Source organism: Nocardioides sp. NPDC127514 (assembly GCF_040302125.1).
Taxonomy (GTDB): Bacteria; Actinomycetota; Actinomycetes; order Propionibacteriales; family Nocardioidaceae; genus Nocardioides.
The window spans coordinates 1-55,419 of sequence record NZ_JBEORF010000007.1 but is presented as its reverse complement, the minus strand read 5'-3'; the positions used below and the strand labels follow the sequence as shown (position 1 = coordinate 55,419).

Here is a 55,419-nt window from a genome sequence, read left to right as displayed (position 1 = left end):
CGGATCGCGCTCGGCCGGATCATCTCCGGCGGCCACCGCCGGCCACGCTGGGCGGTGACGCTCGGCATGGCGATCATGGCGGCCGCGTTCACCGTCTACGTCGGCGGTGAGCTCCGCGTCGTCATCCTCGCCTTCATCTCCGGTGCCGCGATCGACCAGCTGCAGCACTTCCTCCACCGCCGCTGGCGGCTGCCGCTCTTCTACCTGCAGGTCGCCGGCGCGGGCCTGGCCACGCTGCTCGCGGTCATCGCCGCGGCGCTGCCGCTGGATCTCGACGTCTCGACCTCGATCGCCGCCAACATCACCGTGATGCTGGCCGGGATCAGCTTCATGGGCGCCCTCCAGGACGCCCTGACCGGATTCCACGTCACCGCCAGCGCCCGGATCATGGAGGCCCTTGTCTCCACGGCCGGCATCATCGCCGGGGTCACCGGCGGTCTGGTCTTCGCGGGCGCGGTCGGAGTGCCGATCGACGGCGCGGTCTCGGGCGGCACCACGTCGCTGCAGTCGATCACGCTCGCCACCGCGGGTGGTGCTGTCGGCGCAGCGGCCTTCGCCTACGCGGCGTACGCGCCCAAGCGGACGCTGCTCCCGATCGCCGTCATCGCCGGCGTCGCCGTGATCCTGTCGATCGTCGTACCGGGCGACGTCGGGCGTACGTGGCGGGTGGCGGTGGCGGCCCTCTTCATCGGTCTGGTCGCCTACTCGGTCGCCACCCGGCTGAAGGTGCCGCCGCTGGTCGTCGTGGTCTCATCGGTGGTGCCGTTCCTGCCCGGCTACTCGATCTACCGCGGTCTCACGATGCTCGCCCAGGAGACGCCGGCGACCACCTCGGTCGGCCTGGTCGCCCTCTTCACCGCAGCCTCGGTCGCGCTCGCTCTCGCCTCCGGCGTCTACCTGGGCGAATACATCGCCCAGCCGCTCAGTCGCCGGTCGTGGCGGATCGAGACGCGCCTGTCCGGGCCGCGCCTGGTCGGTCCGTTGCGGAAGGACCGGGCCCCGGTGCCTGTCGCGGACATCGACTCATAGGCCGCTCAGCACCTCGAACCAGCGCTCGGGCGTCGTGTCGTACGGCGCCTGGCTCTCCTTGACCGCGAGGAAGACGCGCTCGGCGGAGTCCTCGGTCATCGAGATGATCTCGGGCGGATAGCCGTACTCGAGCTGGTGGTGCTCGAACTCGTCCTCGTCGTCGATGTAGACCGAGCCGTCGAACTTCTTGACCACGTCGAGGTCCAGGTCGATGCAGGTGACCGTCGAGTCCTGCCACACCGGCGGGGTGCACATGTCGACATATATCTGCGAGCTCACCCGGTTGTTGGGCCGGTTGAAGGCGGGGAAGTGGGCCGCGTCGTGGTGGGGGACCAGGCTGACCGACTCCCAGTCGGCGACCCAGCCATGACCGGGGCGGGCGAACTCGGTGCCGACCGGGTGGCCGATCCACTCGCCGTGCTCGTCCTCGCCGAGGTAGAGGCCCGTGAAGGACCAATGAGGCCGGCCACCCCACTTCGTGAACTCGACACGAACAGGGTGACCGGCCTCGAAGCGCATGGCGCTCAGTCTAGGGATCAGCCGTTCTTCTTCGGCATCACATACTTGGCACCCATCGCGATGAGGTCCTGGTAGCGCGAGCCGGTGAACTTGCCGAAGTTGTGGATCACGTGGGCGTCGAGGCCGACCAGCACGCGGGCCTGCTTCTTCTCGATGCCCTTGACGATGATCTCCGCGGCGCGCGCCGGCTCCATCTTGGCGAGCTTCTCGTCGAAGAACTTCGCGGTCGCGGCCTGGTCGTCCTTCGCCGAGACGCGGGCGCTACGAGCGACCGCGGTCTTGATGCCACCGGGGTGGACCGAGGTGACGCCGACGTTGTGACCGTCGATCAGCATCTCCTCGCGCAGCGCCTCGGTGAAGCCGCGCACGGCGTACTTCGCCGCGTTGTAGAAGGCCTGGTCGGGCATCGAGACCAGCCCGAACAGCGAGGAGATGTTCACGATGTGCGCGTCGCCGGACTCGATCAGGGCCGGCAGGAAGAACTTCGTGCCGTGCACGACGCCCCACCAGTCGATGCCCATGATCCAGTCGATGTCCTCCCAGTCGAGGTCGTTGACCCGACCCGACAGCGCGACGCCGGCGTTGTTGATCACCACGTTGACCTGGCCGAAGTGGGCGATGACGCCCTCGGCGTACGTCTTGAAGGCCTCGCGGTCGGCGACGTCGAGCCTGTCCTCCTTGATCTCGCGGGCTCCGGCCTGCTTGGCGAGCTCGACGGTCTCGGCCAGGCCGGCCTCGTTGACGTCGGAGAGTGCCAGCCGGGCGCCGCGGCCGGCGAGGTTGACCGCGAGGGCGCGGCCGATCCCGGAGCCGGCTCCGGTGAGTACGACTACCTTGTCGTCGAAGGACTTCATGCGGGGACACTCTCCTTGGTCGTGGTGGCGGCGGTGACGGCGTACTTGTCGACGTCGAACTTGCTGGTCAGGTGACGGAACAGGAAGGTGAAGCTCGGCCACAGGGTGGTGTTGCGGCCGTGCTCGTCGAGATACCACGACGCGCATCCGCCCTCGGACCAGACGGTGTTGTCCATCTTGCGCTGCAGGTCGTCGTTCCAGGCGGAGGTGGCGTCCTCGGTGGGTTCGACGGTCGCGTAGGAGTTGGTGCGCATGGTGTGGATCGCGTCGCGGATGTACGCCACCTGCGACTCGATCATGTAGACCATCGAGGAGTGGCCCAGGCCGGTGTTGGGGCCCACCACGAAGAAGAGGTTGGGGAACTCCGGAACCGTGGTGCCCTTGTAGGCGCTCATCCCGGTCTCCACGAACCGCTCGGCCATGGTGCGGCCCTTGTTGCCGGTGATCGCGTGGGCGATCGGGAGGTCGGTGGTGTAGAAGCCGGTGGCCACGACGAGGACGTCGATCTCGCGGCTGGTGCCGTCCTTGGCGACGATCGCGTTCTCGCTCACCCGGGCGATGCCGTCGGTGATCAGGTCGACGTTGTAGGCGGCCAGCGCCGGGTAGTAGGCGTTGGAGATCAGCGTGCGCTTGCAGCCGAGCGTGTAGTCGGGGGTGACCTTGCGGCGGAGCTCGGGGTCCTTGATGCCGCGGCGGATGTTGTTCTTCGCCATCAGCTCGTGGGCCAGAGTCAGCTTGGGCTGCACGGCGAGGCCGAGGACGCGGACCTCGAGGCCCCAGTAGACCGCCGCGCGGGCGAGCCGCTGGACGCCCGGGACGTGGCGGAAGGCGGCCTTCTCGAGCTTGGAGTAGCGGTGCTCGTTGCGGGGGAGGACCCACGGCGCCGTGCGCTGGTAGACGTCGAGTCGGGCGGCCTTCTTCTGGATCTCCGGGACGATCTGGATCGCGCTGGCGCCGGTGCCGATCACCGCGACACGCTTGCCGGTGAGGTCGACGTCGTGGTTCCACTGCGCGGAGTGGAAGATCTCGCCCCGGAAGGTGTCGATGCCCGCGATGTCCGGGAGCTTGGGCTCGGAGAGCGCGCCGGGGCCGGCGATGACGGTGGTCGCTGCGTACGTCTTCTTCCCGGCCTTGCCCTCGGTCTCGACGAGCCAGCGCTGCCGGGTCTCGTCCCAGGTCGCGGTGGTCATCGTGGTGTCGAAGACGAAGCGGTCCAGCGTGCCGGACTGCTCGGCGACCTTCTTGATGTACGCCTCGATCTCCGGCTGGGGCGAGAAGCTCATCGACCAGTCGGGGTTGAGCGCGAAGGAGTAGCTGTAGAGCTGGCTGGGGACGTCGCAGGCGGCGCCGGGATAGGTGTTGTCGCGCCAGGTGCCGCCGACGCCGGAGCCCTTCTCGATGACGACGAAGTCGCGCTCGCCGTCCTCTTCGAGCTTGATCGCCGCGCACAGGCCTCCGAAGCCGGCACCGACGATGAGGTGGTCGACATGGGTGAGGTCAGCAGTGGTCATACTTCGAGTATGGCTTGCCTATTGAACAGGTGTCAATAGAATGGTGGGCATGAGCCAACGGACGAGACTGACGCCCGAGCAACGCCGCGAGCAGCTGCTCGATCTGGGCATTCGCCTCTTCGCGAACCACTCCCTCGACGAGATCTCCATCGACGTGGTCGCGCGTGAGGCCGGCATCTCGCGCGGGCTGCTCTACCACTACTTCGGCGACAAGATGGCCTTCCGTGAGGCGGTCGTGCGCCGCGCCGCCGACGCGCTCGTCGCCCAGACCGCCCCGCCTGAGACGGGGGAGCCGGTCGAGCGCCTGCTCGCATCGATGACGGCCTATGTGGACTTCGTCGACGCCAACTACGAGGGGTACGTCTCGATGGTCCGCGGCGCCGCCAGCGACCCCGTCCTGCGCCAGATCTACGACGACGCCTTCGGCGCCCTCGGGGCCCGGATCTTCAAGGCCGATGTCGACTTCGTCGTCGACACCCCCGCCGCCCGCTTGGTCGTCAGGGGCTGGCAGGCGATGTCGGAGGAGCTGGTGCTCTCCTGGAAGGCCGATCCTGCCGGGCTGTCACGCGAGGATCTGCTGGGGATGCTGGCAGGGTCGTTGCCGGTGCTGCTGGAGATGCTGCCCGGGGCGGGCCCGGGCGAGCTGTAACACGTCGTTCGTAGCACTATCCGGTCGTTCAGAACGACCGGATAGTGCGTGTAACAGCGTGTTACACCCCCGCTGCCCTCGCCGACCATCGCCAGGAGCGGTCACCCCGGGAACGGCACGTAGATGACGGGCCTGACAATGGGAGGCCCGGAGTTGGAACCCCTCCGGGCCTGCCGGACATAGAGGGTGCGTGAGAGGTAGTGAGTCGCAGAGCTTCGGGCTCGTGGTGACGGAGAACGACAGCGGTCTGGCGGAGCGTCTGCGCCGGGGTGACCACGAGGCGATGGCCGAGCTGTTCGGGCGCTATGCGGATCCGGTCTACAACTTCTGCTTCCGCCGCGTGGCTTCCTGGAACCTCGCCGAGGACGTGATGTCCCAGGCGTTCCTGGAGGTCTGGCGGGTGCGGGAACGGGCGGTGGCCTACGACGGCTCGCTGATGCCGTGGCTCTTCACCGTCGCCGAGAACGTCTGCCGCAATGCCACCCGTGGTGCCCGCCGGCAGAACGCGCTGGCGGGCAGGCTGCAGCTGGTGCGGGTCGACGACGCCGAGGACCACGCGGACGGAGTCGCACGCCGCCTCGACGAGGAGCGCCGGATGTCCGAGCTCCTCGCGGCTGTCGACAGGCTCAGCCGCAAGGACCGTCAGATCCTGATGCTCATCGCCTGGGACGGCCTCTCGTATCTGCAAGTTGCCCAGGCTCTCGACATCCCTGTCGGGACCGTACGCAGCCGGCTCTCCCGCGCACGCAAGCGGGTCGCCGTGCTGATGGGTGAAGGGGAGAAGTGATGACTGGAATTCCTGAGCGCAGCCTGCGCCCTCATGTGAAGGCGCGGCGAGAGGCGGAGCTGATGCAGGCGATCTCCCAGGAGAATCGTACGAAGAGGTGGGCGGTGCCTGTCGCGGCTGCTGCCGCGGTGGCGATCACGGCGGCCGGTGGTGTCGTGGTCACCCAGAGGACGTCGTTGCTGAAGGGCGACGAGCAGATCGCAGGTCCACTGGAGACGTCTGCGAAGCCGTCGCCGGTGCCCGACCGGGTGGTAGCGCCGGTGAAGGTCCCCGGGGACGACGTCACGGGGCTGTGGCCCGCGGCCTTCAACGGCCACGGAGTCTCGTGGTCTCGCGACATCCCGGTGCTTCAGAAGTACCGAGACGTCCTCGCCGAGCATCTGGATCCCGCCGGGGAGCACCTCGAGAAGACCGTCTCGAACATGCAGGCCGGTGAGGCGGGCAGTGGGCGCCGCATCGGTACGAAGCTGGGGTGGACCGTCGAAGGCGAGGACGGTCTCGGGATGATTCAGCTTGCCGTCGGGTCCGGTTGGGATGGAGTCGGCTTCCTGTGCGATGACCCCGGGTGGACCTGTGAGGACGTCGACCACCCGGGAGCGAAGGGGGCGAGAGTCGCGACGAATGGCGGCGCACGGACCTATGCCGTCGAGCGCTCCGACGGGACGGTCGTCGCGATCACCCTCGACTCGCTGTTCGGTAACAACTCGACGATCCCCGTCTCCGGTGTCGACCTCGGGGAGAAGGAGGTCATGGCGGCCGCTGCCGACCCCCGGCTGGTCGTCCCGGAACTCGATCTGCCGCCTCAGGTCGATGCCAATGAGCTGGGCAGGACCGCGCTGAAGACGCTGGTCCCGCCCGGAACCCCGGCAACGTGGCGCGACGGCATGCCCATGCGCTTCGACCACGAGGCGTACGTCGTTCTGACCGACGTCAAGCAGGACATGGCGGACAGCTTCTCCAGTGGCGAGCCGGGCTTTGTCGAGGTGCGGCTGGAGGAGACGCTCAACCCGATCCAGATGGACAAGGCGTGCCACCGCGCCGTCTACAAGCGCTGCATCATTCGCACCGTCGATGGCAACGAGGTCTTCATCGGTCTCGGCAAGAACCGCCGCTGGATGGGCAAGCCCGCTGATCCGGTGAACCTCGTCGTCTTCCAGGGCCCCGTCTACACCGTCAGCGTGTACGGCGACAGTGCGATCCCGGTAGACCGCGCCGTCGACTTCGTACTCGATCGGAGGTGGCAGCCGCAGAGCTGAGGGGCCGGCTCCGCGGCTTTGGGACCGGGGAAGCGGTAGAGAGCTCCTCGACGCTCTTCCCTGATTCGCTCAGGCGGTGAAGCCCGCGGTGGCCTTCGCGGCGGCGCGGAGAAGTCGGTCGGCCGTAGGTCGGCCGGCGGCCGGCGTCGCCATCCCGACGGCGAGCGCGGCGCCGAAGGCCGCGCCGACCATCGCGTGCGCCGTCTCCTCATCCAGGCTGTCGGCGTACGCGGTCGAGAGGGCGTCGGCCAGGGCATGCTGGGTGGTGAGCGCCCTCCCGACGAAGGTCGCCCGTAGGGAAGGAACTGCCGTCACCAGTGCGAGACGGGTCGCCTCCAGGGAGGTGCCCGGCTCGCGGGTCGTGCCCGCGGCTGCGTCGATCATCGCTCGCAGCGCCCGGGAGAGGCATTCCGCCGGCGCCTCGCCGGGTGGCCGATCGCGTACGGCCCGCACGCCGAACTCGGCGATCGCCGGCCCGTCGATGAAGACGAGCGAGTCCTTCGTCGGGAAGTAGTTGAAGAAGGTGGCCGGGGATACTTCGGCCGCCGCCGCGATCTGGCTGGTGGTGGTCTCGTCGTAGCCCTGTTCGGCGAAGAGCTCGTAGGCGATCTCGACCAGTCGGCGTCGAGTCCGTTCCTTCTTGGTGTCGCGGAGTCCCATGGCGGCTCATTCTAGACTGACAATAATTTTAGAGTTACTCTAAAAATATGATCGACGCCTTCCTCGACCGACTCGGAGAAACGCGGCCCGTCCGGCCGGACCTGGCCTGCCTGCGGAACCTGCATCGTGCGTGGCGTGAGCGAGTGCCGTACGAGAACCTCGACGTCCAGCTCGGTCGGCCGGTCCGTCTCGATCCGGAGGCGCTTGTCGACAAGATCGTCGTGCGTGGCCGGGGTGGCTACTGCTTCGAGCAGAATGGCGCCCTCGCCCTGTTGCTCGAAGCAGTCGGGTTCGAGGTGACGATGGTCGAGGCCGGTGTCATGCGTGAACAGCGCGGCGACGGGCAGTGGGGCAATCACAACGCGCTGTTGGTGACGATCGGTGGTGAGACGTGGCTGGCCGATGCCGGGATCGGGGACGGGTTCCTCGAGCCGTTGCCGCTGCGCGAGCTGGCCTGCGACCAGGACGGTCTCGTCTACCGCATCGAGCGACTGGACCGTACGACCTGGCGAGTTCATCACCATCCAGGCGGCACCATCAGCAGCTACGACCTGCGAACCGAGGCGCGTGAGCTGGGCGACTTCGCCTCGCGGTCCCGGGAGCTCACGACCTCTCCGTCCTCGCCGTACGTGACCACGCTGATGGCCGCACGGCCCGCCGGTGGCGCGACCGCGCTGCTGCTGTCACGGACCGTACGCCACCTCGGGGTCACCCGCGGCGAGCCGCGAACCCTGGCTGCTCGCGATGAGTTCGCGGACGTCCTGGCGCGAGACTTCCTCGTACCTCTCGACGATCTCGGCGAGAGCGGGGTGGACGAGTTGTGGGAGGCAGCCGGTCGCCAAGACGATCTGTGGCGCACGAGAATCCGGGGCTGACGGGCCCGGTGCTGCTGTTCGTGCTCGAGGCCATCACGTCGTCCAGGCCCCAACCGATCCAGCGCCGGCTACGTCAATAGGGCGTCGGGGGTTGGAACCGGAGGAGGAGAGACGTTGAGCAGGGACGAGGAGTTCACCGCCTACGTCAGGGACAGACGAGCGCATCTCTACCGCGCGGCGTACCTGTTGTGCGGTGACGAGCATCGCGCCGAGGACATCGTGCAGCTGACGCTGTCGAAGGTGTACGCGGCGTGGCGAAAGGTGCGGAAGGCCGACAGCGTCGATGCCTACGTACGCAGGGTGCTGGTCAACAGCCACCTGGACGAGGGCCGTCGTCCGTGGCGGCGTGAGCGGGCCGGCGAGATCGTCGACCGGCCGGCGCCGAGCGGCCCGGACACCGAGGACCTCGACGAGCTCTGGACCGCGCTGCGTGCGCTTCCCGTAGGTCAGCGGCGAGTCGTCGTGCTCCGTCACTACTGGGGTCTGTCGGTCGAGGAGACGGCTGCCGACCTCGGCATCAGCACCGGGACGGTCAAGAGCCAGACCTCGGCCGCCCTGGCCAGCCTGCGCCGCGCCCTCCGTCCCGGCTTCGCTGTCCCCGACGTTGCCCCCGACGCTGCCCGAGGAGGCCGGCTATGAACACCTTCGACGACGACACGCTGCTGCGCGAGCGCCTCTACCGCATCGGCGCCACGGTTCCGGTCCCGCTCCCGGACCCCTCCGAGGACGTACGCCGCGGCCGCCGCCGCGTGCGCTCGGCGCGACTGCTCACCGCCGCCGGGACCATCATGGCGGCCGGGATCATCGCCATCGCCGGGGTCGCGCTGCGGCCTCTCGTTGCGGATCGGGCCACCGACCCGGCCGTTTCCCCCACGTCGACACCTTCCTCGTCGGTGCGCCGGGCCGAGTCGGTCGCGCAGGCACTGCCCAGCACGTTCGGCCTGGCGATCAACCTGATCTTCGAGCGCGACGCTGCCCTCGCGGACGTCCCTGACGTGGTGATGAAGCCGATCCAGGAGCAGACCGACGAGGCCGTCGTGATCTGGACCGCGAAGGCGGAGAAGATCGACGGCGGGGACCAGGAGCTCGCTGACCTCGTCTCCGAGATCCAGCAGTCGTTGGCCGCCCTGCCGGAGACGCGATCCATGATGCGTACGGAGGAGACTCGGCTGCAGGGGGCGCTGGCCTTGTCGACGCTCTCCAACGGCCTCCTCGCGATCTCGACGCTCGTGCCGTATGTCGGTGACGCCGAGATCGACGACGAGATCGAGGCGCTCGGCCACCTGGGCCCGGCCTTCCAGTCCTTCGGTACGCAAAAGAGCCTCATGGCGAAGGCACTCGCCAAGCGCGAGGTCATGCGGGGTACGGGCGCTGCGGGCGCGGATGTTCTCAGCAAGCAGGAGTTCGCCGAGCTTGCTCGGGCCGAGGCTGAGTGGCGCCTGTCGCTCTCGGCGCTCTACACGTCGAGCTCGGAACCTCAGCGCGACTTCCTCGACGAGATCACCAAGAACACTGCCACCAACGGGGCCGTCGGGGTTCCCGCGCAACGGGCGGTCAACCAGGTCCTGACCACCGGCAACCTGGACCGGGTCACGATGACGCCGGACCAGCATGTGGCGTCCTGCACCGAGCTGTTCCGCGGGCTGCAGAACGTGGCCGTCGCTGTGGCGAACGAGCTCATCGACGACCTCGCCGAGGTCGACTGAGCCCGGCACGGCGAAACGGCCGAGATGGTAGTTGTGGGCGACGAAAGTAGAGTTTCGTCGCCCACAACTACAGATTCGGCCTGCCAGAACTGCAGGCTCGCTGGGGTCAGGCCGAGACTGCCGCCTCGAGCTGGTCGAGGGCCCAGTGCAGGTCCTCCTCGGCGATCACCAGGGGCGGCGCGAGGCGGATGGTGGAGCCGTGGGTGTCCTTGGCGAGTACGCCGCGGGCGAGCAGGCGCTCGCAGATCTCGCGACCGCTGGCGATCGCAGGGTCGATGTCGACGCCGGCCCACAGGCCGCGGGAGCGGAAGCCGACGATGCCCTTGCCGACCATCGCCAGGAGGCGGTCGCGCAGGACCTGGCCGAGCGCCTCGGCGCGGGCCTGGAACTCGCCGGTCTCCAGCAGGTCGATGACGGCGGTGCCGACGGCGCAGGCGAGCGGGTTGCCACCGAAGGTGGAGCCGTGCTGGCCGGGGCCGATGACGCCGAGCACGTCGCGGTCGGCGACGACGGCCGAGACGGGGACGATGCCGCCGCCGAGCGCCTTGCCGAGGATGTACATGTCCGGCTTCACGCCGGCGTGGTCGCAGGCGAAGGTGTAGCCGGTCCGGCCGAGGCCGGCCTGGATCTCGTCGGCGGCGAAGAGCACGTTCTCGCGGGTGCAGACCTCGCGCAGCCCGATCAGGAAGTCGTCGCCGGGGATGACGACGCCGGACTCACCCTGGATCGGCTCGACCAGCACGGCCACCGTGTTGGGGGTGATGGCGGCCTCGATCGCGGCGAGGTCGGCGTAGGGGACCATCACGAAGCCGGGGGCGAACGGGCCGAAGCCGTCGCGCGCGTCGGCGTCGTCGGAGAAGCCGACGATCGTGGTGGTGCGGCCGTGGAAGTTGCCGGCCATCACGATGATCTCGGCCTGGTCGGCCGGGACGCCCTTGACGTCGTAGCCCCACTTGCGGGCGACCTTGATCGCGGTCTCGACCGCCTCGGCACCGGTGTTCATCGGCAGCACCATGTCCTTGCCGCACATCGCGGCCAGGCGGGCGGTGAACTCGGCGAACTGGTCGTGCACGAACGCACGGGAGGTCAGCGTGACCTTGTCGAGCTGCTCACGGGCCGCGGACAGCAGAGCGGGGTGGCCGTGACCGAAGTTCAGCGCGCTGTAGCCGGCCAGCATGTCGAGGCAGCGGCGGCCGTCGACGTCGGTCACCCAGGCGCCCTCGGCGTGGCTGATCACGACCTCGAGGGGGTGGTAGTTGTGCGCGGAGTGCGCCTCGGCGGCCGCGAAAGCGGCGGGGGTCAAGCTGGTCGCAGCGGTGGCCTGAGCCTCGTTGAGCAGGGTCATCGCACTCCTCCATCTGTGGGGCGTTCTCGGTGATCTGAGACAGGATCATCTGATTGTCAGACAATCCTACGATCAGGCTACGCCAGATGTCTCATCGTTGTCGCCAGGTCGGTAACGCGGCAGCAAATACCGGTGCGAGGGGTGTGCGCCCCGGGGTATATGTTGCGTCAGCCATCTCGGCCCGCCTCGCGTTCTCTGGCAGCGAAGCGACCCCTAGACCATCTCGGGCAAGAGACTCGGAGGAACCACAGATGCGCATCCGCGCACTGGTGGCGGCTGCTGCCGTCGCCCTGATCGTGCCGGCGGTGCCGGCCTTCGCGACGGAGGCCCCGTCGACCACCACGGACCCGTCGGAGACGACGACCGTCGAGACGACCCCGGACGACTCGCAGCCTGCTCCCGAGACGGGTGCCGAGACGGGTGCCGAGACAGGCACCGAGACGGGCCCCGAGACGGGGACCCAGACGGAGCCGGAGACCCAGCCCGAGACCCAGGTCGAGACCGAGCCCGGCGCCGAGGCCGAGCCTCCCGCGGCAGGCGTGGCGGAGGAGCCCGCCGCCGCCGTCGTGACCACCGTCGCGATCACCGTTCCCGCCACCACCCCTGCCGGGGGTGCGACGTTCCCGGTGACGTACGACGTGGAGAACGTGGAGGCGCTCGGCGCCAACCCGGTGGCCAACTGGACGATCACCGGCTCGAACGGCACCTCGCCGAGCGGCCCGCAGTCGGCGCCGATCACGCTCGACGCCGACGGTGTCGGGTCGGTCCAGGCGACGATGCCGACCGCGACCGACACCTACCGGATCACCGGGTTCGTCGAGGGTGAGAGCGGTGCGACCGACTCTGTCACCGTCGAGCTCGGGTCCGTCGACGCCACCAAGCCGGTCGTCACCCTGAGCCGCAGCCTGACGACGTTCTACCCCTACCCGGACGGCTACCGCGACACGGTCACGGCGAAGATGACCGTGAACGAGACCGTCGGCTACACCGCGAAGGTGGTCACCGCCACCGGCACGCTGGTCCGCACCCTTGGCTCGTCCACGAGCTTCACCGGCACCACCTCCTACACCTGGAACGGCTACAACAACGCTGGCACCCGGGTCTCGGGCACCTTCTACATCCGCATCGAGGCCAAGGACAAGGCTGGCAACGCCACCACCGCCCAGATCTCGGTCGCCGCGTCCGCCAAGAAGCTGACCTGGAAGACCTACAGCAGGACCGTCACCGCAGCCGACGCCCTCGACTACAAGTACGTCGGCACCTGCTCGACCCTCAAGGCGCCCGCTCGCAGCGACTGGTCCGAGTCCCGCGGCCTGCGTTCGAACGTACGCTGCAAGGCCCCCGGCGACAGCGCCAAGGCGACCGTCTACACCGAGAACGTCAAGTGCCTGCCGAGGTCGGTCGACGGCAACTACCGCAACCTGTCCCTCAAGCACTACGGCGGCCGTCCGAAGGGCTACACCAAGGACGTCTACCTGGTCACCACCGTCCTGCGTCCGTCCGACTGGTCGACGCGTCAGCGCCACCAGTTCGGCAACTCGATCAAGTGGAAGACGATGGCCTCCGTCGCCTCGCCCAACAGCCTGATCCAGAGCCGTCTCTCGACGCAGTACTGCCCCGCCGTGTGGTGGACCGCCGGGCTCAACTCGAGCTCGCGCTACGACGTCTGGAAGTACTCCGTCGGCATCCAGTACCGCGTGCTGGCGTGACCGTGTCGAGCAAGCTGATCCTGGCCGCCGCGGCGGTCCTGGTGGCCGGCGGCGCTGTCGGCGGCGCCGTCGCGCTCACCGGGGACGACGAGCCGAAGCGACCGGTGGTCGAGAAGAAGCAGTCCACCCCGCCCGGGCCGGAGAAGCACCCGGACCCGGAGGAGGTCACCGACCTGTACGCCCCCGAGGGTGAGGTCGGCGTCGACCACTAGCCGACAAGAAGAAGACGTACGCTGCCGGGCACGGTCCCGGCGGCGTACGTCTGTGTTTTCAGGAGAGCAGAAGCCCTGTCACAGCCTCGTCACAGAAACCGGACGGACACTGGAGCCAGGGTCGGCCGAGCCGACCCGCCCCAAGATCGCGTACGCCGCCCGGCTCCCCGACCGGCGGCGTACGTCTTGATTTGGCTCCGCCGTGCGGGGGCTCGTAACCTTGTGAGTCGTGACTCCTGCCGCGTCCTGATCCTGGTTCGATAAGAACTGCGCACGGTCAGGGACGCAGATCCGGATGACTGCCGCTGGGACCACCCAGAGGACAGGGCAAGCCGGGCCGTGTTCGTCAGAAGCCACGCAGCACCATCCCGGTGCGCATCCGTGCGCCGGGTCCAACGAACTAAGAAGGCACACGTGCGTACTTACGCTCCCAAGCCGGGCGACATCGAGCGCGCCTGGCTCGTGATCGACGCGACCGACGTCCGTCTCGGCCGCCTCGCGGTCCAGGCCGCTGAGCTCCTCCGCGGCAAGCACAAGGCGATCTTCGCGCCCAACGCGGACACCGGCGACTTCGTCATCGTCATCAACGCCGAGAAGGTCTCCCTCTCCGGCAACAAGGCCAAGACCAAGCTGGCTTACCGCCACTCCGGCTACCCGGGTGGTCTGACCGCGACCCCGATCGGCGAGATCCTCGAGAAGGACGCTCGCAAGGCGATCGAGACCGCTGTGTGGGGCATGCTGCCGAAGAACAAGCTCGGCCGCCAGATGCTCAAGAAGCTCAAGGTCTACTCCGGTCCGACGCACCCGCACGCCGCGCAGCAGGCCGTTCCGTTCGAGATCAAGCAGATCGCCCAGTGAGCCAGGACCAGGACATGACTGAGAACACCGTAGAGGTCGAGGAGACCTTCGAGACCGACGAGCAGGGCCTCGCGTACACCTCCGAGAGCGCCCCGTCCGCCGACACCCCCGAGCGCCCGGCGACCATCGCCCCGGCTGCCGCCACCGGCCGCCGCAAGGAGTCCGTCGCCCGCGTCCGGATCGTCCCGGGCACCGGCGAGTGGACCATCAACGGTCGCACCATCGAGGACTACTTCCCCAACAAGCTGCACCAGCAGATCGCGAACGAGCCGTTCGCCGCGCTGCAGCTCGAGGGTCGCTTCGACGTGATCGCCCGTATCGACGGCGGCGGCATCGCCGGTCAGGCCGGCGCGCTGCGTCTCGGCGTGGCCCGTGCGCTGAACGACGTCGACGTCGAGGCCAACCGCCCGACCCTGAAGAAGGCCGGTCTGCTGACCCGCGACGCCCGCGTCGTGGAGCGGAAGAAGGCCGGTCTCAAGAAGGCCCGCAAGGCCTCGCAGTTCAGCAAGCGCTGATCGCCCTCGCGATCGCCTAGCATTGTTGGGGTGCCTCGGCTCGCCGAGGCACCCCAACTCATTTTTCGGGCGGGGGCCGACGTACGAAAGAAGGTCACACGGACGTGGCACGCCTTTTCGGCACTGACGGAGTTCGCGGTCTCGCGAACGGCGAGATCCTCACCGCCTCGCTCGCCCAGAACCTGGCGACCTCGGCGGCACTGGTTCTGACCGAGGAGCTGCGGGTCTCGACAGGCTCGACCACCGATGGACCGCGCAAGCCGCTGGCGGTGGTCGGCAACGACTCGCGCGTCTCCGGACAGTTCCTGCAGGCCACGGTGGCCGGCGGTCTGGCCTCGGCCGGCTGCGACGTGATCGACGTCGGCGTGCTGCCGACGCCCGGGGTCGCCTATCTCACCGCGGCCCTCCAGGCCGACCTCGGTGTGGTCATCTCGGCCTCGCACAACCCGATGCCCGACAACGGCATCAAGTTCCTCCAGCGTGGCGGGCACAAGCTCGACGACGTGCTCGAGGACCGGATCGAGGCGCACCTCGACGAGCCGTGGGACCGCCCGACGGGCGCGTCGGTGGGCCGGATCTCCTCCCATGAGAACCCGGTGGAGACGTACGCAGCCCACCTGATCTCCACGCTCGAGCGCCGACTCGACGGGCTGACCGTCGTCGTCGACTGCGCCAACGGAGCGGCCGCGGCCGCAGGTCCGCTTGCTTTGGACCAGGCCGGGGCGAAGGTGATCGCGATCAACGACGTCAACGACGGCCTCTCGATCAACGACGGCGTCGGTTCGACCCACCCGGAGATGCTCCAGAAGGCGGTCGTCGAGCACGGCGCCGACGTCGGGTTCGCCTGGGACGGCGACGCCGACCGCTGCCTGGCCGTCGACGGTGAGGGCAACCTCGTCGACGGCGACCAGCTCATCGCGATCCTCGCCCTCGGGCTCCACGACGCCGGCCGGCTCCCGGACGACACCGTGGTCGTCACCGTGATGAGCAACCTCGGGTTCGTCAAGGCGATGGACGCTGCCGGCGTCCATGTGAAGCAGACCGCCGTGGGCGACCGCTACGTGCTCGAGGAGATGCGCCGGGGCGGCTACGCCATCGGTGGCGAGCAGTCCGGCCACATCATCATGAGCGAGCACGCCACCACCGGCGACGGCATCCTCACCGCGCTGCACGTCCTGCAGCGGATGACCCTCACCGGGCGCACCCTCGCCGACCTCGCCTCCGTCGTCACCCGACTCCCGCAGGTCCTGCTCAACGTCAAGGGCGTCGACAAGGCCCGCTGCAAGACCGACGACGGCCTCCTCGACGCCGTCGCCGCCGAGGAGAAGGCCCTCGCCGGCTCCGGGCGGATCCTGCTGCGCCCGTCGGGCACCGAGAACCTCGTACGCGTCATGGTCGAGGCCCCCACCCATCACGAGGCCGAGGCCTGTGCCGAGCGCCTCGCGGACGTGGTCCGGTCCCGCCTGGCCCTCTGACCCCTCCTGTCACACCCGTCGCCGAGTCGGCTCGTTCTAACGAGCCGACTCGGCGTCAGATCTTGCGCAGACGTACGTAGCGGACGGAGTGGTCGCGGTCCTTGCGGAGGACGAGGGTGGCGCGGGAGCGGGTGGGGAGGACGTTCTCGCGGAGGTTGGGGCCGTTGATCTCGTTCCAGATCTCGGTGGCGCGGGTGATGGCCTCGTCGTGGCTCAGGGCCGCATATTTCGTGAAGTAGGACGACGGGTCGCGGAAGGCGGTCTCACGCAGCCGGAGGAACCGCTCGACGTACCACTGCTTGATGTCGCGGGAGTCGGCGTCGACGAAGACGGAGAAGTCGAAGAAGTCCGAGAGGGCGAGGGAGATGGTGCCGTCGGCGCGGACCCGGGAGGGCTGCAGGACGTTGAGGCCCTCGAGGATGACGATGTCGGGCTTCTTGACCAGCACGGTCTGGTCGGTGACGTCGTAGGTCAGGTGTGAGTAGATCGGCGCACGTACCTCGTCCTCGCCCGACTTGAGGTCGACGAGGAAGCGGAGCAGGGCCTTGCGGTCGTACGACTCCGGGAAGCCCTTGCGCTCCATCAGGCCGCGCCGCTCGAGCTCGGCGTTGGGGTAGAGGAAACCGTCGGTGGTGACCAGAGCGACGTTGGGGTGCTCGGGCCAGTGGGCGAGCATCTGCTGGAGGACACGAGCCGTGGTCGACTTGCCGACGGCGACGGACCCGGCGACGCCGATGACGAACGGCGTACGTTCCGGCATCGTCTTGCCGAGGAACAGCTCCTGCTGGTCATGGAGCTTGTCCGAGGCGCTCACGTAGAGGCTCAGCAGGCGGCTCAGCGGTAGGAAGACCTCCTCGACCTCGTTGAGGTCGATCTGGTCGCCCAGGCCCCGCAGCGACTCGATCTCGGCCTCGGTCAGCGGACTCTCGGTCTCGGTCGCGAGCTCGGCCCACGCGCTACGGTCGAGCTCGACGTAGGGCGAGGAGCCGCGGTCATCGCCGTGTGGCCCGGGGTGTGACATGGCAACGATTGTTACGCACATGCGCCGCCGCTTCCTGCTGGGGTCCACGAGAGCCGTAGGATCATCGGCCATGTGCGGCATCGTTGGGTACGTCGGAGACCGGTCGGCGCAGGACGTCGTGATCGATGGGCTGCGGCGGTTGGAGTACCGCGGCTATGACTCGGCGGGGATCGCTCTGATCACCGCCGACGGGCTGGCGGTGGACAAGAGGGCCGGCAAGCTCGCCAACCTGGAGAAGGCGATCGCGGACACGCCGCTGCCGGCGTCGACGACCGGGATCGGCCACACCCGCTGGGCGACCCACGGCGGCCCGACCGACGGCAACGCCCACCCGCACGTCGGCCGCACCGGCCGCGTCGCGGTCGTGCACAACGGCATCATCGAGAACTTCGCCGAGCTGCGGGCCTCGCTGGAGACCGACGGGCACGAGTTCACCTCGCAGACCGACACCGAGGTCGCCGCCCACCTGCTCGAGCGCGAGGTCGTCGGCGGAGCCGACCTGACCATCGCGATGCAGAAGGTCTGCTCGATCCTCGAAGGTGCGTTCACCTTCGTCGCGATCGACGCCCAGGACCCGTCCCGGGTCGTCGCCGCCCGGCGCAACAGCCCGCTCGTGGTCGGTCTCGGCGAGGGCGAGTCGTTCCTCGGCTCCGACGTCGCCGCCTTCATCGAGCACACCCGCGAGGCGATGGAGCTCGACCAGGACCAGGTCGTCACCATCACCCGCGAGGGCGCGACCGTCACCAACTTCGACGGCACCCCCGCCGAGGGCCGCCGCTTCCACGTCGACTGGGACCTCGCCGCCGCCGAGAAGGACGGCCACGACTGGTTCATGCGCAAGGAGATCCTCGAGCAGCCTCGTGCGGTCGCCGACTCGCTGCTGGGGCGGCGTACGCCTTTGGGGTCTCTGCACCTCGACGAGATGCGGCTCGACGACGACGAGCTGCGCGAGGTCACCAAGATCATCATCATCGCCGCGGGGACCTCGTTCTATGCCGGGATGGTCGCGAAGTACGCCATCGAGCACTGGTGCCGGATCTCGGTCGAGGTCGAGCTGGCCTCCGAGTTCCGCTACCGCGACCCGATCCTCGACAACTCCACCCTGGTCGTGGCGATCTCCCAGTCCGGCGAGACCGCCGACACGCTGCAGGCGATCCGGCACGCGCGCTCGCAGCGCTCCAAGGTGCTGGCGATCTGCAACACCAACGGCTCCACGATCCCGCGCGAGTCCGACGCGGTCATCTACACCCACGCCGGCCCGGAGATCGGCGTCGCCTCGACCAAGGGGTACGTCACCCAGCTGGTCGCCTGCTACCTGCTCGCGCTCTACCTGGCCCAGGTCAAGGGCACCATGTACGGCGACGAGATCGACGGCGTGATGACCCAGCTCGAGGCGATGCCTGCGGCCGTGTCGAAGGTGTTGGAGACCGCACCGCAGGTCTACGACCTGGCCCGCGAGTACGCCGACCGTCGCGCCTTCCTGTTCCTGGGGCGCCACGCCGGCTACCCGGTGGCGCTGGAGGGCGCGCTCAAGCTCAAGGAGCTCGCCTACCTGCACGCCGAGGGGTTCGCCGCCGGCGAGCTCAAGCACGGTCCGATCGCGCTGGTCGAGGAGGGCCTGCCGATCTGGTGCATCGTGCCCCCGCGCGGCCGCGACTTCCTGCACGACAAGATGCGCTCCGGGATCATGGAGGTGCGTGCCCGCGGCGCCCGCACCATCGCCCTGGTCGAGGAGGGCGACGACTCGGTCGACTCGGTCTCCGACACGATCATCCGGCTGCCCAAGGTGCCGGTGCTCCTGCAGCCGCTCGTCGCGGTCGTACCGCTGCAGCTCTTCGCCTGCCAGCTCGCCACCGAGCTCGGCTACGACGTCGACCAGCCGCGCAACCTCGCCAAGTCCGTCACGGTCGAGTGATGGCGGTCCTCTGATGGCAGTCCTCGGAGTCGGGATCGACGTCTGCGACCTGGAGCGCTTCGAGGAGTCGCTGGAGCGTACGCCGCGGCTGCGCGAGCGCCTGTTCACGCCCGCAGAGGCGGCGAAGCCGATGGCCTCGCTGGCCGCCCGGTTCGCCGCCAAGGAGGCGCTCGCCAAGGCGCTCGGTGCGCCGCAGGGGATGGAGTGGCACGACGCCGAGGTGATCTCGGAGTCCTCCGGCCAGCCCCGGTTCGAGCTCCGCGGCACCGTGCTGGCGCAGGCCACCAAGCTCGGTGTCGCCACCGTCCACCTCTCGCTCTCCCACGACGCCGGCATCGCCTCGGCGATGGTCGTCCTGGAGGACTGACGGGGCTTGTTCGAGCCCTTCGGCCCAGGCCCGCCAGGGCATGGGCGCGTAGGCTGGGGCCATGCGGCGTGCGCACTCGGTTGAGCAGGTCAGAGCGGCAGAGAGAGCCCTGATGGCGAGCCTGCCAGAAGGTGCCCTGATGCAGCGCGCGGCGGCCGGGCTGGCCTACGCGGTCATCGGTCACCTTCGCGGGCGGGGTCTCGGCGGTGCCTACGGGAAACGCATCGTCCTGCTCGTCGGGAGCGGGGACAACGGCGGAGACGCGTTGTACGCCGGGGCGCTGCTCGCGCGTCGAGGGGCGCGGGTCGAGGCGTGGTTGCTGTCGGACCGGGCGCATGCGGGTGGGGTCGCTGCTCTGAAGGCGGCCGGAGGGACAGTGTCCTCGGGCGTCTTCTCGACGAGCTCGACCACCTTCGATGTCGTCGTCGACGGGATCGTCGGGATCGGGGGAAAGCCCGGGCTGAGGCCGGACGCGGAGGCGGCACTGGCCCTGCTCCCCGGGATCCCGGTCGTCTCCGTCGACACGCCGAGCGGGGTCTGCGTCGACACCGGTGAGGTCGACGGCGCCCATGTGACCGCTGACCTGACGGTCACCTTCGGAACCCACAAGCCGTGTCACCTGCTCGACCCGGCCGCTTCGGCGTGCGGGACGGTGCAGCTGGTGGACATCGGCCTCCGGCTGCCGAGGCCGGCCATCGAGAGCCTCGAGGCCGCCGATGTGGCGGACCTGGTGCCGCGTCCCGCGCCGGACGGGCACAAGTACTCCCGCGGCGTGGTGGGGCTGAGGGTCGGCAGCGCCACCTACCCCGGGGCCGCGCTGCTGGCCGTCTCCGGCGCCAACACCGGACTGGCCGGGATGGTCCGCTACGTCGGCACCGCCTCGGAGTGGGTCAAGCGACACAACCCGGAGGTCGTCGGCGACGGCCAGGCACAGGCCTGGGTGGTCGGCTCCGGCAGCGCCGACGGCGCCAACAGCGCGCTTGCGTTCGCCCGGGCGAGCGGCGTACCTCTGGTCATCGACGCCGACAGCCTGCGTGCGCTGAACGGGCCGCTCGGGGTGCCCGCGATCCTGACTCCGCACGCCGGCGAGCTCGCGGCGCTGATCCGAGAGGACCGCGGCGAGATCGAGGCTCGTCCGCTGCACTACGCACGGCTCGCGGCCAAGCGGTTCGATGCGGTGGTGCTGCTGAAGGGGCGGCGTACCACGATCGCCTCACCGGACCCCGGCACACCGGTACGGGTCAACACCACGGGCACCTCCTGGCTGGCCACCGCCGGTTCGGGGGACGTGCTCGGCGGACTGATCGGCTCGCTGCTGGCCGCCGGTCTCGCCCCCATCGACGCCGCCTCGGCGGGCGCCTGGCTGCATGGCGCGGCGGCGAGCCTTGCGAGCGCGGGTGGGCCGGTCACCGCGAGCGGGGTGGCTGCGGCCATACCCGCCGTTATCCGGTCCCTTCCTGCTGTCTCCCCCCTACGCAATTGAGCACTGCGCAGGAACTATCCTTGACACCATGTCACCGAGCCCAGCGCCTCGGGCTCCGCTTCGGCGAGCCGAGATCGTCATCGACCTCGCCGCGATCCGACACAACGTCTCGCGGCTGCGGGAGCACCTGCGTACGCCGATCATGACGGTGGTCAAGGCCGACGGCTACGGGCACGGCCTGGTCGAGGCCGGGCGGGCCGCTCGGGAGGGCGGCGCGGACTGGCTCGGCGTGGCCTCGGCCGACGAGGCGCTCGCGCTGCGCGCGGCGGGCGACGAGGGCCGGCTGCTGGCCTGGCTGATCATGCCCAGCGAGCCCGCCGAGGAGCTCGTGGCAGCGGACATCGACGTCACCGCCTACACGATCGCCGACCTGGAGAAGTTCGCCGCGGCCGGCGACACCCTGGGCATGACGCCCCGGGTGCAGCTCAAGGTCGACACCGGACTCAGCCGGGGCGGCGCGCCCTTCGGCGACTGGCCGAAGCTGGTCGGGCTGGCGCGCATCCTGGAGGCCGAGGGAGCGATCCGGGTCACCGGGATCTGGTCGCACTTCAGCGCCAGCGAGAACACCGCCGACCCGGCCAGCGCCCTCCAGGAGAAGGTCTTCGCCGAGGCGCTCGCGGTCGCCGAGGAGGCCGGCCTCCGGCCCGAGGTGCGTCACCTGGCCAACTCCGCGGGAGCGCTGCTGCGCCCCAGCGCGCGGCTCGACCTGGTGCGGGTCGGGATCGCGACGTACGGCATCGACCCGGCGCCCGGCGTCGAGGGATCGCCGTGGGCCGAGCTCGGACTCGTCCCGGCGATGACCGTGCGGGCCGAGCTGGCGCTGGTGAAGCCGATCGAGGCAGGTGCGGGTGTCTCCTACAACCACACCTGGGTGGCAGAGGAGCCGACGACGGTGGGGCTGATCCCGGTCGGCTACGCCGAGGGCATCCAGCGTCGTGCCGGGAATCGCGCCGAGGTGTGGATCGACGGAGCTCGATACCCCGTGCGTGGCACCATCTGCATGGACCAGATCGTCGTCGATCTCGGGGACGCTTCGGTCGAACGCGGTGCCGAGGTGCTCCTGTGGGGCACCGGTGCCGATGGCGAGCCGACCGCCCAGGACTGGGCCGAGGCGAGCGAGACCATCGCCTACGAGGTCGTCACCAGAATCGGAGGACGGATGAAGCGCCGTTATGTTGACACGGACGTCGACACCGAGCAGGGAGACGACACATGAGCAGCATCGCAGCACGGATCGGCCAGATCGCGGCGGGCACTCTGGGAGCGGCGGCGGTCGCTGCCGCGGCCCGCGGCGCAGTGGTGGTCAGGAAACACCGTCGTGCGATCGAGGAACGCCCCGAGGACCGGACCCCGCTCGGTACGCTGAGGTCCTGCCCGGTCACGGTGGTGACCTCCGATGGCGTACCTCTGCATGTCGAGGTCGATGAGGTCGACCCGGCTCACTCGCACCCCGGCGGGGCCAGCGGGGTGACGCTCGTCTTCGTGCACGGCTACTGCCTCAACCTCGACTGCTGGCACTTCCAGCGCGCCGCCTACCGCGGCCTGGTGCGGTCGGTCTTCTACGACCAGCGCAGCCACGGCCGCAGCGGCCGCTCCTCGCTCGGCAACGCCACCATCGACCAGCTGGGCGACGACCTGCTCCGGGTGCTGGACGCGGTCGTGCCGGAGGGGCCGGTGATCCTGGTCGGTCACTCGATGGGCGGGATGACGATCGCCGCGCTCGCCGAGGATCACCCCGAGCTGTTCGCACCGTACGCCGAGGGTGGCCGCATCATCGGTACTGCCCTGATCTCGACGACCGCGGGTGGTCTCGACCCGAGCCGGCTGCTGATCCCGGTGCTCCCGGCCAAGCTGTCCGGCGGGATCGCCAACAGCACCATGCGCACGCTGGCCCGAGGGCACGGCATCGTCGACCGGTTCCGTGCCATGGGGTCCTCGGTGGCGACCGTCTTCACCGACGTGTTCGCCTTCGGGGACGAGGTGCCGGAGGCGTACGTCGACTTCGTCGACGGACTGCTCTCGCAGACGCCGTTCGAGGTAGTCGCCGAGTTCTTCCCGAGCTTCCGCGCGCTGGACAAGTTCTCGTCGATCACCATGCTCGGCCGGGTGCCGACCACGATCATCTGCGGCACCGCCGACCGTCTCACCTCGATCGGCCACAGCCGCAAGCTGCACTCCTACATCCCGGGCTCCCGGCTGGTCGAGTGCGAGAAGGCCGGCCACATGGTCATCCTCGAGCGGCACGGTCAGGTCAACGCCGAGCTCGACCAGCTGCTCGCCTCGGCCACCCGGGATGCGGCCTCGGCATGACGCTCGTCTTCGAGCGGGTCGGGCCGGAGGCCGCGACCGAGGTGCTCGGTATCGTCCGGGCGGCATTCTCCGCCCGCCCGCCGCTGGACCCGCCCGCGGATGCGCTCGGCGAGACCGAGGCGTCGATGAAGGACCGCTTGGCTGGCTTCGGCGGGGTGGTGGCGCGGTTGGACGGGGTTGGCGTCGGGGCCGTCGTCATGGATCCCGCGGACTCGACCCTGTGGCTGCGTCGTTTCGCTGTTCTACCTGATCAGCAGGGTCATGGGGTCGCGCACAAGATGGTGACGTACTCCGCCGGGGTCGCGGTCTCGGAGGGGTTCGAGGATCTCGCGGTGATCGCGCGAGAGGAGCTTCCGGAGACGTTGCGGTTCTGGGTGCGGCAGGGATTTCGGGAGATCTCCCGAGAGTCGCCCGCGGTACGGCTCCATCGCCCGTTGAACGAGTATGTCGTCGAGGCGCTCGATCCCGACGCCATGTTCGAGCTCGGTCGACGGGTGGCAGGCCTGGTCGCCGCCGGTGACGTACTCGTCCTCTCCGGTGGCCTCGGCGCCGGTAAGACCACCTTCACCAAGGGTTTGGGGGCCGGGCTCGAGGTCCGCGGCGAGATCACCTCGCCGACCTTCGTCATTGCCCGGGTGCATCCTTCGACCGTCGGCGGCCCGGAGCTCGTCCACGTCGACGCCTATCGGCTCGGCGGTATCGAGGAGCTCGACGACCTCGACCTGGACACGGATCTCGACGACGCGGTGACGGTCGTGGAGTGGGGCGAGGGCCTGGCCGAGGGGCTCTCCGAGTCGCGGCTGGAGATCCGGATCGTACGTGCCGAGGCCGACGAGGCTCCGTTGGATCTGGTCGAGGCGCCCGACGGTGCGGATCCTCGGCGCGTGGAGATCCTCCCGGTCGGGGCCCGCTGGCGCGGCGTGGACCTCAGTGCGCTCTAGGGTGTGAGTTGTGCTTCTCGCCTTTGACACCGCCACGCCCCAGGTGACTGTGGCGCTCCACGATGGCGACGACGTCGTCGCCGAGGTCGCCTCCGACCGCACCATGAAGCATGGGGAGCAGCTCGCGCCGCTGATCTCCGACATCCTCGCGACGGCCGGGATCGTACGCCAGGATCTGACCGCCATCGCCGTCGGCGCTGGCCCCGGGCCGTTCACCGGCCTGCGGGTCGGGCTGGTCACCGCCCGCACGCTCGGGTTCGCGCTGGAGATCCCGGTCTATGCGGCCTGCACGCTGGATGTGCTGGCGGTGGAGGCCGTTGCCTCCGGCATCGGCGGCCCGTTCTTCGTCGCCACGGACGCGCGGCGCAAGGAGGTCTACCTGGCCTCCTACGACCCCGACGGCGTACGCCTCGAGGGTCCTGTCGTCGCCCGCCCCGCCGAGGTCGCCACGTCGGCGCCGGTCGTCGGCGAGGGGGCGTTGCTCTATCCCGAGGCGTTCCCGACACCGCTCGGCCCCGTGCGGCCCTCCGCCGGCTGGTTGGCCCGGGCGGTGGCCGAGGAGCAGGTCGAGCTGATGGATCCTGAGCCGCTCTACCTGCGTCGGCCGGATGCGGTGGAGCAGGCTGCCCAGAAGAAGGCCCAGAAGAAGGTTTCCCAGTGACTGTGCGTCCGGCCGGCCCGGACGACGTCGACGCGATCGCCGCCCTCGAGCTCGAGGCGTTCCCGGACGATGCCTGGACACCCGAGTACCTGCAGGTGGCGATCGACGGGAAGATGCCGACGGTCCGGATCCTCGTCGCCGTCGATGATGCGGGAACGGTCATCGGCCACGCGCTGGTGAGCGTCGTCTACGAGATCGCCGAGCTCCAGCGGATCGCGACCGCCGAGGAGCAGCGCCGTCGCGGGATCGGTGGATCGCTCCTCGCCGCGTCGATCGACCTCGCACGGAGCGAGGGAGCCGAGCGACTTCTCCTTGAGGTACGCGAGGGCAACGTCGGGGCCATCGAGTTCTACCACCAAGCCGGATTCGTCGAGATCGACCGCCGGGAGCGCTACTACCGCGATGGGGCGACGGGGATCGTGCTGGCTTTCGATCTTGTTGCTCCGTCGTGAGCGGCCGAGGCTGACTAGCCCGAAACTTACGAGCCCGAAAATTGTCGGTGCTCTGTGTTGCGATGGGTGTCATGCACCTCAGACGCAACGCCTTCGATTCGCAGACCGCGGGCCTCGCTCTGGCCCGGACGATCGGGCGCAGCGGGCTCCGTCCGCCCACGCTTCAGACGATCGCCGAGGAGGCGAAGACGGGTGTGTCGACGCTGCACCGGTGGTTCGGCGGGACGCAGGGGATGCTGCCGCACGCAACCGCTGCGTTCGCGGACATGTTTTGGACTCGGATCGCGGATCGGGTGAATGGGACCGGCTGGGCCGGCTTTCTGCCCGCGAGCGAGGACGACCTGTTCTTCCTGAGAGCTTGGCTCGGCTTCGAGGAGCTCGCCCGTTCCGACGACGGCGTCGGACAAGCAGTGGGCGAGCTGTGGCACGACGCGAGGTTCTGGTTCCGATCAGTACTCGGCCGCGAGCTCACCGACTTCGAGGCGGCAGGAGTGGAGGTGATCCTTCGGGGACTCTGGGACGGTCTCTGCACAGCGGATCCGATCGACTCAGATCTCGCGCATCGCCTGTGGGAGGCGGTCCATGCGTCTCTGGCGGAGTTCCCGATCAGCGCTGCGGCGGCGTGATCGGCTGTCGCCGGAAGGAAAATTCCTTCCGGCGGATCAACTGAGGTGGGGCCTAGCGGTGCCAGCGGAAGGAAAATTCCTTCCGCGGAGAGAAGGTGAGTCCAGCGTGGCCCGGGATCACGCCGCAAACCTGACGGCTGCCGAGCGCAAGGAAAATTCCTTCCGCTGCCGGAGGACTCTCTCGCTGGCCGCGTCGGTTACAAGGCACGCGGGCCGCTTTCCGGTTGCTCAGCGCTCACAAGGCAGAATGCCCCTATGACTGCTGGCCCCCTCGCCGACGAGCCCTTGGTCCTTGGCATCGAGACGTCGTGCGATGAGACGGGGATCGGGGTGGTGCGCGGGCACACGCTGCTGGCCGACGCGGTGGCGAGCAGCGTCGAGGAGCATGCCCGGTTCGGCGGGGTCGTGCCAGAGGTTGCCAGCCGGGCGCACCTGGAGGCGATGGTGCCGACGATCGAGCGTGCCTGCGAGGAGTCGGGCATCAAGCTCCACGACGTAGACGCGATCGCCGTCACCTCGGGACCGGGCCTCGCGGGTGCCCTGCTGGTCGGGGTGGCGGCGGCCAAGGCGCTCGCCCTCGGGCTCGACAAGCCGATCTACGGGGTCAACCACCTCGCTTCACATGTCGCGGTCGACCAGCTGCAGCACGGGCCGCTTCCCGAGCCGTGCGTTGCCATGCTCGTCTCCGGCGGCCACTCCAGCCTGCTCAAGGTCACCGACATCACCGAGGGTGTCGACCCGATGGGCGCGACCATCGACGACGCCGCGGGCGAGGCCTTCGACAAGGTCGCCCGCCTGCTCGGCCTCGGCTTCCCCGGCGGCCCGGTGATCGACCGGACCGCCACGTCGGGCAGCTCGATCGCGATCGACTTCCCCCGCGGGCTCACCGGCCGCCGCGACCTGGAGCGTCACCGCTTCGACTTCTCCTTCTCCGGCCTCAAGACCGCGGTCGCCCGCTGGATCGAGGCCAAGGAGCGCAGCGGCGAACCCGTCCCGGTTGCCGATGTGGCCGCCAGCTTCCAGGAGGCCGTGGTCGACGTCCTAGTCCGAAAGGCCCTCGACGCAGCCTCCTCCGAAGGCATCGAGGACATCATCATCGGCGGCGGCGTCGCGGCAAACAGCCGTCTTCGAGTGCTCGCCGAGGAGCGTGCCACCAAGCTCGGCATCCGCGTCCGAGTTCCACGCCCGGGGCTGTGCACCGACAACGGGGCGATGGTGGCGGCTCTGGGGGCGGAGATGGTGGCCAGGGGACGTACGCCTTCGGCGCTTGACCTCCCGGCGGACTCCTCCCAGCCGATCACGACCGTCCTGGCGTAACGGTGGTCGAGCTTGTCGAGACCACCTCAGAACGGGCGCACCAACAGGCACGTTCCCTCGCCGGCGACCCGGGTGAGCACGATCGTGGCCTCCTCGGAGCCGGACAGTGCGAGCCGCTTGCGGAGCTGCTCGGGGACGACCTGTACGCCACGCTTCTTGATGGTCAGCTTCCCGATCCCGCGCTCGCGAAGCGCCGCCTTGAGCTGCTTGTCCCGGTAGGGGAGCTCCTCGAGCACCTGATACCCGCGGGCGAACGGTGTCTCGAAGGAGGCGGACGAGGCGACGTATGCGATGTGCTCGTCGATCAGGTGGCCCTGCACCCCGGCGGCGACGGCGGTGACCAGACCCGCGCGGATCACGGCCCCGTCGGGCTCGTAGAGGAACTCGGCGACCGCGCCGACCTCGGCACCGGGATCGTCCTCGGAGGTGAGCGTCGCCAGGCCGCGCTCGCCGATCACGGTGGCCCGGCGGTGGGTGCTGGCCAGCGAGCCTGACCACAGCGCGGCCTCCTTGACCTCGCCGCGGTCGCTGACCCATTCGGCCTCCACCTTGTCGGGTACGAGGTCGTGCGGGATGCCGGGAGCGACCTTCACGCACGCGTCGCGCGCGAAGAGCGTCTCGACCCACGACCACGGCGGCGTCCACCCCTCCGCGGAGAAGACCCGGCCCTTGGCGCCGCGGCGCGCCGGATCGGCGTACGCGACGTCGAAGGGGGAGTGGTCGACACCTGTCGCGTCGGCGACGGTGACAGCGCCTGGCAGCCCGAGGGCGTCGAGGTTCGCCTGAGCGACGGCGACCCTCTCGGGATTGTTGTCGACCCCGGCGGCGGTGAGCCCAGCGCGGGAGGACGCGATCAGGTCACCGCCGATCCCGCAGCCCAGATCGATGACGCTCGTCGCATCGAAGGCACGCAGCCGCGCCGCCCGGTGGTGGGCCACGGCGAGGCGGGTGGCCTGCTCGAGGCCGTCTGGGGTGAAGTACATCCGCGGTGCCAGGTCGCCGAACTTGGCGGCCGCCTTCCGGCGCAGGTCGACCTGGGTCATCGCCACGGCCACGCGCTCGGCCGCCTCGTCCTTGCGCAGGGCGGTCTGCACCGCCAGCGCCGAGTCCTTGCCGTCTCTCTTGCCGTCGGTCGGCGCCGACGCCGTCATCTCGGTGGCCCGCGCCAGCAGCCGCTGCCCGTCATCGGTCAGCAACCAGGAGAAGGCGTCGAGGTCCATGCAGCGATCCTCTCAGGCCGGTTTCCGGTCCGGGCAAACTCCATTACCCCACTGGGTGTTTGTGATCTAGGATCCGCCGAGTGCGTAGATCCCCCCGCATGACCTCTCTGACCTCTCTGATCTCCTCGGTGGCCGCGGCCGTCATCACGCTGCTGTCACTGTTGCTCGCCGCGCCGGCTTCGGCAGACACCGCGACTCCGATGGGCCACTGCTCATCCGGGGACCGCACCTACTCCTCGGTGGGCACCGCCTCGGTCACCGCGACGGCGCCCGAGGGCTACCGGATCGCGTCCTTCTGCGTGGTCGGTCGCGGCAACGCAGGTGCGGAGACGCACACCCTGTCCACGCCGCAGAGGAGCACGGTCGTCGCGCACAGCTCCGGCAAGCAGCTGGAGAGCTACTCGGTGACGTACGTGCAGATCCCGGCCGCGAGTGCGCCCGAAGCGGCCGAGGAGACGACGGCGGAGAAGGACGAGGCGAAGGCCGAACGTACGCCGACGGCGGAGGAGTCGGAGCCGGAACCGCGCCGCTCGGCCCCAGCCGAGAAGTCGGCCGCCCCGGGGGAGTCCACCCTGCTGCCGTCCCAGCTGAGCGACGGGGAGGAGCTCGAGATCACCACTTTCGAGGAAAAGGACGACAGCGAGGATCGCTGGTCGTTCCTGGTGGTCGGCGGGATCATCGTCGTCGGGCTTCTCGCCGGTGCGATCGCGCTGATGGTGCGGATCCCCGGGCAGCGATAGACCAGCCTTGCTGGCACTCATTGCAGCCGAGTGCTAACGTCTGCACTGGCACTCTCCCCCTGAGTGTGCCAGCGCTTGCGAGCCGGGTGCGACCCCCGCGACGGCGTACGTGGCAGATCGCAAGCACAGACGTAGCAACACCCACCGAAGTCTGACTCCGTAGAAAAGAAATGGGGAGGTCGACACAGTGTCGGTCAACATCAAGCCTCTTGAGGACCGGATCGTCGTGAAGGCCGTCGAGGCCGAGCAGACCACCGCCTCCGGTCTGGTCATCCCGGACACCGCCAAGGAGAAGCCCCAGGAGGGCGAGGTCCTGGCGCTCGGCCCGGGTCGCATCGACGACAAGGGCAACCGCGTCCCGCTCGACGTCGCCGTCGGCGACAAGGTCATCTACAGCAAGTACGGCGGCACCGAGGTGAAGTACGCCGGCGAGGAGTACCTCATCCTTTCGGCCCGCGACATCCTCGCAGTCATCGCCTGACGATCATCCGTCTCGCACATCTGACGCGGCCGGGCCAGCCGGCCCGGCCGCGTCCGTGCGTACAAGGGAGTATGTGAAATGCCGAAGATCCTGGAGTTCGACGAGAACGCCCGCCGCGCCCTCGAGCGTGGCGTCGACGCCCTCGCCAACGCCGTCAAGGTGACGCTGGGCCCCAAGGGCCGCTACGTCGTCCTCGACAAGAAGTGGGGCGCTCCGACGATCACCAACGACGGTGTCACCGTCGCGCGTGAGATCGAGCTGGACGACCCGTTCGAGAACCTTGGTGCTCAGCTCACCAAGGAGGTTGCGACCAAGACCAACGACATCGCTGGTGACGGTACGACCACCGCGACCGTCCTCGCCCAGGCGATGGTCCACGAGGGTCTGCGCGCGGTTGCCGCCGGCGCGAACCCGATGAGCCTCAAGCGCGGTATGGACGCCGCCGCGGCTGCCGTCGGCGACGCCCTGCGTGCCGCTGCCCGTGAGGTCGTCGACGAGTCCGACATGGCCTCGGTCGCCACCATCTCCTCCCGCGACGCGAAGATCGGCGAGATCCTCGCCGAGGCCTTCGCGAAGGTGGGCAAGGACGGTGTCATCACCGTCGAGGAGTCCAACACCACGGGCACCGAGCTCGAGTTCACCGAGGGTATGCAGTTCGACAAGGGCTACATCTCTCAGTACTTCGTGACCGACCAGGAGCGGATGGAGGCCGTCATCGACGACCCGCTGATCCTGCTCGTCCAGGGCAAGATCAGCTCCATCCAGGAGCTCCTGCCGCTGCTGGAGAAGGTCATCGCCGCCGGCAAGCCGCTGTTCATCATCGCCGAGGACGTCGAGGGCGAAGCCCTCTCGACCCTGGTCGTGAACAAGATCAAGGGCACCTTCAATGCGACCGCCGTCAAGGCGCCCGCGTTCGGTGACCGCCGCAAGGCCATGCTGCAGGACATCGCGATCCTCACCGGCGCGCAGGTCGTCGCCGAGGAGGTCGGCCTCAAGCTCGACCAGGTCGGCCTCGAGGTGCTCGGCACCGCTCGCCGGATCACGGTCACGAAGGACAACACCACGATCGTCGAAGGCGGCGGCGACGCTGCCGCGGTCGAGGGTCGCGTCAACGAGATCAAGTCCGAGATCGAGCGCACCGACTCCGACTGGGACCGCGAGAAGCTCCAGGAGCGCCTCGCGAAGCTCGCCGGTGGCGTCTGCGTGATCAAGGTCGGCGCCCACACCGAGGTGGAGCTCAAGGAGAAGAAGCACCGCATCGAGGACGCTGTCTCCGCGACCCGCGCCGCCATCGAGGAGGGCATCGTCGCCGGCGGTGGCTCCGCGCTGATCCACGCCGTCTCCGTCCTGGAGAAGGACCTCGGCCTCGAGGGCGACGAGGCGGTCGGCGTACGCGTCGTCCGCAAGGCCGCCGACGAGCCGCTGCGCTGGATCGCCGAGAACGGTGGCGACAACGGCTACGTCATCACCACCAAGGTCCGCGACCTCGGTGTCGGGCAGGGCTTCAACGCCGCCACGGGTGAGTACGGCGACCTGGTCGCCCAGGGCGTCATCGACCCCGTCAAGGTCACCCGCTCCGCGCTGATCAACGCCACCTCGATCGCGGGCATGCTGCTCACGACCGAGACCCTGGTCGTCGACAAGCCGGAAGAGGAAGAGGCCCCCGCAGCAGGTCACGGCCACGGTCACGGCCACTGAGGCATAGCCGAGTCGGCGCATCTTGCCCCGTGCTTCGCGAAGCGAAGCGAGCGAAAAGGGGCGGGATGCGCCGACTCGGCGATTTCAGCGAAGGGTGAGCTCGTCGAGGTCCACGTCGTCGGAGAGCACATTCATATCCACGTACGCCTCGGCCTCGCTGCCCACGCCGTCGAGCCGGTCCCGGTTGGAGTACTGCCAGACGGTCCAGTCACGTCCGTCGGGGACCCGGGGTGGCCAGGCGACGGAGCGGAACCAGATGGGGTTGTCGGGGTAGAGGTCGACCAGGTAGGCGCGGTAGGCCGACGGGGTCGTGTAGATGACCGGCGCGATGCCGTAGTGAGCCTCGAGCTTGGCGAGCAGCGGGTCCAGGATGGCGCGGACCTCGGTGGCGGGCGGCAGGTTTCCCTTGAAGGAGCCATAGGGCTCCAGGTCGACGACCGGGGCGAGAGTGCCGGGCACGCGGGGCACGGTGCCGATCATGTTGTGCGCCTGGTCGGCGCCCGGGCTCTCGAAGCTCATGAAGTGGTACGCGCCGGTCGCGATCCCGGCTCGCTGGGCCTCGGCCCAGTTGGCGGCGAAGCGCGTGTCCACGTGCGCTGAGCCCTCGGTCGCCTTGATCCAGGCGAAGTCGATGTCCTGCTCGGCGACCCGTGGCCAGTCGACGGTGCCGTTGTGGTGGGAGACGTCGATGCCGCGTACGTCGTACTTGGCCGCGAACAGACGGGTCGGCATCACGACGCCGGTGTAGACCAGCGCGGTCGTGATCAGGGCGAGGCAGACGACGACGGCGGAGCCGATCAGCACGCGTCGACGGCGAGCGGGGGTGAGGGGCACCGCGGAACCGTACCGGTTCTCACAGCTCTTCGAGCAGCTTCTCCATGATGTCGATCTCGACCGACTGGGTGGCCTCGATGTCCGTCGCCATCTCGATCGCCAGCGCGTCGCTGCCTTGGGAGGCCATCGGCTTCGCCATCTCCAGGGCGCCCTGGTGGTGCTGGATCATCCCGGTCAGGAAGAGCCGGTCGAACGCCTCGCCACGGGCCTTGCCGAGCTCGCTCATCTGGTCCGGCGTGAGCATGCCGGCCATCGTGTGCGCCGGGTCCGAGGCACGCGGCACCCGCAGCCCGCGGGTGTTGAGCCATCCGCTCATCGCCACGATCTCGGGGCCCTGGGCCGACTCGATGCGCTTGGCCAGGGAGACGACCTCGGGGTGGACGCCGTGCTCGCGCGCCAGCCGGGTCATCTCCAGCGCCTGGGCGTGGTGCGGGATCATCATCGTCACGAAGTCGGCATCGGTCTGGCTCCACGGGTCCGTGGCAGCGGCCGAGGGCGAGATCGTCGGCGCGGCCTCGCCCGGCGCTCCGCCCTGAACCACGGGAGCCGACTGGGCGGCCGCCTCCGGGCTGGGCGAGTGCCCCGCGTGCTCGCCGTGCGCGTCGTCCGAGGAACCTCCGCACCCGCCGAGCGAGATCGCCGCGAAGACGACCCCCGATGTGATGACACCCAACCGCCTCGCGCGCACGTGTCTCCTTCCGAGATCCCGCAGAGGTGAACAATTTATTCATATTCCATGCCTGCTGTGTACGACTTTTACTAAAGTTGAGAGGTCCTGCCCGTGCCACCCCACGGCGGCCGACTCGGAAGGCTTGCGAACATGAGGCTTAGACGACCCACCCAATACCTGGCCCCCATCGCGGTGGTCATGGTTGTCGCAGGAGGGCTGGCCGTCGCCGCCCCGTCCTCCGCAGACGAGTCCCACACCCACGGCAACGAGACCACCGAGGCTCCCGAGGCCCAGACGAGCTGCACAGCCGAAGAGAAGCAGGCGATCACCAAGCTCGGTGACAACTTCGCCTCCGCCTGCGTCGCCGGCAACGACCTCGCCCAGCTGGGCGCCAACAACCCGGTCGTGCCCGCCGGCGAGTCCGACGGCACACCCAACATGCACCTGATCGCCAACATCCCCAAGTCGGGTGCCTTCACACCCACCAACGCGCTCAACAGCGACCTCGCCTTCCAGGGCAACTACGCCTTCGCGGGCAACTACAACGGGTTCAACGTCATCGACATCAGGAACCCGGCCAGCCCACGACTCGTGAAGCAGTACGTCTGCCCCGGGTCCCAGAACGACATCTCCGTCTACGGCGACCTGCTGGTCCTCTCCGTCGACTCCAGCCGCAGCAACAACACCTGCGACAACGTGGCGCAGTCGGCCGCGATCAAGGAGTCGTGGGAAGGCATCCGCGTCTTCGACATCAGCAACCCGAGAGACCCGGAGTACGTCGCGGCGGTCGAGACCAAGTGCGGCTCGCACACCCACTCGCTGGCACCGAGCAAGGACGGGCGGTCGGTCTATGCGTACGTCTCCTCCTACGGTCCGCGCGCGGAATACCCCGACTGCCAGCCCCCGCACGACAAGATCAGCATCGTGAAGATCCCGAAGCGGGCTCCCGAGCGCGCTGCGGTGGTCAACGAGCCGGTGCTGTTCCCCGACGGCGGCTACACCAACACCGCCGGCTGCCACGACATCACCACCTACCCGTCCAAGGACATCGCCGCCGGCGCCTGCATGGGTGACGGCATCCTGATGGACATCTCCGACCGCGAGAACCCGGTGGTGACCGAGCAGGTCACCGACACCGCGAACTTCGCGTTCTGGCACTCGGCCACTTTCAACAACACCGGCACCAAGGTCGTCTTCACCGACGAGCTCGGCGGCGGCGGTGCGCCGACCTGCAACCCGGAGACCGGGATGAAGAAGGGCGCCAACGGCATCTACGACATCGAGGGCGGCCAGCTCGTCTTCAAGTCCTACTACAAGATCCCGCGCACCCAGTCCAACACCGAGAACTGCGTCGCCCACAACGGCTCGCTGATCCCGGTCAAGGGCAAGGACATCATGGTGCAGGCCTGGTACCAGGGCGGTGTGTCGGTCTACGACTTCACCGACTCGGCCAACCCGAAGGAGATCGCCTGGTTCGACCGCGGTCCGTTCGAGGACACCACGACCATCGCCGGACCCTGGTCGACCTACTACTACAACGGCTACATCTACTCCAACGAGATCCAGCGCGGCTTCGACGTCTTCGACCTGCGCGACCCCCGCGTCGCCTCGGCGAAGCGGGTCAGGTTCGATGAGCTGAACGTCCAGGCTCAGCCGTCCTACTGAGAGCAGAGTCGGCGCATCTGCCCCCGTGCCTCGCGAAGCGAAGCGAGCGAGAGGGGGCGGATGCGCCGACTCGGCGATTTCAGCGAATGACCAGCTGTCCGCAACCCGCTGGCCATCGTGGGACGAGATGGTTCTCCGTCGTGACCGAAACGGCTGCCAACGACGAAGTCGAGACCAACCCAGTCAATTGGATGATCGCAGCCCTCCTGGCCGTAGTTCTCGCAAGACTCAGCTGGAGCCTGATGAGGAACGAGAACCTCCTCCCGGGCGCAGTGGTCGGCTATCTGCTCCACCCGGACGTCCTCGCCGGAGTCTGGCTCACGATCCGGCTGACCGTGCTGGTCTTCGCGGCGGCCTGGGCGATCGGACTCGTCGCTGTCTGGATGCAGAGGTCAGGCAACCCGCTGCTGGGCGGGATCGCGGCGGCGTACGTCTGGGTCTTCGGCAGCATCCCGGTGCTCGTCCAGCTGCTGCTGTGGAGCAACGTCGCGCTGATCTTTCCCGACATCACCTTCGGGATACCAGGGGTGCACATCGACGCGGTCCGGCTGGTCACGCCGGTCTACGCGGCGATCGCGGGGCTGGCGCTGGCGATGGGAGCGTACGCCGCGAAGGCTCACCCGGGTGGCGACCGGCTGACCGCGCTGGGCGATCTCCTGGTGACGACGCTCCAGATGACGAGCCTGGTCTCGGTGCTCTCGATCACCGACCTGCTCGGGGTCGTCCAGGCGCTCGAGGAGCGCAACCACCTGATCATCCCGCTGCTGGTGGTGGCCGCGATCTGGTACCTCGTCCTGGTCACCACGGCCCGCGGTGCGATCCGTCTGGCCCGGCTCGCTCGCATGAAGGGTTAGACGCCTCGACGGTGAACCCGAGGGTAAAAGTCAGCGACCATTGCAAGACCTGGCAACGCAAGTCTTTGTAGAGTGCAGCGCGTGACTTTCGAGCGGGCTTGGCAACGGTGGCGCGATGAGCGGGAAGCCGAGCTGAGAAGCCCCGAAGGTTTCCTGGCGATCACCGGCCTGCACTGGCTGGGCCGCAGGCCGGTGCGGTTCCCCGGAATCCCGGGTGTCTGGTCGACCGGTCCGGAGGGCGCCGTCGTCGAGCTCGGTGAGGATGAGTGGCTCGAGCTCGGCGGTACCAAGCTCGCCGGTCGGCACGTCTTCGGTCACGTGGATCCCGTCGGCGTGATCGCGACCTTCGACGGCGGCACGGTCGAGGTCGCCGACCGCTTCGGCACCCCGGTGCTGCGGCCGCGGCAGCCCGACGGACCGTTCCTGCGCGACTACACCGGCACGCCGACATACGCCCCGGACCCGGCGTGGCGGGTCGACGCCACCTTCACGGCCTACGAGACGAACCGCCCGATCTCGGTCGGCTCCGTGGTCGAGGGCCGTTCGAGCGTCATCGACGCCGTGGGGGAGGTCGCGTTCGAGGTGGGTGGCCGCCCGCAGCGGCTGATCGCGTTCGACGGTGGCGACGGCGAGCTGTGGCTGCTCTTCACCGACGAGACCAGCGGTGTGACGACGTACGCCGCCTGCCGCCAGCTCGCCGTCGATCCGCCGGTCGACGGCACCGTCGTCCTCGACTTCAACCGCGCCGCCAACATGCCCTGCGCCTACACGATCCACGCCACCTGCCCGCTCCCGCCCGCGACCAACCACATCGACGTGCTCGTCGAAGCGGGCGAGCAGACCCCGCCGCGACCACCCGCGGACTGACTGGGTCGAAGGTTTAACCGTGAGTAACGGACCAGAAACAGCGAAACAGGCAGACTAGGGCTCATGGCGGGGACGATGTTGTGGAGAGTACGTACGACGCTGCCGGACCGACCCGGCACGCTGGCGGCGCTGGCGCAGCGCTGTGGTGAGGCCGGGGTCAACATCCTCGGGATGCAGATCTTCCCAGGGCTGGAAGAGGTGACCGACGAGTTCGTGCTGCGCACGCCACCGGGCTGGGACGACCTGCGCGTGGCTGAGCTGCTGGCCTCGGCCGGCGGTTGCGACATGGTGATCCAGACCGCCAACGAGGCTGCGCTCGCCGACCAGCCGACGCGCTACGTGCAGGCGGCTCGACACGTCCTGGAGCGGCCGATGGCGTTCCCGGAGGTGGTCGCCCAGCTCTTCGACGCCGAGGCCGAGGCCCCGCCCGGCGTCGTCCACGACACCATGGAGCTGCGGGTCGCCGACGTCGACGTCCAGCTGCACCGCACCGCTCCTTTCACCGCGACCGAGCACGCCCGCGGGTCCGCGATGGCCGACCTGGTCAACGACGTCCTCGACCGCAGCCGCGAGTCGGCGGCCATCGGCACCACCCCGCCCGTACGCCGCCTGGGCACCGGAAGCACCCCCGACCTCGTCGTCACCGGGGAGACCGTCACGGCCCTGATCGACGGTGTCGCCGTCGGCATCGGCGAGGTCCTGGCCCCGACCGAGGACGACGAGAACGTACGCATCGTCAACCTGCGCGTCGACCCGGCCTGGCAGCGCCGCGGCATCGGCACCCGGCTGCTTGTCGACACCGCCAGGCTCGCGCACATGCTCGGCGCCGACGAGATCCTGCTCACCACCCAGTCCGACAACCAGGCCGTGCTGCCCATGGTTCTCGCCGCCGGGATGCGCGGACGGATCCGGATGGCCGGCGACCTGCTGACCGTCAAGGTGCCGGTGCGGGACCTCAAACCGTTGGACAGATGACGGGATACCCGGTTAACCGGGTATCCCTGCACTTCTCAGGCGTTGCAACACCCGAGAAGTGCAGGAAAAGCCAGAGAAGTATCGCCGTTTCGGCGATCCCTGGGGCTCGGCCGTAACATTTCTTTATGGAGATCCCGGAGAAGTTCGCGACGCTCGGCCTCACCTACGACGACGTACTCCTGATGCCTGGATACTCGGATCTGGCGCCGTCTGACATCGATACGACCTCCCGGCTGACCCGCGAGATCAACCTGCGGGTCCCGCTGATCTCCGCGGCGATGGACACCGTGACCGAGTCCCGGATGGCGATCGCGATGGCGCGCCAGGGCGGCATCGGCGTGCTCCACCGCAACCTGAGCATCGAGGATCAGGCCTACCAGGTCGACCTGGTCAAGCGCACCCAGACCGGGATCATCTCCAACCCGGTCACCATCGGCCCCGACGCGACCCTGGAGCAGCTCGACAAGCTCGCCGGTGAATACCGGATCTCCGGCTTCCCCGTCGTCGACGTCGACCAGAAGCTGATCGGCATCATCACCAACCGCGACCTCCGGTTCACCCCGGTCGCGGAGTGGGCGACCACGAAGGTCAACGAGGTGATGACCTCCAAGGACCTGATCACCGGCCCCGCCGAGATCTCGCGCGAAGAGGCCACCAAGCTGCTGCGTCAGCACAAGCTCGAGCGGCTTCCGCTGGTCGACACCGACGGCCGCATCACCGGCCTGATCACCGTCAAGGACTTCGTCAAGTCCGAGCAGTTCCCCGACGCCTCCAAGGACGCCCAGGGTCGGCTGCTCGTCGGCGCGGCGATCGGCTACTTCGGTGACGCCTGGGAGCGTGCCACCACGCTCATCGAGGCCGGTGTCGACGTGCTGGTCGCGGACACGGCCCACGGCAACGTACGCATGCTGATCGACATGGTCCGCCGCCTCAAGACCGACCCGGCCACCAAGCACGTCCAGGTCATCGGCGGCAACGTCGCCACCAAGGAGGGCGCGCAGAGCTTCGTCGACGCGGGCGCCGACGCGGTCAAGGTCGGCGTCGGCCCGGGCTCGATCTGCACCACCCGCGTCGTCACCGGCGTCGGCGTGCCGCAGATCTCCGCGGTCTACGAGGCCTCCCTGGCCTGCAAGCCCGCCGGCGTCCCGGTGATCGCCGACGGCGGTCTGCGCTACTCCGGCGAGATCGGCAAGGCCATCGTCGCCGGCGCCGACACGGTGATGCTCGGCTCGATGCTCGCCGGCACCGAGGAGACCCCCGGTGACACGGTCCTGATCAACGGCAAGCAGTTCAAGGCCTATCGCGGCATGGGCTCCATGGGCGCGATGTCGAGCCGCGGCAAGAAGTCCTTCTCCAAGGACCGCTACTTCCAGGCCGAGGTCACCGACGACGACATGATCGTCCCCGAGGGTGTCGAGGGCCAGGTCGCCTACAAGGGCTCGCTGGCCACCGTCGCCCACCAGCTCACCGGTGGCCTGCACCAGACCATGTTCTATGTCGGCGCGCGCACCATCCCCGAGCTCCAGACGCAGGGCCGCTTCATGCGGATCACCTCCGCCTCGCTCAAGGAGTCGCACCCGCACGATGTCCAGGTCACCGCCGAGGCGCCGAACTACCACGTCTGACCGACTGACCCGCTCGCGCGTCGAGCCCCGAACCCCTGGGGTTCGGGGCTCGTCCCATTTCTCGGATGCCTCACCCGGGAACACTCGCTACGCATAGAATGTTGAGCAAGTTACTCGACATATAGGGGTGGTCGCGCGTGAACGAGCGTCAGCGAGTGAACCAACGGCTCCACACGCCGCCGCCTCCGTGCGATTGCGCTTGCGCTACGGAGGCGGCGGCGTGAGTGTTGATGAGGCCGTACGTCGCCACCCCCTGCTCGCTCGCGACGGAGACGACGAGCTCCTCAGCGCGAGGCTCGTCGGGCGCCGCAAACCGGGACAGTGGATCTCGGCCGTGCTCGCGCTGCTGGTCGTCGCCGGGATCGCGAAGAGCCTGGTGACGAACCCGCGCTACCACTGGGACGTGGTCGGCGCGTTCTTCCTGCGCCCCTCGATCCTCGACGGTCTGGTGCTGACGCTGTGGCTGACCGCCGCGGTGCTGGTGAGCTCCTACCTGCTCGGCATCGTGCTCGCGGTCATGCGGCTCTCCTCGAACCCGGTGCTGAGCTCGGTCAGCGCTGTCTACATCTGGTTCTTCCGGAGCGTGCCACCGCTGCTGCAGCTGCTCTTCTGGTTTCAGATGGCCTCGCTGTATCCGCAGATCAGCCTGGGTATCCCGTTCCTGAAACCGTTCGTCACGATCGAGACGGCTCACCTGTTCAGCGGCCTGCTCGCCGCGTTCGTCGGGCTCACCTTCGACATCGCCGCGTTCGCCGCCGAGATCATCCGGGGCGGGCTGGTCTCGGTCGAGGCGGGCCAGACCGAGGCGGCCAAGGCGCTCGGCCTGTCCAGGGCGCGGATCTTCTGGCGGATCGTGCTTCCGCAGGCGATGCCCGCGATCATCCCCGCCTCCGGCAACCTGCTGATCGGGCTGCTCAAGGGCACCTCGATCGTCTCGGTGATCGCGGTGCAGGACCTGCTCTACTCGGTCCAGCTGATCTACGCCCAGAACTACCTGGTCATTCCGCTGCTGCTGGTCGCCACCATCTGGTACCTGATCCTGGTCACGATCCTGTCGACGATCCAGTTCTTCGTCGAGCGCTACTACGCCCGCGGCAAGGGTGCGCGCACCGGCTTCTGGCGGCTGTGGCGCGGTCAGCTCCCGCTGGTGCCGCGCTCGCCCCGGCGACGTGAGCTGGAGGTGCTCCGATGAGCGAGCCCCTCGTGCGAGTCCGCGGCCTGACCAAACGGTTCGGCCCCACCACGGTCCTCGACGGCATCGACCTCGACGTCGCCCGGGGCTCGGTGGCGGTGGTCCTGGGGCCGTCGGGCTCGGGTAAGTCCACACTGCTGCGTACGGTCAACCACCTGGAGAAGCCCGATGCCGGCTTCGTCGAGGTGGACGGCGAGATCATCGGCTACCGGCGTGACGGTCACCAGCTGCGGGAGCTCTCCGGCCGGGCGGTCACCCGGCAGCGCAGCCGGATCGGGATGGTCTTCCAGCAGTTCAACCTGTTCCCCCACAAGACCGCGCTGGAGAACATCCTGGAAGGGCAGCTGGCCGCAGGCGTACGCCGCCGGGCGGCCGAGACGCGCGGGCGCGAGCTCCTCGACCGGGTTGGCCTCGCCGACCGGGAGCGCTCCTACCCGCGGCAGATGTCGGGTGGTCAGCAGCAGCGCGTGGCGATCGCCCGCGCGCTCGCGGTCGAACCCGACCTGATGCTCTTCGACGAGCCGACCTCCGCGCTCGACCCCGAGATGGTCGGCGAGGTGCTCGGCGTGATGAAGGACCTCGCCCAGACCGGGATGACCATGATCGTGGTCACCCACGAGATCGGCTTCGCGCGCGAGGTCGCCGACCAGGTCGTCTTCCTCGACGAAGGTCGGCTGGTCGAGGCCGGGGCACCCGGCGACGTACTCGTCTCTCCCACCCATGAGCGCGCTCGGGCGTTCCTCTCCGCTGTGTTGTGACCCCCTCGAAAGGACCCCGTTCCGTGAAGCTCAAGCTCGCCCTGGTCGCCATCGCGGCCCTCACCCTCGCCGGATGCGGCAACGCCTCCGACACGCTCAGCGACGCCGAGCGCGGGATCGGGTCGGACGGCTCGGCCTCCGCCACCCCGGCCGCGATCCCGACCCAGGATGTCGTCTCCGACGTCCAGGCGGACCCCGCGCTGACCGAGCGGTTGCCCGCCGACGTACGGAAGTCGAAGACCCTCGTCCTCGGCACGACCGAGGCGACCGGCGAGCAGGGGCTCCCGCACGGCGGCTCGGACCAGTCCGGCGAGCAGATCGGCCTCGACATCGACCTGCGCAACGCGCTCGCGGCCAAGCTCGGGGTGACCTGGAAGACGGAGTTCGGCAGCTTCGAGACGATCGTCCCGGGCACCCAGAGCGGCAAGTACGACGTCGGCCAGGCCAACTTCGCGGTCACCTCGGAGCGGATCAAGGTGGTCGACTACGCGACCTACCTGCTCGACGGGCAGTCGTTCGTCACCCGCGAGGACGGCGACCTCGACCAGGTCGAGGCCCTGACCGACATCTGCGGCCACACGGTCGCGACCACGCCCGGCTCCAGCTTCCAGCAGATCCTCGAGGACGGCGCCGCGGAGTGCGAGAAGGCGGGCAAGAAGGCCTATGAGGTCGAGTACTTCAAGGACAACGCCGCGATCCTGCTCGGTCTGCAGAACGGCAAGACCGACCTCTACTTCGGGCCGACCCTGTCGCTGAAGTACCTGGTCTCCCACCAGCCCGGTCTGAAGTACCTCGGCGAGCTCAGCCTCACCGACGTCGGCTTCGTCGTCGCCAAGAAGTCACCGCTGGCGCCGGTGCTGGTCGACGCCATCAATGCGCTCATCGCCGACGGGACCTATAACAAGATCTTCACGAAGTGGGACGTTTCGGACATAAAGCTCGACAAGTCGGAGTTCAATCCGAAGCCGGCATTCTGAACCTTCCGGGAGGACCAATGACCGTCACCGACGCCGATACCTTCGTCCAGGACTGGACCGCCTGGCACGACGAGCACGAGAAGAAGCGTGCCTCGGCCCACGGGTTTCTCGCGATCACCTCGATCCGCTGGCTCGGCGAGGAGCCGGAGACGTACGACGACGTGCCGGGCGCCTGGTCGAGCGGCCCCGAGGGCATCGTGGTCTCGTTGGCACCGGGCGAGTCGCTGGTCGTCGACGACGTCGAGATCACCGGCCGGCACTCGTTCGGCGTCATCGACGAGCGCGGCGGGATCACCGCCGAGTTCGGCGACGCGGCCGTCGAGATCGCCAAGCGCGGCGGCAACGACATCATCCGTCCCCGCCACCCCGACAATCCGGTCCTGACCGGCTATCAGGGGACCAAGGCGTACGCGCCGGACCCGCGCTGGGCCGTGCCCGGGCGCTTCGTCGCGTACGAGGCTCCGGTGCCGACCACCGTCGGCTCGGTCGTCGACGGCCTCGAGCACGTCTACGAGGCCGTCGGCGAGATCGAGTTCGAGGTGGGCGGTGCGGTGCACAGCCTCATCGCCTTCCCCGGCTTCGCCCCCGGCTCTCTGCACGTGCTGTTCGTGGACGAGACCTCGGGGAGGACGACGTACGCCGCCAACCGCTCGCTCTCCGTCGGCGCGCCTGACGCGGACGGCAACGTGGTGATCGACTTCAACCGCGCGACCAACCTGCCGTGCGCCTACACCGACCACGCCACCTGCCCGCTCCCGCCGGCCGGCAACCGGCTCCCGGTCGCGGTCGAGGCGGGGGAGAAGAAGCCCTGACGCCTGCGGCCCGCCGCGGTCTCAGTGGCCGCGGCGGGCCCACTCCTCGGCGATGAGCTCATAGGAGCGGACGCGGTCGGCGTGATCGTGGGTGATGGTCGTGATGACCAGCTCGTCCGCCTCGACGGCACGCTGGAGGATCTCCAGCTGATCGGCGACCTGGGCAGCGGTGCCGACGAACTGGGTGTCGAGGCGGTCCTGGACCAGGGCCCGGTCCTCCTCGGTCCACTCCCAGGCGCGGGCCTCGTCGGGGGTCGGGAACGGGATGGCTCCCTCGCCGGTGCGGATGGAGCGGACCCAGAGGCCGTAGCCGGCGGCGAGCTCGCGTGCCTCCTGCTCGGTCTCGGCGACCACCACGTCGGCGGAGACCGCGACGTGGGGCGCGGTCAGGGTGTCGGAGGGTGCGAAGGCGGTGCGGTAGGAGTGCGCCGCCTCGAGGACCCCGGAGGGGTTGACGTGGTAGTTCGTCGCGAACCGGAGGCCCCGTTTGCCGGCCACCTCGGCGCTCTCGCCGCCGCTGCTTCCCAGCACCCACAGCTCGAGCTCGGCGCCCTCGCCGGGGACGACCCTCGCCGGGGTGCCGGCGGCATCCCGGTAGGTGCCGTCGATGAAGGCGAGGATCGTGACGATCTGCTCGCCGTAGTCGGCGGAGGTCGCCCCGGGCAGCTGCAGGAGCTCCTTCTGGAGTTGGAACCGCGGCGATCCGAGCAGCCCGCTCGGATCGAATTTCGGCGGGACGATCAGTCCCTCCGGGGTACGTCCGTCGACCAGCTCCACCGGGATGACTGCCGGGTCGGAGGCCCCGGGCCTGCCGCCGGAGCGGCCCAGGCCGAGGTCGATCCGGCCGGGGAAGGCGGCGTCGAGCAGCCCGAACTCCTCGATCGTCGACAGCGCCGTCCGGTGCCCCATCAGCACCGCGCCGGAGCCCAGCCGGATGCGCGAGGTCGCCGCGCCCAGCAGGGCCAGGACCACGGCCGGTGAGGTGCCGGCGACGCCGGGGTTGAGGTGGTGCTCGGCGACCCAGTAGCGGTGGTAGCCGAAGGACTCGGCCGCCCGCGCGAGCGCGATGGCGTTGCGTACGGCATCAGGGCCGGAGGCTCCGGAGGACACCGGCACGAGATCGAGGACTGACAGGGGGATGCGGCTCATCGGTGTGCTCCGATCGTGGGGGTGTCCTCGGCCGGGGAGCCCCAGCCCCAGGGCGGGTCGGGGAGGGCGGTCCGCAGCGGGGCGGCGACCTCGGTGGCGAAGAGCTCCAGGCTGTCGCGGTGCTGCTGCTCGGTCAGGCCGCTGGCGTCCGCCTGGACGTGGACGACCTGGTGCCCGAAGCGCTCGTGGTAGCGGTGGATCTTCTCGATCACCTGCTGCGGCGACCCGACCAGCGCCGAGGACCGCTCGACGAAGTCCTCCAGGGTCGGGAAGACCGGCTCCAGCCCGAGGTCGGCCTGGAAGGCGAGCTGGCCCTCGAAGACGGGCCGATAGGCGGCGTACGCCTCCTGGCTCGTCGGCGCCACGAACAGCCCTGCCGTCCCGGCGCCGACCGCGATGCCGGCGGGATCGTGTCCATAGGCGAGCCAGCGCTCGCGATAGTGGTCGACCAGCTCGCCGTAGGGCTCGATCGGGTGGGTGACGTTGGCCGAGAACAGCGGGTCGCCGTAGCGCGCGGCGAGGTCGACGGACTCCTTCGAGGTGGCGCTCCCGTGCCAGACCCGCACCGGCTGCTGCAGCGGACGCGGCCAGACCTCCGCCTCGACCAGCTCGGGGCGGAAGCGAGGCGAGGCGGTCACCCGGTCCTGACGCCACAGCTTGCGGAAGATCTCGTACGACTCCGCGTTCCGGTCCCACTGGTCCTCCGGCGTCACCCGGAACAGGTCACGCTGGGCAGAGCCGTTGCCCTTGCCGATGATGAGCTCGAGCCGACCGCCGGAGAGGTGGTCGAGGGTGGCGTAGTCCTCATAGGCGCGCACCGGGTCGAGCAGGGCCAGCGTCGTCACCGCGGTGAAGAGCCGGATCCGCTCGGTGCGTGCGGCGAGGTGGGACAGCACGACGGTGGGGGAGGAGGAGATGAACGGCCGCTCGTGCCGCTCGCCGACCCCGAACCCGTCGAAGCCCAGCTCCTCGGCGAGGACGGCGTTGGTGACGACCTCCTGGAACCGGTCGTACGTCGCCTTCTGCTGCCCCGTCACCGGATCGGGCCGGTGGACGATGAGCGTGATCGCCAGGAACCTCATTGGGTCGGCTCCCGCAGGCCGAGGTTCTCGCGGAGCGTGGTCCCTTCGTAGGCGGTGCGGAAGACGCCGCGCTCCTGGAGCAGCGGCACGACGTGGTCGACGAAGGGCGCCAGGCCGCCGGGGGTGATGTGGGGAACCAGGATGTAGCCGTCGGCGGCATCCGCCTGCACGTAGTCGTCGATGGTGGACGCGATGGTCTCCGCCGAGCCGATGAAGCTCTGCCGGCCGGTGACCTCGACGATCGTCTCGCGCGTGCTCAGCCCCTTCGCCTGCGAGATCGTCCGCCAGCGCTCGGCCTGATCCAGCCGGTCGCCGTGACTGCGGGCGCTGGCACGCCCCTGCGCGATCAGCTCGTCGGACTCGAGCGGGTCGACGGTGGGCAGCGGGCCGTCGGGGTCGTGGTCGGAGAGGTCGCGGTTCCACAGCTGCTCGAGCAGCTTGATCGCGGTCGCGGGGGAGACCTGCTGCAGCCTGATCTCCCGGGCCAGCTCGACGGCCTCGGCGTCGGTGTCGGCGAGCACGAAGGTGGCGGCGGGCAGGATCAGCAGGTCCTCGTGACGGCGCCCGTACTTCTCCAGGCGTCCCTTCACATCGACGTAGAACCGCTGACCGTCCTCCAGATGGCTGTGCCGCGAGAAGATCGCGTCGGCCTTCTGGGCGGCGAACTCGCGGCCCTCCTCGGAGTCGCCGGCCTGGAAGATCACCGGGCGGCCCTGCGGGCTGCGCGGGACGTTGAAGCGGCCGCTGATGTCGAACTGCGAGTCGTGGTGCTCGAAGGCGCCCGGCGCCGGTGTCGACAGGAACTCTCCGGTGGCCTTGTCGGCGAGGATCTCGTCGCCGGTCCAGGTGTTCCACAGGCGGGTCGCGGCGTCGAGGAACGTCTTGGCCCGCTCGTAGCGCTCGCCCTGCGGCAGGTAGCCGCCGCGCCGGAAGTTCTCGCCGGTGAACGCGTCCCAGGAGGTGACCACGTTCCAGGCAGCGCGCCCGTCGGAGAGGTGGTCCAGGGAGGCGAACTGGCGGGCCACCTCGTAGGGCTCGTTGAAGGTCGAGTTGATCGTGCCGGTCAGTCCGAGATGGTCGGTGACCGCCGCGAGCGCGGCCAGGATCGTGAACGTGTCCGGCCGACCGACCACGTCGAGGTCGTAGATCTTCCCGGCCTGCTCGCGCAGCCGCAGCCCCTCGGCGAGGAACATGAAGTCGAACAGCCCGCGCTCGGCGATCTGCGCGAACTCCACGAACGAGTCGAACTCGATGTGGCTGCCCGACGCCGGGTCGCTCCACACGGTCGTGTTGTTGACGCCGGGGAAGTGGGCGGCGAGGTGGATCTGCTTCTTCGGCCTGTCGTTCCGGTGCGGCGTGCTCATGCGGGCGTCCCCTCGGTGGTGGCGTAGCGGCTGATGGGACGCGGCAGGCCGAGCGCGCCGCGCAGGGTGGCTCCGTCGTACGCATCGTGGAAGAGCCCGCGCCCCTGCAGCTCGGGCACGAGCCGGCGGGTGATCTGCTCCAGGTCGTCGGGGAGCACCGCCGGCCGCAGCCGGAACCCGGAGAGCCCGGCGGCGTGCCAGGTCGCGAGCAGGTCGGCGAGGCCCTCCGGGGTGCCGGCGAAGACCAGTGCGTCCGAGGAGTAGGTCACCCCGGCGGTCTGGTCGAGGCGAGCCAGCCGCTCGCGGGCAGCCTGCTCGGTCTCGTCGAGGAGGACGACGACGTCGCCGAAGACGTGGACCGTGTCGCCACCGCGCCCGGCGGCGTCCTGCGCGGCCCGGATCTCGGCGGTGATCGAGGCGATGTCGGTCGCCGTCCGAGGCGTCACGAACCCGACGTCGGCCGAGTTCCCGACCAGCTCGAACGGCCGGTCGCGGTGGGCGAGGGCGGCCACGACCGGCTGACCCTGCGGCGGCCGCGGGGTGATCGAAGGCCCCTTCACGTCGAAGTAGCGGCCCTCGAAGTCGATGTAGTGGATCTTGTCCCGGTCGATGAACCGCCCGGTCGCGACGTCGCGGATCTCCGCATCGTCCTCCCAGGAGTCCCACAGACGCCGCAGCACCTCGACATAGTCGGCCGCCTCGGCGAAGGCGTCCTGGATCAGCTCCTGCCCTTCGGGGGAGCCGAGGGCGGCGTACGAGATCTCCGGGAACTCGCGCCGGCCGAACAGCGCCGCATCCCGTGGCCGCGGCGCCACCTGCACACGTACGCCGGCCCGGCCGCGGCTCACGTAGTCCAGCGTCGCGATCGCCTTGCTGAGATGGAACGGCTCGGTGTGGGTGACGACGGCCGTCGGCACGATGCCGATGTGGCTGGTCAGCGGGGCTATCCGGGAGGCGATCAGCACTGCGTCGAGCCGTCCGCGCACCCGATCGGTGCGGTCGTCGTCCTCGGTGCCGAACGGTGAGTCGGTCTGGATCGAGAGCGAGTCCTCGATTGTGACGAAGTCCAGCAGGCCGGCCTCGGCCTCCTGGACGAGACCGGCCCAGTAGCCGGACTTCAGCAGATCACCGGGCCGGGCGTTCGGCTCCCGCCAGGCGGCCGGGTGCCACCCGGCGCCGTCGAGAGCCACGGCGAGTCGAAGACGAGATGGGGGCGCACTCATGAGTAAAAGTCTACTGACTTCATCAACTTAGTGTGGAGAGTTTCGGAGGATGGACCGCGCCCGGGGCAGTCCGACGGCCACGAGCAGTGCCGCGGCCAGGACCAGGACCGCGTTGACCGCGATCGCCACCTGGAGGGCTCCGAGCGAGGCGACTCCGCCGGCGGCGGTGGCGATGGTGGACATGATCGGGATGCCGAGCGCGATCGCGACCTGCTGGGTCATCATCGCCAGCCCGGTGGCCAGGCCCTGCTCGTGGTCGGGAAGTCCGGAGGTCGCCGCGACCATGAACCCGACGATCGCGGCGACGTGCCCGATGGCGCCGATGAAGTTCATCAGACCGATGAACCACAGCCAGCCGGCCGAGGGCCCGATCAGGACGAGCGCGCCGGTGGTGACCGCCTGGATCGCGAGCCCGCCGGCCACGGTGTTGCGTACGCCGAAGGCCTCGATGACCCGCGAGCCGACGGAGCCGCCGATGATCGCCCCTGCCCCCATCGCGACGAGCATCAGCCCGGTCTGCAGAGCGTTCAGGCCGAGGACGTGCTGCAGGTACATCGTCAGCACGAAGACCAGCGACGACTCGAAGGCGAAGGTCGCGAAGCCGGCGATGTTGCCGAAGCCGATGGTGCGGCGGGTGAGGATGTGCAGCGGCACCAGCGGGTGCGGGTGCGTGGACTCGGCCCGCCAGAACGCGACCAGCAGCACCACCGCGGCGCCGATCGCCGCCAGCCCCCACATGTCGGCGATGCCCGCCTCTCCCAGCCGGGTCGCGCCGTAGACCAGCGCGAGCAGACCTGACGTCACCAGCACGGCGCCCGGGAGGTCGAGCCGCGACCGCTCCCGGTCGGCGGAGTCACGCAGCACGAACGGCGCGACCGCGACCACCAGCAGCGCGATCGGCACGTTGACCAGGAACGCCCAGCGCCACGACAGCAGATCGGTGAGTACGCCGCCCAGCACCGCCCCGGCGGTGAATCCGGTCGACATCACCACGCTGTTCAGCCCCAGAGCACGCTGGCGCAGCGGGCCCTCCGGGAAGGAGACGGTGAGCAGGGAGAGCGCCGCCGGGGTGACCGCGGCGGTCGCGAGACCCTGGGCGACCCGTGCCGTGAGGAGCAGCTCGGGTGACGTGGCGACCCCGCCGAGCAGGGAGGCCGCGCCCAGCGCGACCATGCCGATCAGGAAGACCCGCCGCCGGCCGACGTAGTCGCCGATCCGGCCGAAGAGCAGCGTGAACCCGGCCGCGCACAGCGCGAACGCGGTCGCGATCCACTGCACGTCTGCCTCGGCGAAGCCGAGGCTGGCGCCGACGGTCGGCAGCGCCACGTTGAGGATCGAGAAGTCGACGGTGAGGGTGAACTGGGAGGCGAGCAGCAGCAGGAGCACCAGCAGCTGTCCGCGGGTCATGGTGGCCGGGCGTACGGGCTCGGCCTGGGTGGTGAGGGTCATGGCATCAACGCTCAGGCAGATGACGTACGCCAGCCAGACACCTGTTCTGCCACCCACCCACCTGCCTGGCACTGACAGGGTCAGGAAGAAAAGTCCGCGCGGCCGCACTATAGGAACCATGACGACCGAGCTCGGAGAGTTCCTGCGCAGCCGCCGGGCGGCGATCAGTCCCCAGGACGCCGGGCTGGTGTCCTACGGCGCTCGCCGCGTACCCGGGCTCAGGCGTGAGGAGCTGGCGATGCTGGCCGGCGTCTCGCCGACGTACTACACCCGGCTCGAGCAGGCAGCCCACCACAACGCCTCCGACGCGGTGATCGACTCGCTCGCCCGGGCGCTGCGGCTGAGCGCCGAGGAGCACGACCACCTGCGTCGGCTGGCGCGTCCCGTCGAGACGGTCTCGGGCGGCCGCGACGTGGAGCCGCGCCCGTCCGCGGTGGCGATGGTGATGGACTACCCCGGTCCGGCGCTCATCGTCGACCACGCCAACTACGTGCTCGCCTGGAACGATCTCGGTCACCGCCTCTACGGCCACGGGCTGGACTTCGACGCGCCTTATGCCGGCCGTCCCCACCGCCCGAACCTCATTCGCCGGTTCTTCCTCGAGCCGGACGGGCCGGAGCTCTTCGTCGACCCCGAGGGCACCGGGCTGCAGATGGTCGGCTTCCTGCGCTACTCATCGGGCCTGCACCCCGACGACCACATCCTCAGCTGCCTGGTCGGCGAGCTCGTCCAGCGCAGCGACCTGTTCGCCGAGCTGTGGGCCGAGCATCCGGTGATGGACTGCGGCTACGGGATCAAGCGGCTGCGGCATCCGGTGGCGGGGCGGATGGACCTGGCGTACGAGGCGATGGTGCTGCCCGAGACCAGCCAGCGCATCGTGCTCTACCGAGCCGAGCCCGGCTCGCCGTCGGCGGACGCGCTGGCCACGCTGGCTGCGACGTCTTCGGTCGATCAGCTCGGCGGCAGCAGCGGCCGCGGCGGCAACGGGGACGAGTAGACGACGCTGGTGGTGACGCTGCCCAGGGTGCCGATCCTGCCGCTGACCTGCTCCAGGTGTTTCATGCTGGTGGCCACGACCTTCATGATGAAGCAGTCGTCGCCGGTGACGTGATGGGCCTCGATGACCTCGGGCTGGCCGGCGAGCAGCTTGTGGAGCGGGTCGTAGTTGCTGCTGGGGTAGCGCAGGCGCAGATAGGCCAGGATCGTGAAACCGAGCCGCTCCGGGTCGACCTGTGCCCCGTAGCCGGCGATCACACCGGACTCCTCGAGCCGGCGCACCCGCTCAGCGGCGGCGCTGTGGCTCATGTTGATGTGTCGGGCCAGGTCGGCGATGCTCTGCCGACCGTTGGTCTGCAGCGACTTCAGGATGGCGGTGTCGACCTTGTCGGGCTCGAACGGGATATTCACGGGCACCGCGCAAGAATGCCATGAAATCGAAGGCCATCGGCTCTGGATGCCGGGGAACGAACCTTCAGATCGCGTTCTGGCGTCAGTACGGTTCAGGCATGAAATTCCCCGCCGCACCCGCCGATGCCGTCGCCCACTTCGCGAGCAAGCTCGCCTTCGAGACCGACGCCTCCGACGTGTACGCCGACCAGTCAGCGAGCGTCCGGTTCGTGCTGGTCGACTCCCGTGGTGAGGCCGCCTGGACCCAGGGCCGCGTCGTCGGCGCCGTCCACATGCCGACCGCCGAGATCGCCACCCGGGCTCCCGCGGAGATCCCCGTGGACCTGCCGGTCGTGACGTACTGCTGGGGGCCGGGCTGCAACGGCGCGACTCGGGCCGCGCTCGAGTTCGCCAAGCTCGGCTACCAGGTCAAGGAGATGATCGGCGGCTTCGAGTACTGGGCCCGCGAGGGCTATCCGATCGAGGACGAGGATGGCCCCGTCCTCCGCGCCAAGGACCCGCTGACCGCGCCGCTAGACGCGATCTCCTGTGCTTGCTGACCCCAGGATCCGCCTGACCCGCAGCGTCTCGATCCGTCCCGCCGGGGTCGACGACCTGCCCGAGCTGGTCGAGCTGATCCGGGAGCACGCCCGCTACGAGCGAGCCAATGAGCCGCGGCCGGACCTGGAGACCGCCTTGGCGGCGTGGTTGTTCGTCCCTCGGCCGCGGGTGCGTGTGCTCGTTGCCGTCCAGAACGACGCGTTGGTCGGCTACGCGAGCTGGAGCCTGGAGGCCTCGACCTGGCAGGCGGCCGAGTACGCCCATCTCGACTGCCTCTACCTGCGGGAGGCCACTCGGGGTCGAGGGGCCGGCCGCCTGCTGATGGGTGCGGTGGAGGCCGAGGCGCGAGCGGCCGGCGCCGGCGAGCTGCAGTGGCAGACGCCGACGTGGAACGAGGGCGCGATCCGCTTCTACCGGCGCACCGGCGCGCGCGACGACGCCAAGGCGCGGTTCACGCTGGCGCTCACAGATCCTTCGCGTACGTAGCCGGAGGAGCGCCGACGACGTCGCGGAACGTACGTACCAGGTGGGCCTGGTCGCTGAAGTCCAGCTCGGCGGCGACCGCGGCCCAGTCGACCTCACCGGAGTGGGCGCGGGCGGCGACCTCCAGCACGCGGAACCGCTGCACGACCCACTTCGGGCCGATCCCGACGTACTCGCTGAACAGGCGCTGCAGCGACCGCAGGCTCACGCCGGCACGGTCGGCGAGCTGCTCGGCCCGGGTGATCGAGCGGTCCTCCTCGGCCAGGGCCGCCCAGCGGCGTACGTCCTCGGCGACCGGGTCCGTGGGGAGGCCGACCTCCAGGAGGTAGGACTCCATCGCGGCCGCCATCTCCGCGGGATCGGCGATGGAGAGGATGCGCTCCGCGGCCGGCCGGTCGTCGACGCCGAGGAGGTCCTGGGCCGGGACGACCTGGTCGGCGATCGCGCTGACCCGGCTGCCGAGCACCGGACGGAAGAGGCCGGGCAGGAACGAGACGCCGAGCGTGTGGCCGCGGCCGGTGAGATGCCGGACGAACGGGCGCCGGCCGATGCCGTGCACCAGCAGCCGGCCGTCCTCGGCGGCGACGTGGATCCGCGGCTGTGGGATGACCTGCTGGTCGTGCGGGTGCTCGAGCTCCCAGCCGACGTACCAGTGGTAGTCCACGTGTCCCGCCAGCGCCGGTGAGACCGCGAACCGCTCGGTGGTGATCGTCCGGGCCGCCGTCACCGGGCGCACGATCGCGTCGGGATAGCCCTTGCCCTCGGTGTCGTCGGCCATGCCGCCAACGATATGGCGCGTTCCTTCAATCCTCGGCCCTGGTGTCCGCAGCAGGCTGGACCCATGACCGAGAAGAGCTACAGCAACAAGGCAAGCACCACCATGACCGTCGCGCGCTGGCACGAGGCGGCCTACGTCGACATCGACGGCGAGGGCACCACGATGGGCGACGACGTCTACATCCCCCACCGCGGCCTGACCACCGCCGAGACCGACTACACCTACGCGGGCGAGATCCAGGGCACGGGTGTCGCGCGGATGATCGGCGCCTACGGCAACCCCGCCGGCGGCGCGGTCTTCGAGGCGTACGAGCAGTTCACCGGCTCCATCGCCGGCCAGGAGGGCTCGTGCGTGTGGCGGATCAGCGGTGCGTACGCCGACAAGACCGTCCGCTCCCACCTCACGATCATCCCCGGGCTCGGCACCGGCGGCCTCGAGGGTCTCGTCGGCGAGGCCGACCTGGTCCTCTCCGAGGAGGGCGGCGGAGAGGCGTACGGCTTCGTTCTGTCCTACGACTGGAGCTGAGGGCGCGGGACGTGGGCCGCGGAGGACTGGCCGAGCCAGGACGGGACGGCGCGGCGTACGTCCTCGGCGGCACTGATGGCGACCATCTCGGCGCGCAGCGCCATCGGCCAGGCGAGGTCGCCGCGCCAGATCTCGGTGAGCGTACGCAGACTGCCGGTCAGCCGCGCGTCGACCTCGAACCCGGGGTCGAAGTCGCAGACCTCGGCCTGGTCGGCCGAGACCACGAGCCACCAGCGCGCGACCTTCGGCTCGACGTCGGTGAGCCGGAACTCGACCACAGTGCGCCGGCGCGGCCACACGTCGATCGGGATGGTGCGGCGCATGTCCCAGAAGAGCAGGTGCGGGTCGAGGTCAGCCTGGCCGAGCTCGCCGACCCAGCGGGTGCCCCACTGGTGGAGCGCGGTGACGACCGTGGCGAGCTCCTGGCCACTGGCGGTGAGGTGGTAGGACGTGCGCTGCTTCTCGCCGCGGCGCTGGATGATGCCGGCGCGCTCCAGCGTCCGCAGGCGCTTGGAGAGCAGGGCCGGCGACATCTTGGGCACACCCCGGCGCAGCTCGTTGAAGTGGGTGCTGCCGAGCAGCAGCTCGCGTACGACGAGCAGCGTCCACCGCTCGTCGAGCACCTCCATGGCCTTCGCCACCGGACAGAACTGGCCGTATCCCGCCACCGGACCGCCTCCTTTGCAGCCCGAGATCCTGTCATCAGTTGACCGCTGACGAGGGCGGACAGCAAGTACAGATCCTGAACTTCGATGAGTTCAGATCCGGCACTATCCGCCGGCGGCGGCACCGGGTGAGGCTGGAACCTCCAGATCAAGTCTCGGGTCAACGTCTTGGAGGAAGACATGACCGCAACACCAGCTTCACCCGACCTGAAGGCCAAGCACCGCACGATGTGGGGGCTGGGAAACTACGCCCGGGTCGCCGACGAGCTCATCCCCGAGCTCGGCCAGGTGATCGTCGAGGCGTGCGAGATCGGGCCGGGCGACCGCGTACTCGACATCGCCGCCGGCACCGGGAACGCCGCCGTCCCTGCTGCCCTCGCGGGGGCGGATGTGACCGCGAGCGACCTGACGCCGGAGCTGCTCGAGATCGGGCAGGCTCATGCAGAAGAGGCAGGAGCCGACTCCGTCACCTGGCGCGTCGCCGACGCCGAGGCGCTGCCGTTCGACGACGCCGCGTTCGACGTGGTCATGTCCACGGTCGGCATCATGTTCGCGCCGTTCCACGAGAAGGCCGCGTCCGAGCTGCTCCGGGTCGTCCGGCCGGGTGGCCGGATCGGGCTGGTCAGCTGGACGCCGGAGGGCTTCATCGGCCAGATGTTCGCCACGATGAAGCCGTTCATGGCACCGCCGCCCCAGGGGGCGCAGCCGCCGCCGCGATGGGGCGACGAGAGCCACGTACGCGGCCTGCTGGGCGACCAGGTGACCTCCGTTCGGGCCGAGAAGCGGATGGTCGCCATCGACTCGTTCGAGACCGGCGCGGAGTTCCGGGACTTCTTCAAGGCCTGTTACGGGCCGACGATCGTCGCCTATCGCGGGATCGCCGAGGACGCCGAGCGGACGGCGGAGCTCGACGTCGCGCTCTCCGAGCTGGGGGACCGCTACCTCACGGCCGGGGTGATGAACTGGGAGTACCTGCTGCTGACCGCGGTGCGTAGCTAGCCCGGTCGTGCTCGCTCGGTGCGTGTGGCCTTTCCGATCTCGATCCGGTCCCGTGGAACAATCCGTCATGTGACTGAGATCGAGATCGGCCGGGCCAAGCGAGCACGACGGGCGTACGCCTTCGACGACGTGGCGATCGTGCCGTCCCGGCGCACCCGTGACACCACCGAGGTGAGCACCGACTGGCAGATCGACGCCTACCGCTTCGACATCCCGCTCATCGCGGCGCCGATGGACTCGGTGATGTCGCCGTCGACCGCGATCGCGATGGGCAAGCTCGGCGGCCTCGGGGTGCTCAACCTCGAGGGCGTGTGGACCCGTTACGACGACCCGCAGCCGCTGCTCGACGAGCTGGCCGAGCTGAGCGGTGTCGACGCGACCCGGCGTCTGCAGGAGATCTACGAGGCCCCGATCCGGGCCGAGCTGATCACCGAGCGGCTGCGCGAGGTGCGGGCCTCCGGCGTCACCGTAGCCGGGGCGCTGTCCCCGCAGCGTACGAAGGAGTTCGCCAAGGCCGTCGTCGACGCCGGCGTCGACCTCTTCGTCATCCGCGGCACCACGGTCTCGGCCGAGCACGTCTCCTCGCAGGCCGAGCCGCTGAACCTCAAGGAGTTCATCTACGAGCTCGACGTGCCGGTGATCGTGGGCGGGTGCGCGACCTACCAGGCCGCGCTCCACCTGATGCGCACCGGTGCGGCCGGCGTCCTGGTCGGCTTCGGCGGCGGTGCGGCGCACACGACGCGCACCGTGCTCGGCGTGGCCGTGCCGATGGCCTCCGCGGTGGCCGACGTCGCCGCCGCGCGCCGCGACTACCTGGACGAGTCCGGCGGCCGCTACGTACACGTCATCGCCGACGGCGCCGTCGGCCGCTCCGGCGACATCGCCAAGGCGATCGCCTGCGGCGCCGACGCGGTCATGGTCGGTAGCCCGTTCGCGCGGGCGACCGATGCCCCCGGCAAGGGATTCCACTGGGGCAACGAGGCCCACCACGCCGACCTGCCCCGCGGCGAGCGCGTCGCCTTCGAGCCCGTCGGCACCTTCGAGGAGGTCCTCTTCGGGCCTTCGCACGTCGCCAACGGCACCATGAACCTCGTCGGTGCCCTCAAGCGCGCCATGGCCACCACCGGCTACACCGACCTCAAGGAGTTCCAGCGGATCGAGGTTGTCGTCGGCTGACGACCTTCCGCCGAGTCCGCACTTCTGGCGGGCCGAATCTGTAGTTGTGGGCGACGAAACTCTCGGCCCGATGTCGCGATCCTGGACGGCCGGCTCCCCGACGGTTCCGGCATCGACGTGTGCCGTGACATCCGCTCCGTGGACCCGAGCATCGCCGC

Annotated in this window: 57 protein-coding genes (1 of these 57 only partly in view); 40 read left to right on the top strand and 17 right to left on the bottom strand. The window is 69.4% G+C overall.

Annotated features, from left to right (window positions below):
• A protein-coding gene (locus ABTX24_RS07230; RefSeq protein WP_350838461.1) for a threonine/serine exporter family protein crosses the window boundary here: on the top strand, positions 1-1,029 show its 3' portion. The gene continues 312 nt to the left of window position 1, outside the view; the window shows 1,029 of its 1,341 coding nt (coding positions 313-1,341); its start codon lies beyond the left edge, outside the window; the stop codon is at positions 1,027-1,029.
• Here the strand turns inward: ABTX24_RS07230 and ABTX24_RS07225 are convergent.
• From ABTX24_RS07225 to ABTX24_RS07215, 3 genes are read right to left on the bottom strand one after another with little or no spacing between them, the layout of a single operon-like run.
• The gene (locus ABTX24_RS07225) at positions 1,024-1,548 is read right to left on the bottom strand and encodes a DUF402 domain-containing protein (protein WP_160025370.1); all 525 of its coding nucleotides are present in this window, start codon (positions 1,546-1,548) and stop codon (positions 1,024-1,026) included. The two genes, ABTX24_RS07230 and ABTX24_RS07225, sit on opposite strands and share 6 nt — an antisense overlap.
• A 17-nt stretch (positions 1,549-1,565) precedes the next feature.
• A complete protein-coding gene (locus ABTX24_RS07220) occupies positions 1,566-2,402 on the bottom strand; it encodes an SDR family NAD(P)-dependent oxidoreductase (RefSeq protein WP_350716615.1) in 837 nt (278 codons plus the stop codon).
• Positions 2,399-3,913 carry a flavin-containing monooxygenase gene (locus tag ABTX24_RS07215; RefSeq protein ID WP_350838459.1) on the bottom strand — a complete coding sequence of 505 codons (1,515 nt, stop codon included), beginning with the start codon at positions 3,911-3,913 and terminating at the stop codon, positions 2,399-2,401. Before ABTX24_RS07215 ends, ABTX24_RS07220 begins: the two co-directional genes overlap by 4 nt.
• 49 nt (positions 3,914-3,962) lie before the next feature.
• Between ABTX24_RS07215 and ABTX24_RS07210 the strand changes: the two genes are divergently transcribed.
• From ABTX24_RS07210 to ABTX24_RS07200, 3 genes are all read left to right on the top strand, one after another.
• Positions 3,963-4,562, top strand: coding sequence for a TetR/AcrR family transcriptional regulator (locus tag ABTX24_RS07210; RefSeq protein ID WP_350716619.1), 600 nt, complete (start codon positions 3,963-3,965; stop codon positions 4,560-4,562).
• Positions 4,563-4,752: 190 nt separating this feature from the next.
• Complete coding sequence (locus tag ABTX24_RS07205) at positions 4,753-5,349, top strand: RNA polymerase sigma factor (RefSeq protein WP_350838457.1); 597 nt, start codon at positions 4,753-4,755, stop codon at positions 5,347-5,349.
• Positions 5,349-6,605, top strand: coding sequence for a hypothetical protein (locus tag ABTX24_RS07200; RefSeq protein ID WP_350838455.1), 1,257 nt, complete (start codon positions 5,349-5,351; stop codon positions 6,603-6,605). Before ABTX24_RS07205 ends, ABTX24_RS07200 begins: the two co-directional genes overlap by 1 nt.
• 69 nt (positions 6,606-6,674) lie before the next feature.
• On the opposite strand, the gene ABTX24_RS07195 is transcribed toward ABTX24_RS07200, so the two are convergent.
• Positions 6,675-7,265, bottom strand: coding sequence for a TetR/AcrR family transcriptional regulator (locus ABTX24_RS07195; protein ID WP_350838453.1), 591 nt, complete (start codon positions 7,263-7,265; stop codon positions 6,675-6,677).
• Positions 7,266-7,312: 47 nt separating this feature from the next.
• On the opposite strand from ABTX24_RS07195, the gene ABTX24_RS07190 reads away from it, so the two are divergent.
• The 3 genes from ABTX24_RS07190 (at position 7,313) to ABTX24_RS07180 (ending at position 9,846) form a co-directional block, all read left to right on the top strand.
• Entirely contained in the window at positions 7,313-8,140 is an 828-nt protein-coding gene (locus tag ABTX24_RS07190) for an arylamine N-acetyltransferase family protein (RefSeq protein WP_350838451.1), read from the top strand.
• Positions 8,141-8,254: 114 nt separating this feature from the next.
• Entirely contained in the window at positions 8,255-8,779 is a 525-nt protein-coding gene (locus ABTX24_RS07185; RefSeq protein WP_350838449.1) for a SigE family RNA polymerase sigma factor, read from the top strand.
• Entirely contained in the window at positions 8,776-9,846 is a 1,071-nt protein-coding gene (locus ABTX24_RS07180; RefSeq protein WP_350838447.1) for a nitrate- and nitrite sensing domain-containing protein, read from the top strand. Before ABTX24_RS07185 ends, ABTX24_RS07180 begins: the two co-directional genes overlap by 4 nt.
• A gap of 106 nt (positions 9,847-9,952) precedes the next feature.
• On the opposite strand, the gene rocD is transcribed toward ABTX24_RS07180, so the two are convergent.
• Entirely contained in the window at positions 9,953-11,191 is a 1,239-nt protein-coding gene (gene rocD / locus ABTX24_RS07175) for an ornithine--oxo-acid transaminase (protein WP_350838445.1), read from the bottom strand.
• 251 nt (positions 11,192-11,442) lie between these two features.
• Between rocD and ABTX24_RS07170 the strand changes: the two genes are divergently transcribed.
• The 5 genes from ABTX24_RS07170 to glmM all read left to right on the top strand — a co-directional run bounded on the left by ABTX24_RS07170 (position 11,443) and on the right by glmM (position 15,960).
• Positions 11,443-12,900 (top strand): hypothetical protein, encoded by a 1,458-nt coding sequence (locus ABTX24_RS07170; RefSeq protein WP_350838443.1) that lies wholly within the window; start codon positions 11,443-11,445, stop codon positions 12,898-12,900.
• Positions 12,897-13,112, top strand: a complete 216-nt coding sequence (locus ABTX24_RS07165) for a hypothetical protein (protein ID WP_350716633.1) — start codon at positions 12,897-12,899, stop codon at positions 13,110-13,112. Before ABTX24_RS07170 ends, ABTX24_RS07165 begins: the two co-directional genes overlap by 4 nt.
• A 414-nt stretch (positions 13,113-13,526) precedes the next feature.
• On the top strand, positions 13,527-13,970 hold the full coding sequence (rplM, locus tag ABTX24_RS07160; RefSeq protein ID WP_141791781.1) for a 50S ribosomal protein L13: 444 nt from the start codon (positions 13,527-13,529) through the stop codon (positions 13,968-13,970).
• Positions 13,971-13,984: 14 nt separating this feature from the next.
• Complete coding sequence (gene rpsI / locus ABTX24_RS07155; RefSeq protein ID WP_160025356.1) at positions 13,985-14,485, top strand: 30S ribosomal protein S9; 501 nt, start codon at positions 13,985-13,987, stop codon at positions 14,483-14,485.
• A 104-nt stretch (positions 14,486-14,589) separates the two neighbouring features.
• Positions 14,590-15,960, top strand: coding sequence for a phosphoglucosamine mutase (gene glmM / locus ABTX24_RS07150; RefSeq protein WP_160025355.1), 1,371 nt, complete (start codon positions 14,590-14,592; stop codon positions 15,958-15,960).
• Positions 15,961-16,015: 55 nt separating this feature from the next.
• On the opposite strand, the gene coaA is transcribed toward glmM, so the two are convergent.
• Positions 16,016-16,981, bottom strand: a complete 966-nt coding sequence (coaA, locus tag ABTX24_RS07145; RefSeq protein WP_160025354.1) for a type I pantothenate kinase — start codon at positions 16,979-16,981, stop codon at positions 16,016-16,018.
• Between the two features lie 70 nt (positions 16,982-17,051).
• On the opposite strand from coaA, the gene glmS reads away from it, so the two are divergent.
• The 10 genes from glmS to tsaD all read left to right on the top strand — a co-directional run bounded on the left by glmS (position 17,052) and on the right by tsaD (position 27,053).
• Complete coding sequence (glmS, locus tag ABTX24_RS07140; RefSeq protein ID WP_350838441.1) at positions 17,052-18,896, top strand: glutamine--fructose-6-phosphate transaminase (isomerizing); 1,845 nt, start codon at positions 17,052-17,054, stop codon at positions 18,894-18,896.
• Between the two features lie 13 nt (positions 18,897-18,909).
• A complete protein-coding gene (locus ABTX24_RS07135; protein ID WP_160025352.1) occupies positions 18,910-19,263 on the top strand; it encodes a holo-ACP synthase in 354 nt (117 codons plus the stop codon).
• A 112-nt stretch (positions 19,264-19,375) separates the two neighbouring features.
• Positions 19,376-20,746: a bifunctional ADP-dependent NAD(P)H-hydrate dehydratase/NAD(P)H-hydrate epimerase gene (locus tag ABTX24_RS07130; RefSeq protein WP_350838439.1), complete on the top strand. Its 1,371-nt coding sequence runs from the start codon at positions 19,376-19,378 to the stop codon at positions 20,744-20,746.
• A 28-nt stretch (positions 20,747-20,774) separates the two neighbouring features.
• Positions 20,775-21,962 (top strand): alanine racemase, encoded by a 1,188-nt coding sequence (gene alr, locus ABTX24_RS07125; RefSeq protein ID WP_350716641.1) that lies wholly within the window; start codon positions 20,775-20,777, stop codon positions 21,960-21,962.
• Positions 21,959-23,056, top strand: coding sequence for an alpha/beta fold hydrolase (locus tag ABTX24_RS07120; RefSeq protein WP_160025349.1), 1,098 nt, complete (start codon positions 21,959-21,961; stop codon positions 23,054-23,056). Before alr ends, ABTX24_RS07120 begins: the two co-directional genes overlap by 4 nt.
• A complete protein-coding gene (tsaE, locus tag ABTX24_RS07115) occupies positions 23,053-23,997 on the top strand; it encodes a tRNA (adenosine(37)-N6)-threonylcarbamoyltransferase complex ATPase subunit type 1 TsaE (RefSeq protein WP_350838436.1) in 945 nt (314 codons plus the stop codon). The genes ABTX24_RS07120 and tsaE overlap by 4 nt, the downstream gene beginning before the upstream one ends.
• A gap of 10 nt (positions 23,998-24,007) precedes the next feature.
• Positions 24,008-24,658 carry a tRNA (adenosine(37)-N6)-threonylcarbamoyltransferase complex dimerization subunit type 1 TsaB gene (gene tsaB / locus ABTX24_RS07110; protein ID WP_350838435.1) on the top strand — a complete coding sequence of 217 codons (651 nt, stop codon included), beginning with the start codon at positions 24,008-24,010 and terminating at the stop codon, positions 24,656-24,658.
• Positions 24,655-25,110, top strand: a complete 456-nt coding sequence (rimI, locus tag ABTX24_RS07105) for a ribosomal protein S18-alanine N-acetyltransferase (protein WP_350838433.1) — start codon at positions 24,655-24,657, stop codon at positions 25,108-25,110. Before tsaB ends, rimI begins: the two co-directional genes overlap by 4 nt.
• A 71-nt stretch (positions 25,111-25,181) precedes the next feature.
• Complete coding sequence (locus tag ABTX24_RS07100) at positions 25,182-25,736, top strand: hypothetical protein (protein ID WP_350838431.1); 555 nt, start codon at positions 25,182-25,184, stop codon at positions 25,734-25,736.
• 255 nt (positions 25,737-25,991) lie between these two features.
• Entirely contained in the window at positions 25,992-27,053 is a 1,062-nt protein-coding gene (gene tsaD, locus ABTX24_RS07095) for a tRNA (adenosine(37)-N6)-threonylcarbamoyltransferase complex transferase subunit TsaD (RefSeq protein ID WP_160025344.1), read from the top strand.
• A gap of 26 nt (positions 27,054-27,079) precedes the next feature.
• Here tsaD and ABTX24_RS07090 read toward each other — a convergent pair whose 3' ends face one another.
• Positions 27,080-28,273, bottom strand: a complete 1,194-nt coding sequence (locus ABTX24_RS07090; RefSeq protein WP_350838429.1) for a THUMP-like domain-containing protein — start codon at positions 28,271-28,273, stop codon at positions 27,080-27,082.
• Positions 28,274-28,371: 98 nt separating this feature from the next.
• Between ABTX24_RS07090 and ABTX24_RS07085 the strand changes: the two genes are divergently transcribed.
• The 3 genes from ABTX24_RS07085 to groL all read left to right on the top strand — a co-directional run bounded on the left by ABTX24_RS07085 (position 28,372) and on the right by groL (position 31,192).
• Entirely contained in the window at positions 28,372-29,013 is a 642-nt protein-coding gene (locus ABTX24_RS07085) for a hypothetical protein (protein WP_350838427.1), read from the top strand.
• A 187-nt stretch (positions 29,014-29,200) separates the two neighbouring features.
• The gene (groES, locus tag ABTX24_RS07080; protein ID WP_008362423.1) at positions 29,201-29,494 is read left to right on the top strand and encodes a co-chaperone GroES; all 294 of its coding nucleotides are present in this window, start codon (positions 29,201-29,203) and stop codon (positions 29,492-29,494) included.
• 78 nt (positions 29,495-29,572) lie between these two features.
• Complete coding sequence (gene groL / locus ABTX24_RS07075) at positions 29,573-31,192, top strand: chaperonin GroEL (RefSeq protein ID WP_091051800.1); 1,620 nt, start codon at positions 29,573-29,575, stop codon at positions 31,190-31,192.
• Between the two features lie 84 nt (positions 31,193-31,276).
• Here groL and ABTX24_RS07070 read toward each other — a convergent pair whose 3' ends face one another.
• Positions 31,277-32,026 carry a glycoside hydrolase family 25 protein gene (locus ABTX24_RS07070; protein WP_350838425.1) on the bottom strand — a complete coding sequence of 250 codons (750 nt, stop codon included), beginning with the start codon at positions 32,024-32,026 and terminating at the stop codon, positions 31,277-31,279.
• Between the two features lie 19 nt (positions 32,027-32,045).
• Positions 32,046-32,714 (bottom strand): DUF305 domain-containing protein, encoded by a 669-nt coding sequence (locus ABTX24_RS07065; protein WP_350838423.1) that lies wholly within the window; start codon positions 32,712-32,714, stop codon positions 32,046-32,048.
• Between the two features lie 180 nt (positions 32,715-32,894).
• On the opposite strand from ABTX24_RS07065, the gene ABTX24_RS07060 reads away from it, so the two are divergent.
• The 9 genes from ABTX24_RS07060 to ABTX24_RS07020 all read left to right on the top strand — a co-directional run bounded on the left by ABTX24_RS07060 (position 32,895) and on the right by ABTX24_RS07020 (position 42,421).
• Positions 32,895-34,361 carry an LVIVD repeat-containing protein gene (locus tag ABTX24_RS07060; RefSeq protein WP_350838421.1) on the top strand — a complete coding sequence of 489 codons (1,467 nt, stop codon included), beginning with the start codon at positions 32,895-32,897 and terminating at the stop codon, positions 34,359-34,361.
• A gap of 242 nt (positions 34,362-34,603) precedes the next feature.
• On the top strand, positions 34,604-35,215 hold the full coding sequence (locus tag ABTX24_RS07055; protein WP_350838419.1) for an ABC transporter permease family protein: 612 nt from the start codon (positions 34,604-34,606) through the stop codon (positions 35,213-35,215).
• A gap of 81 nt (positions 35,216-35,296) precedes the next feature.
• Positions 35,297-36,082, top strand: coding sequence for a DUF1684 domain-containing protein (locus ABTX24_RS07050; protein ID WP_350838417.1), 786 nt, complete (start codon positions 35,297-35,299; stop codon positions 36,080-36,082).
• A 63-nt stretch (positions 36,083-36,145) separates the two neighbouring features.
• Positions 36,146-37,057, top strand: coding sequence for a GNAT family N-acetyltransferase (locus ABTX24_RS07045; protein ID WP_160025336.1), 912 nt, complete (start codon positions 36,146-36,148; stop codon positions 37,055-37,057).
• A gap of 125 nt (positions 37,058-37,182) precedes the next feature.
• Positions 37,183-38,682 carry an IMP dehydrogenase gene (gene guaB / locus ABTX24_RS07040; RefSeq protein WP_091051815.1) on the top strand — a complete coding sequence of 500 codons (1,500 nt, stop codon included), beginning with the start codon at positions 37,183-37,185 and terminating at the stop codon, positions 38,680-38,682.
• Positions 38,683-38,902: 220 nt separating this feature from the next.
• On the top strand, positions 38,903-39,874 hold the full coding sequence (locus ABTX24_RS07035; RefSeq protein WP_160025335.1) for an amino acid ABC transporter permease: 972 nt from the start codon (positions 38,903-38,905) through the stop codon (positions 39,872-39,874).
• Positions 39,871-40,632, top strand: a complete 762-nt coding sequence (locus ABTX24_RS07030; RefSeq protein ID WP_350838414.1) for an amino acid ABC transporter ATP-binding protein — start codon at positions 39,871-39,873, stop codon at positions 40,630-40,632. Before ABTX24_RS07035 ends, ABTX24_RS07030 begins: the two co-directional genes overlap by 4 nt.
• Positions 40,633-40,655: 23 nt before the next feature.
• Entirely contained in the window at positions 40,656-41,609 is a 954-nt protein-coding gene (locus tag ABTX24_RS07025) for a transporter substrate-binding domain-containing protein (RefSeq protein ID WP_160025333.1), read from the top strand.
• 17 nt (positions 41,610-41,626) lie between these two features.
• Entirely contained in the window at positions 41,627-42,421 is a 795-nt protein-coding gene (locus ABTX24_RS07020; protein ID WP_350838412.1) for a DUF1684 domain-containing protein, read from the top strand.
• Between the two features lie 21 nt (positions 42,422-42,442).
• Here ABTX24_RS07020 and ABTX24_RS07015 read toward each other — a convergent pair whose 3' ends face one another.
• From ABTX24_RS07015 to ABTX24_RS06995, 5 genes are read right to left on the bottom strand one after another with little or no spacing between them, the layout of a single operon-like run.
• Positions 42,443-43,570, bottom strand: coding sequence for an LLM class flavin-dependent oxidoreductase (locus tag ABTX24_RS07015; protein WP_160025331.1), 1,128 nt, complete (start codon positions 43,568-43,570; stop codon positions 42,443-42,445).
• Positions 43,567-44,652 carry an LLM class flavin-dependent oxidoreductase gene (locus tag ABTX24_RS07010; protein WP_160025330.1) on the bottom strand — a complete coding sequence of 362 codons (1,086 nt, stop codon included), beginning with the start codon at positions 44,650-44,652 and terminating at the stop codon, positions 43,567-43,569. Before ABTX24_RS07010 ends, ABTX24_RS07015 begins: the two co-directional genes overlap by 4 nt.
• Complete coding sequence (locus tag ABTX24_RS07005) at positions 44,649-46,016, bottom strand: NtaA/DmoA family FMN-dependent monooxygenase (protein ID WP_160025329.1); 1,368 nt, start codon at positions 46,014-46,016, stop codon at positions 44,649-44,651. The genes ABTX24_RS07010 and ABTX24_RS07005 overlap by 4 nt, the downstream gene beginning before the upstream one ends.
• On the bottom strand, positions 46,013-47,239 hold the full coding sequence (locus ABTX24_RS07000) for an LLM class flavin-dependent oxidoreductase (RefSeq protein ID WP_350838409.1): 1,227 nt from the start codon (positions 47,237-47,239) through the stop codon (positions 46,013-46,015). The genes ABTX24_RS07005 and ABTX24_RS07000 overlap by 4 nt, the downstream gene beginning before the upstream one ends.
• Positions 47,240-47,266: 27 nt before the next feature.
• A complete protein-coding gene (locus tag ABTX24_RS06995; protein WP_350838407.1) occupies positions 47,267-48,688 on the bottom strand; it encodes an MFS transporter in 1,422 nt (473 codons plus the stop codon).
• Positions 48,689-48,806: 118 nt separating this feature from the next.
• Here ABTX24_RS06995 and ABTX24_RS06990 point away from each other — a divergent pair, with 118 nt between their 5' ends.
• Entirely contained in the window at positions 48,807-49,685 is an 879-nt protein-coding gene (locus ABTX24_RS06990; protein WP_350838405.1) for a helix-turn-helix transcriptional regulator, read from the top strand.
• Here ABTX24_RS06990 and ABTX24_RS06985 read toward each other — a convergent pair.
• The gene (locus ABTX24_RS06985; RefSeq protein ID WP_350838403.1) at positions 49,640-50,101 is read right to left on the bottom strand and encodes an Lrp/AsnC family transcriptional regulator; all 462 of its coding nucleotides are present in this window, start codon (positions 50,099-50,101) and stop codon (positions 49,640-49,642) included. The genes ABTX24_RS06990 and ABTX24_RS06985 overlap by 46 nt on opposite strands.
• Before the next feature lie 92 nt (positions 50,102-50,193).
• On the opposite strand from ABTX24_RS06985, the gene ABTX24_RS06980 reads away from it, so the two are divergent.
• Complete coding sequence (locus tag ABTX24_RS06980; protein ID WP_350838401.1) at positions 50,194-50,634, top strand: rhodanese-like domain-containing protein; 441 nt, start codon at positions 50,194-50,196, stop codon at positions 50,632-50,634.
• Positions 50,624-51,121 (top strand): GNAT family N-acetyltransferase, encoded by a 498-nt coding sequence (locus ABTX24_RS06975; protein ID WP_350838399.1) that lies wholly within the window; start codon positions 50,624-50,626, stop codon positions 51,119-51,121. Before ABTX24_RS06980 ends, ABTX24_RS06975 begins: the two co-directional genes overlap by 11 nt.
• On the opposite strand, the gene ABTX24_RS06970 is transcribed toward ABTX24_RS06975, so the two are convergent.
• Positions 51,099-51,896, bottom strand: coding sequence for a DUF6597 domain-containing transcriptional factor (locus tag ABTX24_RS06970; protein ID WP_350838397.1), 798 nt, complete (start codon positions 51,894-51,896; stop codon positions 51,099-51,101). The two genes, ABTX24_RS06975 and ABTX24_RS06970, sit on opposite strands and share 23 nt — an antisense overlap.
• A 63-nt stretch (positions 51,897-51,959) precedes the next feature.
• Here ABTX24_RS06970 and ABTX24_RS06965 point away from each other — a divergent pair, with 63 nt between their 5' ends.
• Entirely contained in the window at positions 51,960-52,421 is a 462-nt protein-coding gene (locus ABTX24_RS06965) for a DUF3224 domain-containing protein (RefSeq protein WP_160025322.1), read from the top strand.
• On the opposite strand, the gene ABTX24_RS06960 is transcribed toward ABTX24_RS06965, so the two are convergent.
• Positions 52,406-53,089, bottom strand: a complete 684-nt coding sequence (locus tag ABTX24_RS06960; RefSeq protein WP_350838395.1) for a winged helix-turn-helix transcriptional regulator — start codon at positions 53,087-53,089, stop codon at positions 52,406-52,408. The two genes, ABTX24_RS06965 and ABTX24_RS06960, sit on opposite strands and share 16 nt — an antisense overlap.
• 177 nt (positions 53,090-53,266) lie before the next feature.
• Here ABTX24_RS06960 and ABTX24_RS06955 point away from each other — a divergent pair, with 177 nt between their 5' ends.
• Together ABTX24_RS06955 and ABTX24_RS06950 are read left to right on the top strand one after the other, a co-directional pair.
• Entirely contained in the window at positions 53,267-54,085 is an 819-nt protein-coding gene (locus ABTX24_RS06955) for a class I SAM-dependent methyltransferase (RefSeq protein WP_350838393.1), read from the top strand.
• A 69-nt stretch (positions 54,086-54,154) separates the two neighbouring features.
• A complete protein-coding gene (locus ABTX24_RS06950; RefSeq protein ID WP_091051839.1) occupies positions 54,155-55,261 on the top strand; it encodes a GuaB3 family IMP dehydrogenase-related protein in 1,107 nt (368 codons plus the stop codon).
• Positions 55,262-55,419: the final 158 nt, after the last annotated feature.

Excerpts from the sequence above, each read along its gene's own strand:
- ABTX24_RS07225 (WP_160025370.1), bottom strand. The coding sequence starts at position 1,548 with ATGCGCTTCGAGGCCGGTCACCCTGTTCGTGTCGAGTTCACGAAGTGG.
- ABTX24_RS07220 (WP_350716615.1), bottom strand. The coding sequence starts at position 2,402 with ATGAAGTCCTTCGACGACAAGGTAGTCGTACTCACCGGAGCCGGCTCC.
- ABTX24_RS07215 (WP_350838459.1), bottom strand. The coding sequence starts at position 3,913 with ATGACCACTGCTGACCTCACCCATGTCGACCACCTCATCGTCGGTGCC.
- ABTX24_RS07210 (WP_350716619.1), top strand. The coding sequence starts at position 3,963 with ATGAGCCAACGGACGAGACTGACGCCCGAGCAACGCCGCGAGCAGCTG.
- ABTX24_RS07200 (WP_350838455.1), top strand. The coding sequence starts at position 5,349 with ATGACTGGAATTCCTGAGCGCAGCCTGCGCCCTCATGTGAAGGCGCGG.
- ABTX24_RS07195 (WP_350838453.1), bottom strand. The coding sequence starts at position 7,265 with ATGGGACTCCGCGACACCAAGAAGGAACGGACTCGACGCCGACTGGTC.
- ABTX24_RS07190 (WP_350838451.1), top strand. The coding sequence starts at position 7,313 with ATGATCGACGCCTTCCTCGACCGACTCGGAGAAACGCGGCCCGTCCGG.
- ABTX24_RS07180 (WP_350838447.1), top strand. The coding sequence starts at position 8,776 with ATGAACACCTTCGACGACGACACGCTGCTGCGCGAGCGCCTCTACCGC.
- rocD (WP_350838445.1), bottom strand. The coding sequence starts at position 11,191 with ATGACCCTGCTCAACGAGGCTCAGGCCACCGCTGCGACCAGCTTGACC.
- ABTX24_RS07170 (WP_350838443.1), top strand. The coding sequence starts at position 11,443 with ATGCGCATCCGCGCACTGGTGGCGGCTGCTGCCGTCGCCCTGATCGTG.
- rpsI (WP_160025356.1), top strand. The coding sequence starts at position 13,985 with ATGACTGAGAACACCGTAGAGGTCGAGGAGACCTTCGAGACCGACGAG.
- coaA (WP_160025354.1), bottom strand. The coding sequence starts at position 16,981 with ATGTCACACCCCGGGCCACACGGCGATGACCGCGGCTCCTCGCCCTAC.
- glmS (WP_350838441.1), top strand. The coding sequence starts at position 17,052 with ATGTGCGGCATCGTTGGGTACGTCGGAGACCGGTCGGCGCAGGACGTC.
- ABTX24_RS07135 (WP_160025352.1), top strand. The coding sequence starts at position 18,910 with ATGGCAGTCCTCGGAGTCGGGATCGACGTCTGCGACCTGGAGCGCTTC.
- ABTX24_RS07130 (WP_350838439.1), top strand. The coding sequence starts at position 19,376 with ATGGCGAGCCTGCCAGAAGGTGCCCTGATGCAGCGCGCGGCGGCCGGG.
- alr (WP_350716641.1), top strand. The coding sequence starts at position 20,775 with ATGTCACCGAGCCCAGCGCCTCGGGCTCCGCTTCGGCGAGCCGAGATC.
- ABTX24_RS07120 (WP_160025349.1), top strand. The coding sequence starts at position 21,959 with ATGAGCAGCATCGCAGCACGGATCGGCCAGATCGCGGCGGGCACTCTG.
- tsaE (WP_350838436.1), top strand. The coding sequence starts at position 23,053 with ATGACGCTCGTCTTCGAGCGGGTCGGGCCGGAGGCCGCGACCGAGGTG.
- ABTX24_RS07100 (WP_350838431.1), top strand. The coding sequence starts at position 25,182 with ATGCACCTCAGACGCAACGCCTTCGATTCGCAGACCGCGGGCCTCGCT.
- tsaD (WP_160025344.1), top strand. The coding sequence starts at position 25,992 with ATGACTGCTGGCCCCCTCGCCGACGAGCCCTTGGTCCTTGGCATCGAG.
- ABTX24_RS07090 (WP_350838429.1), bottom strand. The coding sequence starts at position 28,273 with ATGGACCTCGACGCCTTCTCCTGGTTGCTGACCGATGACGGGCAGCGG.
- ABTX24_RS07085 (WP_350838427.1), top strand. The coding sequence starts at position 28,372 with ATGACCTCTCTGACCTCTCTGATCTCCTCGGTGGCCGCGGCCGTCATC.
- groL (WP_091051800.1), top strand. The coding sequence starts at position 29,573 with ATGCCGAAGATCCTGGAGTTCGACGAGAACGCCCGCCGCGCCCTCGAG.
- ABTX24_RS07060 (WP_350838421.1), top strand. The coding sequence starts at position 32,895 with ATGGTTGTCGCAGGAGGGCTGGCCGTCGCCGCCCCGTCCTCCGCAGAC.
- ABTX24_RS07055 (WP_350838419.1), top strand. The coding sequence starts at position 34,604 with ATGAGGAACGAGAACCTCCTCCCGGGCGCAGTGGTCGGCTATCTGCTC.
- ABTX24_RS07045 (WP_160025336.1), top strand. The coding sequence starts at position 36,146 with ATGGCGGGGACGATGTTGTGGAGAGTACGTACGACGCTGCCGGACCGA.
- guaB (WP_091051815.1), top strand. The coding sequence starts at position 37,183 with ATGGAGATCCCGGAGAAGTTCGCGACGCTCGGCCTCACCTACGACGAC.
- ABTX24_RS07030 (WP_350838414.1), top strand. The coding sequence starts at position 39,871 with ATGAGCGAGCCCCTCGTGCGAGTCCGCGGCCTGACCAAACGGTTCGGC.
- ABTX24_RS07020 (WP_350838412.1), top strand. The coding sequence starts at position 41,627 with ATGACCGTCACCGACGCCGATACCTTCGTCCAGGACTGGACCGCCTGG.
- ABTX24_RS07015 (WP_160025331.1), bottom strand. The coding sequence starts at position 43,570 with ATGAGCCGCATCCCCCTGTCAGTCCTCGATCTCGTGCCGGTGTCCTCC.
- ABTX24_RS07010 (WP_160025330.1), bottom strand. The coding sequence starts at position 44,652 with ATGAGGTTCCTGGCGATCACGCTCATCGTCCACCGGCCCGATCCGGTG.
- ABTX24_RS07005 (WP_160025329.1), bottom strand. The coding sequence starts at position 46,016 with ATGAGCACGCCGCACCGGAACGACAGGCCGAAGAAGCAGATCCACCTC.
- ABTX24_RS07000 (WP_350838409.1), bottom strand. The coding sequence starts at position 47,239 with ATGAGTGCGCCCCCATCTCGTCTTCGACTCGCCGTGGCTCTCGACGGC.
- ABTX24_RS06995 (WP_350838407.1), bottom strand. The coding sequence starts at position 48,688 with ATGACCCTCACCACCCAGGCCGAGCCCGTACGCCCGGCCACCATGACC.
- ABTX24_RS06990 (WP_350838405.1), top strand. The coding sequence starts at position 48,807 with ATGACGACCGAGCTCGGAGAGTTCCTGCGCAGCCGCCGGGCGGCGATC.
- ABTX24_RS06980 (WP_350838401.1), top strand. The coding sequence starts at position 50,194 with ATGAAATTCCCCGCCGCACCCGCCGATGCCGTCGCCCACTTCGCGAGC.
- ABTX24_RS06970 (WP_350838397.1), bottom strand. The coding sequence starts at position 51,896 with ATGGCCGACGACACCGAGGGCAAGGGCTATCCCGACGCGATCGTGCGC.
- ABTX24_RS06965 (WP_160025322.1), top strand. The coding sequence starts at position 51,960 with ATGACCGAGAAGAGCTACAGCAACAAGGCAAGCACCACCATGACCGTC.
- ABTX24_RS06955 (WP_350838393.1), top strand. The coding sequence starts at position 53,267 with ATGACCGCAACACCAGCTTCACCCGACCTGAAGGCCAAGCACCGCACG.